Annotated in this window: 48 protein-coding genes (2 of these 48 running past the window's edge); 32 read left to right on the plus strand and 16 right to left on the minus strand. The window is 38.7% G+C overall.

Annotated elements, in window-relative coordinates; all coding sequences use genetic code 11:
- On the plus strand, positions 1-951 hold the 3' portion of the coding sequence (locus AC3B6B_RS02140) for a CynX/NimT family MFS transporter (RefSeq protein ID WP_489757066.1). It extends 228 nt beyond the left edge of the window; 951 of the gene's 1,179 nt are visible here — the last part of the coding sequence; its start codon lies beyond the left edge, outside the window; its stop codon occupies positions 949-951.
- 130 nt (positions 952-1,081) lie between these two features.
- On the opposite strand, the gene AC3B6B_RS02145 is transcribed toward AC3B6B_RS02140, so the two are convergent.
- From AC3B6B_RS02145 to AC3B6B_RS02180, 8 genes are all read right to left on the minus strand, one after another.
- The gene (locus AC3B6B_RS02145; protein WP_489757067.1) at positions 1,082-2,272 is read right to left on the minus strand and encodes an MFS transporter; all 1,191 of its coding nucleotides are present in this window, start codon (positions 2,270-2,272) and stop codon (positions 1,082-1,084) included.
- Positions 2,273-2,627: 355 nt separating this feature from the next.
- Positions 2,628-4,094 (minus strand): GH39 family glycosyl hydrolase, encoded by a 1,467-nt coding sequence (locus AC3B6B_RS02150; protein WP_489757068.1) that lies wholly within the window; start codon positions 4,092-4,094, stop codon positions 2,628-2,630.
- Positions 4,095-4,121: 27 nt separating this feature from the next.
- A complete protein-coding gene (locus tag AC3B6B_RS02155) occupies positions 4,122-5,330 on the minus strand; it encodes an MFS transporter (RefSeq protein WP_489757069.1) in 1,209 nt (402 codons plus the stop codon).
- 207 nt (positions 5,331-5,537) lie between these two features.
- Positions 5,538-6,944: a glycoside hydrolase family 1 protein gene (locus AC3B6B_RS02160; RefSeq protein ID WP_489757070.1), complete on the minus strand. Its 1,407-nt coding sequence runs from the start codon at positions 6,942-6,944 to the stop codon at positions 5,538-5,540.
- A gap of 10 nt (positions 6,945-6,954) precedes the next feature.
- On the minus strand, positions 6,955-8,253 hold the full coding sequence (locus AC3B6B_RS02165) for a PTS sugar transporter subunit IIC (protein ID WP_489757071.1): 1,299 nt from the start codon (positions 8,251-8,253) through the stop codon (positions 6,955-6,957).
- A gap of 255 nt (positions 8,254-8,508) precedes the next feature.
- A complete protein-coding gene (locus AC3B6B_RS02170) occupies positions 8,509-10,242 on the minus strand; it encodes a hypothetical protein (protein ID WP_489757072.1) in 1,734 nt (577 codons plus the stop codon).
- 100 nt (positions 10,243-10,342) lie between these two features.
- The gene (locus AC3B6B_RS02175; protein WP_489757073.1) at positions 10,343-11,071 is read right to left on the minus strand and encodes a hypothetical protein; all 729 of its coding nucleotides are present in this window, start codon (positions 11,069-11,071) and stop codon (positions 10,343-10,345) included.
- Positions 11,072-11,328: 257 nt separating this feature from the next.
- Positions 11,329-12,339 (minus strand): AraC family transcriptional regulator, encoded by a 1,011-nt coding sequence (locus tag AC3B6B_RS02180; protein ID WP_489757074.1) that lies wholly within the window; start codon positions 12,337-12,339, stop codon positions 11,329-11,331.
- Positions 12,340-12,521: 182 nt separating this feature from the next.
- Between AC3B6B_RS02180 and AC3B6B_RS02185 the strand changes: the two genes are divergently transcribed.
- The 4 genes from AC3B6B_RS02185 (at position 12,522) to AC3B6B_RS02200 (ending at position 19,825) form a co-directional block, all read left to right on the plus strand.
- The gene (locus tag AC3B6B_RS02185) at positions 12,522-14,225 is read left to right on the plus strand and encodes a glycoside hydrolase family 3 protein (protein WP_489757075.1); all 1,704 of its coding nucleotides are present in this window, start codon (positions 12,522-12,524) and stop codon (positions 14,223-14,225) included.
- Positions 14,226-14,385: 160 nt separating this feature from the next.
- Positions 14,386-17,199 (plus strand): alpha-L-rhamnosidase, encoded by a 2,814-nt coding sequence (locus AC3B6B_RS02190; RefSeq protein ID WP_489757076.1) that lies wholly within the window; start codon positions 14,386-14,388, stop codon positions 17,197-17,199.
- Positions 17,196-17,852, plus strand: a complete 657-nt coding sequence (gene pgmB, locus AC3B6B_RS02195) for a beta-phosphoglucomutase (RefSeq protein WP_489757077.1) — start codon at positions 17,196-17,198, stop codon at positions 17,850-17,852. Before AC3B6B_RS02190 ends, pgmB begins: the two co-directional genes overlap by 4 nt.
- 575 nt (positions 17,853-18,427) lie before the next feature.
- Complete coding sequence (locus tag AC3B6B_RS02200) at positions 18,428-19,825, plus strand: amino acid permease (protein ID WP_489757078.1); 1,398 nt, start codon at positions 18,428-18,430, stop codon at positions 19,823-19,825.
- Positions 19,826-19,970: 145 nt separating this feature from the next.
- Here the strand turns inward: AC3B6B_RS02200 and AC3B6B_RS02205 are convergent, their stop codons facing one another.
- Positions 19,971-20,558, minus strand: a complete 588-nt coding sequence (locus AC3B6B_RS02205) for an SGNH/GDSL hydrolase family protein (protein ID WP_489757079.1) — start codon at positions 20,556-20,558, stop codon at positions 19,971-19,973.
- Positions 20,559-20,653: 95 nt separating this feature from the next.
- Here AC3B6B_RS02205 and coaA point away from each other — a divergent pair, with 95 nt between their 5' ends.
- Entirely contained in the window at positions 20,654-21,583 is a 930-nt protein-coding gene (gene coaA, locus AC3B6B_RS02210) for a type I pantothenate kinase (protein ID WP_489757080.1), read from the plus strand.
- A 230-nt stretch (positions 21,584-21,813) separates the two neighbouring features.
- Here the strand turns inward: coaA and helD are convergent, their stop codons facing one another.
- Complete coding sequence (gene helD / locus AC3B6B_RS02215) at positions 21,814-24,102, minus strand: RNA polymerase recycling motor HelD (protein ID WP_489757081.1); 2,289 nt, start codon at positions 24,100-24,102, stop codon at positions 21,814-21,816.
- Positions 24,103-25,279: 1,177 nt separating this feature from the next.
- Between helD and trpS the strand changes: the two genes are divergently transcribed.
- The 10 genes from trpS to AC3B6B_RS02265 all read left to right on the plus strand — a co-directional run bounded on the left by trpS (position 25,280) and on the right by AC3B6B_RS02265 (position 36,095).
- On the plus strand, positions 25,280-26,296 hold the full coding sequence (trpS, locus tag AC3B6B_RS02220) for a tryptophan--tRNA ligase (RefSeq protein ID WP_489757082.1): 1,017 nt from the start codon (positions 25,280-25,282) through the stop codon (positions 26,294-26,296).
- Between the two features lie 237 nt (positions 26,297-26,533).
- Positions 26,534-27,844 carry a Sapep family Mn(2+)-dependent dipeptidase gene (locus tag AC3B6B_RS02225; protein ID WP_489757083.1) on the plus strand — a complete coding sequence of 437 codons (1,311 nt, stop codon included), beginning with the start codon at positions 26,534-26,536 and terminating at the stop codon, positions 27,842-27,844.
- A gap of 15 nt (positions 27,845-27,859) precedes the next feature.
- Positions 27,860-28,816 carry a glycosylasparaginase gene (locus AC3B6B_RS02230; protein ID WP_489757084.1) on the plus strand — a complete coding sequence of 319 codons (957 nt, stop codon included), beginning with the start codon at positions 27,860-27,862 and terminating at the stop codon, positions 28,814-28,816.
- Positions 28,817-28,832: 16 nt separating this feature from the next.
- On the plus strand, positions 28,833-29,357 hold the full coding sequence (locus tag AC3B6B_RS02235) for a GrdB-related putative oxidoreductase (RefSeq protein ID WP_489757702.1): 525 nt from the start codon (positions 28,833-28,835) through the stop codon (positions 29,355-29,357).
- 23 nt (positions 29,358-29,380) lie between these two features.
- Positions 29,381-30,700, plus strand: a complete 1,320-nt coding sequence (locus tag AC3B6B_RS02240; protein ID WP_489757085.1) for a PTS sugar transporter subunit IIC — start codon at positions 29,381-29,383, stop codon at positions 30,698-30,700.
- Between the two features lie 455 nt (positions 30,701-31,155).
- Positions 31,156-31,584 carry a hypothetical protein gene (locus AC3B6B_RS02245; protein WP_489757086.1) on the plus strand — a complete coding sequence of 143 codons (429 nt, stop codon included), beginning with the start codon at positions 31,156-31,158 and terminating at the stop codon, positions 31,582-31,584.
- A 1-nt stretch (position 31,585) separates the two neighbouring features.
- Positions 31,586-33,070 (plus strand): CAP domain-containing protein, encoded by a 1,485-nt coding sequence (locus AC3B6B_RS02250; protein ID WP_489757087.1) that lies wholly within the window; start codon positions 31,586-31,588, stop codon positions 33,068-33,070.
- A gap of 180 nt (positions 33,071-33,250) precedes the next feature.
- The gene (locus tag AC3B6B_RS02255) at positions 33,251-33,415 is read left to right on the plus strand and encodes a hypothetical protein (RefSeq protein ID WP_489757088.1); all 165 of its coding nucleotides are present in this window, start codon (positions 33,251-33,253) and stop codon (positions 33,413-33,415) included.
- 765 nt (positions 33,416-34,180) lie between these two features.
- Positions 34,181-35,068 carry a DNA/RNA non-specific endonuclease gene (locus tag AC3B6B_RS02260; RefSeq protein ID WP_489757089.1) on the plus strand — a complete coding sequence of 296 codons (888 nt, stop codon included), beginning with the start codon at positions 34,181-34,183 and terminating at the stop codon, positions 35,066-35,068.
- A gap of 124 nt (positions 35,069-35,192) precedes the next feature.
- Entirely contained in the window at positions 35,193-36,095 is a 903-nt protein-coding gene (locus tag AC3B6B_RS02265) for a Ppx/GppA phosphatase family protein (protein ID WP_489757090.1), read from the plus strand.
- A 102-nt stretch (positions 36,096-36,197) separates the two neighbouring features.
- On the opposite strand, the gene AC3B6B_RS02270 is transcribed toward AC3B6B_RS02265, so the two are convergent.
- The gene (locus AC3B6B_RS02270; RefSeq protein ID WP_489757091.1) at positions 36,198-36,710 is read right to left on the minus strand and encodes a YbhB/YbcL family Raf kinase inhibitor-like protein; all 513 of its coding nucleotides are present in this window, start codon (positions 36,708-36,710) and stop codon (positions 36,198-36,200) included.
- Between the two features lie 117 nt (positions 36,711-36,827).
- Between AC3B6B_RS02270 and AC3B6B_RS02275 the strand changes: the two genes are divergently transcribed.
- The 7 genes from AC3B6B_RS02275 (at position 36,828) to AC3B6B_RS02305 (ending at position 43,383) form a co-directional block, all read left to right on the plus strand.
- Positions 36,828-37,766, plus strand: coding sequence for a hypothetical protein (locus AC3B6B_RS02275; protein WP_489757092.1), 939 nt, complete (start codon positions 36,828-36,830; stop codon positions 37,764-37,766).
- Positions 37,767-37,778: 12 nt separating this feature from the next.
- Positions 37,779-38,474: an NAD-dependent protein deacylase gene (locus AC3B6B_RS02280; RefSeq protein ID WP_489757093.1), complete on the plus strand. Its 696-nt coding sequence runs from the start codon at positions 37,779-37,781 to the stop codon at positions 38,472-38,474.
- A 359-nt stretch (positions 38,475-38,833) separates the two neighbouring features.
- A complete protein-coding gene (metG, locus tag AC3B6B_RS02285) occupies positions 38,834-40,843 on the plus strand; it encodes a methionine--tRNA ligase (RefSeq protein WP_489757094.1) in 2,010 nt (669 codons plus the stop codon).
- Between the two features lie 15 nt (positions 40,844-40,858).
- Positions 40,859-41,638 (plus strand): TatD family hydrolase, encoded by a 780-nt coding sequence (locus AC3B6B_RS02290; RefSeq protein WP_489757095.1) that lies wholly within the window; start codon positions 40,859-40,861, stop codon positions 41,636-41,638.
- On the plus strand, positions 41,625-42,197 hold the full coding sequence (rnmV, locus tag AC3B6B_RS02295) for a ribonuclease M5 (RefSeq protein WP_489757096.1): 573 nt from the start codon (positions 41,625-41,627) through the stop codon (positions 42,195-42,197). Before AC3B6B_RS02290 ends, rnmV begins: the two co-directional genes overlap by 14 nt.
- Positions 42,187-43,074 carry a 16S rRNA (adenine(1518)-N(6)/adenine(1519)-N(6))-dimethyltransferase RsmA gene (gene rsmA / locus AC3B6B_RS02300; RefSeq protein WP_489757097.1) on the plus strand — a complete coding sequence of 296 codons (888 nt, stop codon included), beginning with the start codon at positions 42,187-42,189 and terminating at the stop codon, positions 43,072-43,074. The genes rnmV and rsmA overlap by 11 nt, the downstream gene beginning before the upstream one ends.
- 75 nt (positions 43,075-43,149) lie before the next feature.
- Complete coding sequence (locus AC3B6B_RS02305; protein ID WP_489757098.1) at positions 43,150-43,383, plus strand: Veg family protein; 234 nt, start codon at positions 43,150-43,152, stop codon at positions 43,381-43,383.
- A gap of 165 nt (positions 43,384-43,548) precedes the next feature.
- On the opposite strand, the gene AC3B6B_RS02310 is transcribed toward AC3B6B_RS02305, so the two are convergent.
- Positions 43,549-44,463 carry an L-lactate dehydrogenase gene (locus AC3B6B_RS02310; RefSeq protein WP_489757099.1) on the minus strand — a complete coding sequence of 305 codons (915 nt, stop codon included), beginning with the start codon at positions 44,461-44,463 and terminating at the stop codon, positions 43,549-43,551.
- A 324-nt stretch (positions 44,464-44,787) separates the two neighbouring features.
- On the opposite strand from AC3B6B_RS02310, the gene purR reads away from it, so the two are divergent.
- The 3 genes from purR to AC3B6B_RS02325 all read left to right on the plus strand — a co-directional run bounded on the left by purR (position 44,788) and on the right by AC3B6B_RS02325 (position 48,096).
- Positions 44,788-45,633, plus strand: a complete 846-nt coding sequence (gene purR, locus AC3B6B_RS02315) for a pur operon repressor (RefSeq protein WP_489757100.1) — start codon at positions 44,788-44,790, stop codon at positions 45,631-45,633.
- Positions 45,634-45,703: 70 nt separating this feature from the next.
- The gene (gene glmU, locus AC3B6B_RS02320) at positions 45,704-47,095 is read left to right on the plus strand and encodes a bifunctional UDP-N-acetylglucosamine diphosphorylase/glucosamine-1-phosphate N-acetyltransferase GlmU (RefSeq protein WP_489757101.1); all 1,392 of its coding nucleotides are present in this window, start codon (positions 45,704-45,706) and stop codon (positions 47,093-47,095) included.
- Between the two features lie 26 nt (positions 47,096-47,121).
- A complete protein-coding gene (locus AC3B6B_RS02325) occupies positions 47,122-48,096 on the plus strand; it encodes a ribose-phosphate diphosphokinase (RefSeq protein ID WP_489757102.1) in 975 nt (324 codons plus the stop codon).
- A gap of 208 nt (positions 48,097-48,304) precedes the next feature.
- On the opposite strand, the gene mscL is transcribed toward AC3B6B_RS02325, so the two are convergent.
- The 3 genes from mscL to AC3B6B_RS02340 form a co-directional block, all read right to left on the minus strand.
- Positions 48,305-48,679, minus strand: coding sequence for a large conductance mechanosensitive channel protein MscL (gene mscL / locus AC3B6B_RS02330; RefSeq protein WP_489757103.1), 375 nt, complete (start codon positions 48,677-48,679; stop codon positions 48,305-48,307).
- A gap of 142 nt (positions 48,680-48,821) precedes the next feature.
- Entirely contained in the window at positions 48,822-50,162 is a 1,341-nt protein-coding gene (locus AC3B6B_RS02335) for an HD domain-containing protein (protein ID WP_489757104.1), read from the minus strand.
- On the minus strand, positions 50,155-50,973 hold the full coding sequence (locus tag AC3B6B_RS02340) for a lipoate--protein ligase family protein (RefSeq protein WP_489757105.1): 819 nt from the start codon (positions 50,971-50,973) through the stop codon (positions 50,155-50,157). The genes AC3B6B_RS02335 and AC3B6B_RS02340 overlap by 8 nt, the downstream gene beginning before the upstream one ends.
- A gap of 65 nt (positions 50,974-51,038) precedes the next feature.
- On the opposite strand from AC3B6B_RS02340, the gene AC3B6B_RS02345 reads away from it, so the two are divergent.
- The 5 genes from AC3B6B_RS02345 to AC3B6B_RS02365 all read left to right on the plus strand — a co-directional run bounded on the left by AC3B6B_RS02345 (position 51,039) and on the right by AC3B6B_RS02365 (position 55,937).
- A complete protein-coding gene (locus AC3B6B_RS02345) occupies positions 51,039-51,473 on the plus strand; it encodes a YwiB family protein (protein ID WP_489757106.1) in 435 nt (144 codons plus the stop codon).
- 287 nt (positions 51,474-51,760) lie between these two features.
- Positions 51,761-52,303 carry a DNA-directed RNA polymerase subunit delta gene (gene rpoE / locus AC3B6B_RS02350; protein WP_489757703.1) on the plus strand — a complete coding sequence of 181 codons (543 nt, stop codon included), beginning with the start codon at positions 51,761-51,763 and terminating at the stop codon, positions 52,301-52,303.
- A 238-nt stretch (positions 52,304-52,541) separates the two neighbouring features.
- Positions 52,542-54,155 (plus strand): CTP synthase, encoded by a 1,614-nt coding sequence (pyrG, locus tag AC3B6B_RS02355; RefSeq protein WP_489757107.1) that lies wholly within the window; start codon positions 52,542-52,544, stop codon positions 54,153-54,155.
- Between the two features lie 153 nt (positions 54,156-54,308).
- Positions 54,309-55,577: a UDP-N-acetylglucosamine 1-carboxyvinyltransferase gene (gene murA, locus AC3B6B_RS02360; RefSeq protein WP_489757108.1), complete on the plus strand. Its 1,269-nt coding sequence runs from the start codon at positions 54,309-54,311 to the stop codon at positions 55,575-55,577.
- Positions 55,578-55,688: 111 nt separating this feature from the next.
- Complete coding sequence (locus tag AC3B6B_RS02365) at positions 55,689-55,937, plus strand: type B 50S ribosomal protein L31 (protein ID WP_489757109.1); 249 nt, start codon at positions 55,689-55,691, stop codon at positions 55,935-55,937.
- Between the two features lie 94 nt (positions 55,938-56,031).
- On the opposite strand, the gene AC3B6B_RS02370 is transcribed toward AC3B6B_RS02365, so the two are convergent.
- Entirely contained in the window at positions 56,032-57,246 is a 1,215-nt protein-coding gene (locus tag AC3B6B_RS02370; protein ID WP_489757110.1) for a multidrug efflux MFS transporter, read from the minus strand.
- A gap of 93 nt (positions 57,247-57,339) precedes the next feature.
- Here AC3B6B_RS02370 and AC3B6B_RS02375 point away from each other — a divergent pair, with 93 nt between their 5' ends.
- Positions 57,340-57,671: the beginning of a UDP-N-acetylmuramoyl-tripeptide--D-alanyl-D-alanine ligase gene (locus tag AC3B6B_RS02375; protein ID WP_489757111.1), read on the plus strand. The gene runs 1,036 nt beyond the window's last position; 332 of the gene's 1,368 nt are visible here — the first part of the coding sequence; it begins with the start codon at positions 57,340-57,342; its stop codon lies beyond the right edge, outside the window.

Raw genomic sequence — 57,671 nt, forward strand, 5'->3', positions numbered from 1 at the left:
TGGTGTACGTTACTGACATTAACGGTTGGGGGTTATTTACGGGTCATTCCGAGTACCTGGGTTTTATTAATTGGGACAGTTTTAGTCGGACTAGGTATTTCTGGCGGCAATGTTTTATTACCAGCAGTGATTCAAGAATATTTTCCCCAAAAAGCGACCTTATTAACCAGTTTATATACCTTTACGATGGGATTGGTGGCTTCGGCTGGCACAGGTTTAGCAGCACCTTTAGTTAAAAAGACTAATTTAGCGGCCACAATTGCATTAATGACGACTGTTAGTTTAATTGCTTTTGTGATTTGGTGGGTTGTGGTTCGCCAACTACCAAAAAAACAATCAGTGGCCAAACATGAAGCGGTTAAAGTACCATCAATTAAAAAATACCGCTTAACGTGGTTTATGACCTTTTTCTTTGGGACACAATCGTTGTTATATTATTCCATGTTAACTTGGTTGCCTGTTTTTTGGAGTCATAATGGTTTTTCAACCACACAAGCCGGATTATTAGCCACCGTTTATCAACTGTGTGGAATGCCAATGTCCTTAATAATTCCTGCTTTAGCTAGCAAAAAGCCGGGAATGTATGCGAGTGTAGCGATTGTTGGTGGTGGCTTTGCGATCGGAACCTTTGGCTTGTTACTAGTGCCACATAGTTTTATGGGCAATATGATTTTAGCAATTGTCGCTGGTTTAGCTTCGGGTTCCGCCTTTAGTTTGTGTATGGTCTTTTTCCAGCGGAAAACTAGTTCCGTTTATCAAACAGCAAAATTATCAGGAACAGCGCAATCAGTCGGTTATTTGTTAGCAGCGATTGGACCAACCCTAACGGGAGTAATTGAAGGCCAGCTTCATTCTTTTACGCCAATCTTCATTGCTTATAGCATTTTAGGCATTTTATTGTTGATCAGTGGTATTGTGATCACTCATCAAAAACCATTGCCGAATGAATAATTTAATTGAGGGTTAGCTAGTGTTTTGTCACTGTAGCGAGCCCTTTTTTAATAATCTTAATACACAAAAATAGCGAACTAGTCTTTAAGGCTAATTCGCTATTTTTGGATGTTAAGTTAACTACTGAAAATTAAGCTTCAGTTTGAGTTTGTTGCTTTTCAATCACCTTGCCCATTCGGGTAACTAGTAATACTAAAGCAATCACAGCGCACATAATAGTTGCGGCAATGAATGATGCTTTACCAGCAGGGATTTTAATTGCTGCCCAGAGCATTGGTGCAATCACACCGGCAATTGAGGAAACTAGGGTGTTCATCGAAATAACAACTGGAAATTGCTTCTCGTCAGCTAAGATGGATAATTCGAATTGAATTGTCGCATTAACCATTACAATGCCCATACCAGAAAACATATTACCGATAATGTGGCAAGCCGGATTATTAAAGAAGATGACAAATACATAGGATAAAGCAAAAGCTACAAAACCAAAGGCCATGGTATCCGACTTTGTCATCTTGCGAATATACTTCAATAAGAAGCCGGTCAAAATACCTCCGATATTACCAATAGCAGTGACCATGCCGACGTAAGTAGTACCCCGACCTTGAGCGGCTAAGGCAATAGATTGATTAGACATAAAGATCATTAAAGCTAAAGAAGTAAAGAAAGTAATAATAATAATCAAATAAACATGCCAGTTTAAACCCTTAAGCAAACTCCAAAAGCTTTGCTTATTATCGTTATCATTTTGAGTAGCCACAATTTTAGTATCTTGAGGTACCATAAACCAAACCGCTATTAAGACGATTAAAGCTAACCAGTAAACCCAAAATAAATTGCGCCAATTAGAACCACCTAAATAGCCGCCTACGTAAGTAAAGACCATCATACCAATATTGTTAAAACCAACGGACCAACCCATGACGTTTGCCCGGTCTTCACCTTCAAAATGTTCCTGTAATAAAATAGGACTAACGTTACTGATTAGACCAGTTCCACAACCCAGTAGGACCATACAGGCGAGGATTAAATTCAAACTGCTAGAGTAGAATAATGGAACAATTCCACTAATTAAAACAAACAAAACGGCCATTAAACCAATATTTTTCCGTGTCATTTTATACGTTAACCAAGTAAAAGCTAATGTAGCGATTAATTGGCCTAACTGGGAAATGGAGCTAACCATTTGTACTTTGGAAATAGGTTCATTGGGGAATGATTTAGCAATGGCGGCAATAGCAGAGCCAATAACTGATCCAGTCATCAGCAGTAAGTTCATACTTAAGATACCAATCGCTAAAACTGTTTTCTTTCGATTCATATTAAATTCCTTTCTATTATGAGTTATGTACTACTCGTTAACTATCATAAAGGGTGTTAACCGCTTCCTCCATATGTAAAAGTGAGTAATTATGTGTTGATTTCTTAGATATTTTTAAAATAATTATCAATATATGAAACTATTGATGTCTAGAACCAATTATTTGTTAGTAAATAATTAATGCTATTTTTATTTTAAAAATTGCTAAATAAATGCAGTAGGGGATTTTTAAGTGCTTTTTAGTTTAAAAATAATTAAACTTTGTACATATAAAAAGTCTCCAAAATGAAAATCAATTTTGGAGACAGTTAAGATTTGCAATAGCTTAATTGTTGAAGAAACTTTTTTGATTGTGCTATTGAGCAAAATAATCTGGGACAGTAATGAAAGCACAAGAATTTGGCCTTAACGAAAGCTGCAAGTGTTGATTTTTCAGGGTAATTGTTTCTGTGGTTAATTTTGAAGCAGCTTGTAATGTCTGAACTTGTTGGTCATTGACGTATTCTGGTTTACCCATTTGCTCCCAAACTTGCTTGGCATTAGCGTGGTCAGTATCAATTCTTTGAATGGTGCAATCTTTATCTGGACCAGACAATTGAATGCTGATTTGTTCAGTCGCAATTGGTTGGTCAGGAACATTATGATTGTAAGCCAGTAATTGTAAGTCAGTTTGGTTTTGGACTGCTAATAATTCGGCAGTTGCATTAGAGTCAGCTGTGACAGCTAAACGTTTGGTTCCTAATTGATGAAAAATCTCAAAGATGCGATAAGCAGGTTTAGCAATACCGTTGGTAGTTTGCAAGCCAAAACCACCGTGAAAAAGTCCGGGCTTTTGGGATTGTTCTTCAAAAATATCCGAAAAAGTCCAAAAAGAATAACCAGCGACTAAGCCATCATTATCGGCTAAAGTTTTAGCAATCATTGCCGCCGCATAGGGTTCATCATGAATGGAATCACCTAGCATCGCTGAAACGTTCCATTCGGTATAGTACAACGGATAACCTTGAGCGTCTTGGTGGGCGATGCGCGTCATTTTTTGGAGAACACCGCGGCGATATTCGGTGATTTGACCGCCAGTTTGCTTGAAAAATTCGTCAATATCCATACCGCTTTGCCACAACGGATCATCCGTAGGGTAGTGGTGTGATGAAATAAAATCTAGTGGTACCTGATTTTCTTCACAAAAATTAACCATTTCTTTAATCCAAGCATTAAAGGATGTGGCTGGTCCGCCGACCTTTAATTTGGGATCAATGGCTTTCAGTGTTTTGGCAGTAATTTCGTATAGATGAAAATAATCGGCTTGTGTACCGGCAAAAAAGAGCGGCAAGTTGGGTTCATTCCAAACTTCAAAAAACCAAGATTCCACTTCGCTTTTGCCGTAGCGTTCTAGTAAATGATTGGTAAAGCGGTGAATTAATTCTTGCCATTGCGCATCTGAAGCCGGCATCGAATTATTACCACCATAGGCAAAAATAGTTTTACCACCAGAAGCTAAGCAACTGGGCATAAAGCCTAATTCTAAGAAGGGTTTCATGCCAATACTCAATAAAAAGTCAAAGATCTTGTCAATATTAGTAAAGTTGTAGGTTATACCAAGCGATTGGCCTTGGAAATCAAAATTCTCGATACAAACACTCATCTCATCATCGAATAAGCCATGAAAACGAACGTATTTAAAGCCCAATTCCTGATGGGCTTTGGTTAATTGCGCCTGATAATCAGCACGTAACGCCGTATAAGCGTGGCAACTACCGACGCACACTTCCCAATAATGGGGGAAATCAGTAACTTGATCTGTTTGAATTTGAAAGTTAATCATGTTTTAAACCTCACTTGAATTAGTTGTTTAATTATTCGCAGCTTGTTTAGCTTGACTGATTTTTTCTACACGAGTACCAAACCGTGTAATGAGTAAGATTACAGCTACAACAATCGAAACGATCATGCCCGCAATGAAGGAGTTATAACCCGGTTTAATTTTTAATGCTGCTAGTAAAATTGGGACAATCATTCCAGCAATGGAGCCTAAGAGTGTGTTAATAGAAATGGCGATAGTAAATTGCTTTTGGTCAGCTAAAATCGACATTTCATAAGGAGCGGTGGCGTTAACTAAAACAATTCCCATTCCTGAGAAAGCATTACCAATAACATGCATTACTACATTAGATGAAAAAATGATACAAATAAATGACAAAGCAAAGGCAACAAATCCCCAAGCAATGGTATCATTGCGAGTCAATTTGCGAATATATTTGAGCGTGGCAGCAGTTAAAATACCACCAGCATTCCCCAAAGCAGTGACCCCAGCTACATAAGCAGTACCTTTACCTTGAGCAGCGAGGACAATTGACTGATTAGAAACAAAGGTCATCATAGCTAAAGATAACATGAAGTTAATAATATAAATGATGTAAACATAACCGTTTAAACTTTTTAATAAAGACCACAAGCCCGTTTTAGTTTTGGTTCCTGTTTTATCCTGCTTAGTATTGGCTAATTTGGTATCTTGTGGAATCAGGATAAATGCCAAAACAAAAACAATTAAGGCTAAGCTATAAACCCAGAATAAATTACGCCAGTTTAGTTTTCCTAAAAATCCACCTAAGAAAGTAAAGATCATCATTCCAGCGTTCGTGACACCTGATGCCCAGCCCATCACAGTAGCTCGAGTCTCACCTTCAAAATTTTCTTGTAGTAAAACGGGTACGAGGTTAGTAATGGTACCGGTACCAAAACCAACCAGGACCATGCAAGCTAAAATAATATTTAAATTACTACTGTAAATGGCCGGTAACATCCCAGCAATGGCTACAATTCCGACGGCTAAGAGGCCTAAATTTTTGCGCGTCATAATAAAAGCTAAGTAAGTAAAGATGGCGGTGGCAATGATTTGACCTAACTGAGGAATAGAACCAATCAATTGCACTTTGGAAACTGGTTCATGGGGAAACGAACGAGCAATCGCTGCAATTGCTGCACTGGCCGTGGTGCTGAGCATTAATAATAAATTCATGCTCAAAATCCCGACAGCCATGGAAATTTGTTTTTTATTCATAGCTATTCTCCTTTTTTGGTTACGCTTTCATCGACGTCTTGAGTATATTACTGTTTTTAATTTTCAGACCATAGCGAAAAAGCAGGGCTTGTCTGTTCATTTCGTATATAAAAGTGCTTTGATTATTGCAGCAAAAAAAGACCAGAACACATTTAACTTGTTGTTCTAGTCTCTTCAAATTTTTTACTAAACGGCTTCGTTTTGATCTTAATTGTCCATTGCTGTAATGTTTTGAGCATTTGTGGCAATGACTTTTTGATAAAAGTAAAAACTATCTTTCGGGTAACGTTTTTGAGCTTTTTCACTATAATTATCGCGATCAACAAAAACTAAGCCGTAACGTTTATCAATACCATCATGAACGCTAATTAAATCCAGAAATGACCATGGATTAAAGGAAATAACATTGACGCCATCTTTAATGGCCTCGCGTAATTGGAAAATATGATCATGCAAGTAGTGCACACGCTTTTGATCATGAACATGACCATCAGTGGTTAAAGCTTCTTTTTGCGACCAACCACATTCGGTAATAATAATGGGAACATTAGGAAAGCGGTCATTGACTTTTTGTAAAGCATAACGTAAGCCTTGAGGATCACAGGAAAAATCCCACTCGGAATTGAGTAAACGTTCGTCTTGAACTTTTTCCACGCCAGAAATCACTCCGTCTAACATTTTGGGATTGGCTTGGTCGTTGAGCTTAAAAATACTAGTCGAATACCAATTTAATCCTAAAAAGTCAGCACGCCCATTAAGTAAGGTTTGCTCGTCCTCGCGCTTGGTTTCTAATTGAAAATGATTATCTTGCAAGTAACGTAGATAATAGCTAGGTAATTGTCCACGGATAGCAATATCCATATCAATGTAGCCAATAAAGTCTTCTAATTGTTTACTTTTTAAAACATCACTGGAAGTATGATCGTAAGGCAGGGTGGTCATGTAAGAAACGGCGGGGCCAATTTTAGCATCGGGTAACATTTGATGGCAAAGTTGGTAAACTTTCGCTTGCGCAATGAACATGTTGTAGTTAGATTGTTCACCTTTAAAGCGTAAATCTTGCGGGTTATCAGCTTTAATACCATTCATTGAAGGAACGTTAGCTAATAGCGATTGCTCATTGATTGTTAACCAGTAGTGCACCCGATCACCATATAATTTAAATAAAGTTTGAGCATAGCGATAAAAATCCGCGATACATTGGCGATTGGCCCAACCGTTATACTGCTCTACCAGTCCCTGCGGCAGATCAAAGTGGAACATTGTCACGATAGGTTCGATATGATTGTCAACGAGTAAATTAATTAGGCGATTATAAAAGTCTACACCCGCTTGATTATAATGTTCATCATTACCGTTAGGAAAAATTCGGGCCCAACTAATGGAGAAGCGGTAACTTTTTAAGCCTAAGTCTGCCATTAATTGCACATCTTCTTCTAGGTGATGATAGTGATCAACCGAAACAGAGGTATCCAAATATTTACTTTGTTGCGCTCTTAAATCGGCGACCGTTAAGCCTTTGCCATCCAGTTGGCTGGCACCTTCAACTTGAAAAGCGGAGGTACTGGCGCCCCATAAAAAGTTATCTGGGAAATCTGTGGGTAATTGTTTCATCGTATTAAAGTTATTCTCCTTTATTAATTGCGGTTTGTTGTTCTTCTTTTAAAGCTTGTTGATCTAAAATTTTAAAGAATGGCAAGTAAATCAAAGCCATTAAAGCAAAGTTAATGAGCCAAATAACAATTCCTTGCCAGCCCATAATTAAGAAGTCAGCAATGACTTTGGGCATGGTCCAAGGCATACCCAGACTTAAGGTTGGATTATACATCGAAATAAAACCAATTTTGACTGCACCGATGGCCACTAATCCGGACACCAATGATGATAAAACAAAAGGAATGAATAATAAGGCATTAAGAACGATTGGTAAACCAAAGACGATTGGCTCATTAATATTAAATAAATTAGGAATTGAGGAAACTTTAAAGAATTCTTTATAACGTTTCGATTTACCAAAGATTAAGCCAATCAGCACCAAACTTAAGGTCGCACCAGCGGCATCATTATTGGAAAAAGAAAAGGCAACTAAATTTTGCAAATACGGAATGGTTTTACCTTGCTGAAAAGCGGGAGCGCTAGCAACCATCATCGAAATAACAATTGGCATTAAAACAGATTGAATAGCAGCTGGATGCACACCAAAGAAAAAGAGTAAGTTGGACAAGGTGATTACTAAGATAATTGTCCAAGCAGAACCACCCACATGCAATAACGGTGTCGTAATCAATTGGTTGACGAAATGGAAGACATCTTTATATGGAGTATAACTAAAGATAGCACCCACAATAAAGACAATCGTGAAAATAATAATCCCAATAATTAAGGGCTCAATTGAGGTACTAACCATACTAGGCACGGAATCGGGTAATTTGATTTTTAGTTTTTGAACTTTGTTCAAGCGGACATAAAGCATACTAATTAAAATAGCTAAAATAATAGCTACGATAATTCCTTGACTACCCATGTACTGCATTTCAAAAGCGTTAATAGCTTTTTTACCATGACCGACAGTTTGTGGTGCTAACACAAAAAAGCTCGATAAACTAAACAGACCGGCGATTACACCATTCGATTTGCTTTTTTGAGCATAACTGTAAGCAATACAAAAAACGATAAAAACGGCCAAGATGTTCATCGAACCGTTAACGACAGCGTTCATTGGTTGAGTAATTCTTAAAGAATTAAACCAATTACTAACACTTTTAATCGGAAAACTAGCTAAGATGGAAAAGACAGAAGCACCAATGGTAATTGGTAAAGTCATGACCATACCAGCTGAAATACTTTGTAAAATCTTACTTTGACCAATTTTATTAGAAACGGGCACCAAAGTTTTTTGCAGAAGTTCTTGGAACTTATTCATTGACTTACTCCTCACACTTAATTTGAATTCGATTTCATAAATTAAGTATAGTTGGAATAAGTGCTGAATGACTAGATTGAAAAAAGTGAGCTTTTGTGTTGATTTCATAGATTTTTAATTTAGGAATCAAGTGCGTAGTCAGACATCTTATTAAGGCTACAGCAAACGCTCAACTCAATCTTGAAGTCTGAATCATTATGCAAGAACCAAGCTCATTTGGCGGTGTCACTACCAAGCGGCGGAGTATTGGTCTGTCTATGTTAAAGCATTATTAATCGTGTACGTTAATGTTGCGTGGTAAGCGCCGCCTTGAATCTGATTATTCAAACCGCGTGGGGGGACTTGTAACTTAATTTGTGAGTTGCCAGCTGGATCGAAGTAGTAAATAGTGTTGAGATCATTTAAAACAGTAGCATTGGAATTGTAGAGTAAAGTCTCGGAATCATTGGGACTGAGAGTAGTCGATTGTCCAGAATTTTGCTCTTGAAAAAGCAGTTGTGCTTGTTGTAAACCGACTTGCCCATTTTTGGTAAAGTTTGAGAGACGTGCTGTGACTTGATAAGGTACAAAGTAATGATTGAATTGGGGCTGGCTAGCTCTGGTATCTTTGATTTGTAATTCATTTTGTAAATTAGAGGTGTTGTTATTAATAAAAGTTTTCGCTTGTTGTTCAGGAATTGGCGTTTTGTCATTGCCAAATTGAATTTGTGGTAAATTTTGAAAACTTAAAAAGCGTAACTGATTAACCAGCCCAAGTTTTTGCGTTTGACTAGTTTTGGTCAGGTTAATGGGGTGAGACAATAAATATTGTTGCCCATTAATAGTTACGGGATCGCCTTCAGAAAGATCGCTAGCGCTAGTAGGGGCCAGGCCTTGAAAACCGCTAGCCTGGGTATTAAGACCGATTTGCACAGTGGCGTTAACTTGCAATTCGTTTAAAAAGTCATGTTCCCCACTAAGACTAGTGACTGAAGTGATCGGTACATAAGAGCCATCATTTTTTTTATAGAAAACAGTCACTTGTTGGTCATTATTAACGGTTTCGTCACTATCAAAAATACCGTTATAGTTCTGGTCATTCCAAATTTGGTAACTAAAGTCGGGACATTTAGTGATTAAATCAGCAACTTTTTGGGTGCTTGTCGTGGAGTAATTATTGGCCCGATCAACAGCAATAACGTGTAGATATTGCTTGGAAAAGCGATCTAGATTGGCAATGCTAGCACTAGCGGTAGGATCGCTCACGCCAATGAAGTTGTCATTATCAGAACCATCAATGATTCCCTGAGTATTTTTATGAGGCGTAATCGTCGTGTCAGGATTGTCATCTAATTGGTAAATATAACCCTTAATATCACTTTTGACTGGTTGTTGGATGGTGTTGGAGTATTGCGTGGTATTATCAGCATTGCCTTTGACTCGATAATAGTAGTTGGTGGCATTATCTAAACTGTGAACATTAACGCTAACTTGATCTTGGTCAGTCGTAGCTGTGACATGATCTAAAGTGGGCGCATCAGGGGCGGCAGTATCTTTGACAGTTCGATCTTCACCAGTCGTGCCAGTATTGAGAGTGCTGGTATAGTACATTAAATTGGCATTGATCATTGCTTCTTCGATTGTACAAGCGTTAGTGACGTGACCTGTTTGAATCATGGCATAGTTGTTTTTGGTGATTAAATACCAATTATTGTCAGCCGTAGCATTGGTGGCAGTAAAACTTTTCTGACCAGACTGGTCAATATAATGTTCGTCGGTAGTATTGTATTTGGTTTGTCCCAAAATATGATAATGTGGATCTTTGTCAGTGAGTGGTAAGAAGTCCATCCATTTTTGGGAGCCGCCATTGTAAAGATAAAATTGATTAGAAGTGTGGGAAGATTGAATCGTAAATTTATTAGATGGATTATAATTCAAGAGATTATTTGGGTATTGGGCTAAGGATTCGTTCATAAAAGCTGGGGTCAATTCGACAGTAGTAGAGCCCAAGCGATCATCACCTTGGGAAGTGAGATCACGAGTGCCGAAGATCTTTAAGCCAAGTTTGGGAGCAAAAGTATCGTAAACTGGACGACTGTCTCTTAAGGTATCATGACCGAAGACAACACCGCGTCCTGTAATTAATTAAATCTTTAACCTGATTAGTAATATCGACATTCCAACCGCCATCGGCGGCACCAAAATAAAGTTCGTCGTAATTATAATTACCGGAACTATCTTTAAACAAATACTGCGTAGGATTGGCCGCAAAATCGGCTGCCGAAACGGGTGTGACTTTGATTAAGCCTTGGGAGACAGTCTGAATTTGCTGCGTTTGCGGATTAGTGTACTTGATCTGTAACCAATTCTGGAGGTGATTGCCATTAGTGGGATAAATATTTAAAACATTAATGGTCTTGCCATAATTACTGGCCACGTTTTGCCATGAGGTGAGATTGGACGGATCGGTACTCCGTTGCACATTATAATCACCTGATAAATTAGCTAGCTGTTCCCAATTTAAGCTAACATAAGCAGCTTGGTCAAAATTTTGTTGACTATGCAAGTTAAAACCTGTTGTCCCATCGGCATAATTAATTCCAAGCAAACTACTGGTGTCTTTTAATAAATTGGTGTTAGTGAGGAGATTATTTGTTGTAATGTTTGATTGTTTGGACCAGTGTGGACTGGTCATAAAAGTGGCATTGCTGTTATTAGTCAATAAATTTGAGAGGCTACTAGCTTTTACGGGGGTGACCAGTCCGGAGAAAGTGAGTAGCGACAAACAGATAGAAATAATGATAATCAAGTTCAACGGTTGTAGATACTTTTTCAACATTGGCTATCTCCAATCTGATAATTCAATCAAATCTTATTTAAAAATATTATGAAATTAGATACTGAAATCACAACAACAATTACCACAATTATAATCCCAATTTAATAGATGTAAATTGACGTGATTATTTGTTATTTAATTATGAAATTCATTAAGAGCAATTTGAATAATTCGATGAACGCCAATTATCCCCACGTTAATTCATGATGGCATTTCAAAATCAAAAGAATGATAATTTTTGTGTATTCGCTATCATTTTACTGATTATTACGCCGGTATTCGGCAGGAGAAACGCCGATAATTTTTTTAAAAACTTTATAAAAGTATGAAGGATTTTCATAGCCAACTTCACTGGCAATTGTTTCAATGGGGGCTTTGGTATAGATTAAGTATTCCCCTGCAGTATTGACGCGTTGGAGATGAACCAATTGAATAAAAGATTGCCCCGTTTGTTTCTTTAAATAAGTAGAAAGATAGTTGGGATTGAAGCCAAAATCTTTGGCCATTTGGGTCAGGGTAATGGTGCGGTAGTTATTCTCAATATAAAGTAATAGTGACAACAGATTGATTTGCGAATCTTTGACTTTATGAGTGTGGGCTTTAGCGTGATAGGCTTGGCGAATGAGGCGAGAAAATAGCGTTAAAATATCAAAGCGAATGATTTGGTGGGATTGAATGTCGTAATTGTAATATTCGTCAATAATGTCATAAATATTATTGACAATTTTCGGTTGATGTTCTACTTGAAACCAAACATAACGGCCTGCACTATAATTTTCGTTGGATAGGAGGGTGAATAACAGGTTTGAGATATTGGAGTTGGTACCATTACGGTGTAAAAAGTTGAGGTCGTTGAGGGAAAAGGCCGAACTTTTGAGTGCTAGATTAACGACAATATCATTTGGACCGATAGGTTCAACTTTGTGAGGCGTGTGATTACCAATGAATAAAACATCTTCACTATTTAACTGAACAGTTTGCTTATCCAAATGTACGGTGCAATTGCCTACTAAGGGAATCATAATTTCAATGTAATTATGTAAATGGTAGGGAATAAAAGAATTGACTGGTTGCACGGAGATCGTAATCGCATTGAGATTTAAAACGAGATCATCAGAGTAAGTTTCAAAAAACTCATAGGTTGGCTCATCAGTGATTTGACCAGCACGTTTCAATGTATTCCCTTGTTGTGCAAAAGTGGCAGAAACATCTTGCCAATCACGGGGCTGATTTTTGGAGCGCAAAATTTTTAATAGTTTTTGTTTCACAATAATTCCCTCCACACTGGTTTTTACTTTAATCATAAACTATTTAAAGTAGAAAATAACTTTTTTCTGAAGCTTATCTAGGAAATAAACAGAAGATTTATACTGTTTAACCATAGTTGGATGAAATTTTCTTCGTTACAATAAAATCGTTATATGATTAGAACCTGATGGAGGTTGATGAAATGGTTGATTTAACAGCAAAGCCTTATAACTTAACACAAGAACAAATTACTTATGTTCAACAAAAATTACAAGCAATGAATACTCAAGAGAAAATTGGACAGTTATTCTTTGTCATTGGTCCCGATGAACAAACAACAGATCTCAAAGAATTTATGCGCAAGTATCAACCTGGTGGGGTGATGTACCGGCCTGATCAAGCAGAAAAAATTAAGCGGGAGTTAGAAACGGCGCAAACTAATAGTAAAATTCCGTTATTGACAGCTGCTAATTTGGAATCTGGTGGTAATGGTATTGTCAATGAAGGCACTTGGTTTGGCACACCACTGCAAGTAGCCGCTAGTGACAATCCCGAAAATGCGTACCAATTAGGTAATGTTGCCGGTAATGAAGCACATCAAGTCGGAAACAATATGTCCTTTGCGCCAATTGTAGATATTGATAATAATTTCCGGAACCCAATTATGAATACGCGGACTTTTGGGAGCGATAAACATCGGGTGATTAAGATGGCTCAAGCTCAAGTTAAGGGCTTAAAAGATGCCCATGTGATTCCGGTGATTAAACATTTCCCTGGTGATGGCGTGGATGAACGCGACCAACATTTAGTTAGTTCAGTGAATTCCTTGTCTAAAGATGATTGGATGAATTCTTACGGGCAAATTTACCATCAATTAATTAATGATGGTACTCCCGCAGTCATGATTGCGCATATTATGCAACCGGCTTGGGAACGGGCCTTAGAACCTGGAATTAGTGACCAAGACTTACGGCCAGCTTCGAGCTCCAAGTTGTTGATCGATGGTTTGTTACGGAATGTTCTTCAATTTAATGGCTTAACCATCACTGATGCAACACCGATGATTGGTTACAATGCTGCCATGGCGCGCAAAGATTTATTACCAGCGACGATTAATGCTGGGATTGATATGATTTTGTTTAATAAGAATATTGATGAAGACTATGCATATATTACACAAGCAGTAGCCGATAATGTGATTACACAAGCACGTTTGGATGAAGCGGTGACCCGAATTTTGGCAACTAAATTAGCGCAAGGCATTATGGACACTAACGGTCAATTTTGTGATGCAGTACCCGCCAAGTTAGATTTGCAACTAGAACAGCATCATCAAGCAACCAAAAAATTAGCTGATCAATCAGTCACTTTGGTCAAAGACCGTGACCAATTATTACCAATGACGCCGCAAAAATATCCTCGGGTCCGCTTAGTGGTTTTAGGTGATAGCGATGATGGCGGCTTTAAAGAAGGCGGTAGTGTTACTGATAGCATTATGAAACAATTACAAGAGCGGGGCTTTGAAGTCACTTTATTTGATCAAGCACACTTAGACTTTCATGAAGTTTTTGAAGAAGGGGTTGCTGATTTACAGCAAAAATTTGATTTGGCTTTATATGTAGCGAATATTGAAACTGCCAGCAATCAGACAACTACACGGATTGATTGGGTTCATTTGATGGCCGCTGATGCTCCGTGGTTCATGAAGGCTATTCCCACAATTTTTGTGTCTACTGCTAATCCGTATCATTTATTTGATATTCCCAATGTCTCAACTTTTGTGAATGCTTATACTGGCAATGCTGAAACCATCCAGGCAGTTTTTGATAAATTAACAGGTCAAAGTGAATTCAAGGGCATTAATCCTGTCGATCCATTTTGTGGCGACTTTACTACAAGATTGTAATAAATTGCTTGTAACAGCTTGATAAATACGTTCTAAAGAGCAAAAGTCTCTGTCTAACTACGCCAAATTAAAAGTCAAATTCAGACTTTTGAATTTGTCTAGGTTAGCTTTAGCCTTTTACCCGCTCTTTTTCGCAGCTTAAGTTAGGAGGATGACCAGAATGGAAATTACGAATATCTTAATTAATCATATGCAACAACCACTCGGCTTTGATTTGAGTGATTTACGAATTGAATTTCAATTACAAAACGTTGCTACTCAACAACCGGTGCAAAAAAAATTAACTATTACCACATCTAAACAACAGCCCGTTTATGAAAGTGACTGGCAAGAATTTAGTGATAATTACTTTACAGTTCAACAAGCTTTAACCCCCCGCACCCGTTATGATGTCACTATTGAGGTGCAAGCAGGCACGCAGACTGCCAGAGCAACTAGTTGGTTTGAAACGGGCAAAATGACGGAAGCCTTTAGTGCTGCTTGGATTGGTAATCAAAATGTTGATTTACAAAATACTTTATTGAAAAAACAAGTTGCCATTGAGAAGCCGTTAAAACAAGCGCGCTTATATATTAGTGGTTTAGGATTATATGAAACATATATTGATGACCAAAAAGTTGGCAATGAATATTTAACACCGGGTGTGACAGCGTATGATCAGTTGGTGCAAGTGCAAACTTACGATGTAACTAAAGAACTGACAACGGGGCAGCATGAGTTACTCATCTCGTTGGCTGATGGTTGGTATAAAGGTAACTTTGGCTTTGATGGTGGTCAAGATTGTATTTACGGTAATCGTCAAATGGCGATTGCGGAATATCATTTAGATTATGCTGATGGCACTCACGCAGTAATTAAGACAGACACAGATTGGCAAACGACTGCCGGTAAGGTAATTAAATCGGCCATTTATTACGGTGAAGATTATGACGCTACTAAAGAAGTGACTGATTGGCAACCGGCAGTGGTCATTGACCATTCGAAGGCTATTTTAGCAGATCGCTTGAGTTTACCAATTACCGTCCACCAACAATTAACGCCACAATTAATTCAAACGCCAGCTGGTGAGCAAGTGCTAGACTTCCAACAAAATCAGGCTGGCTGGTTAGAATTTTATAATCGTGAGCCAAAAGGTACCAAGATCACCTTTGAAATGGGTGAAATTTTACAAAACGGCAACTTTTATCGCGATAATCTGCGCGAAGCCCGAGCTAGTTTTACCTATGTTTCGGATGGAACGACTGGTTGGGTGCGGCCCCACTTTACGTATTTTGGTTACCGTTATGTGCGTGTTAGCGGCAATACCCAACCGTTACAAATGACCGATTATCAAGCTGATGTTTTGTATTCCGATATGCAAGATACCGGCTCCATTACGACGAATAATCAACTAGTTAACCGCTTGTTCCAAAATATTATTTGGAGTCAACGCAGTAACTTCATCGACGTCCCGACGGATTGCCCACAGCGTGATGAACGGTTGGGCTGGAGTGGCGACGGTGAAATTTTCTCCGAAACCGCAGCCTTTAATATGAATGTCTTTGCTTTCTTTAAGAAATATGCGAAAGATATGGCAATTGAACAACAACAGCGCGGTGGTATGTTACCAATGTATGCGCCAGCTATGGGTCAAGGTGACGGCGGCGCGGCTGCTTGGGCTGATGCAGCCACGATTATTCCGTGGAATATGTATCAAGCTTACGGTGATCCAGCTATTTTGCAGCAAAACTATTCGGATATGAAATCTTGGGTTGATTGGATTAGCGCACAGACCACGACGCCCAACTTGTGGACAGGAACGTTCCAATTTGGTGATTGGTTAGCTTTAGATGGAGAAAATCCAGCTAAGCCAACTGGTAAAACTGATGAAGATTTTATTGCTTCTGTTTATTACTACTATTCCGCTACGATTATGGCACAAACTGCTCAATTGTTGGATCAGTCAGCCGATGCCCAAAAATACGGGGATTTGGCTAGCCAAATTAAACAAGCTATTCAACAAGAATATATTACGGCTACTGGCCGCGTGGCGATTAATTCACAAACGGCCTACGCCTTGGCACTATTCTTTGATTTAATTACGCCGCAACAAAAAGCACACGTGGTGGATGATTTAGTGCAACGTTTGAAATTAGATCATAATCATTTAACAACGGGCTTTGTCGGAACACCTTATCTGTGCCAAGCTTTATCGGCTAACGGTCAACATAAATTGGCTACGGAAATTTTCTTGAATGAAGACTTTCCAAGTTGGTTATATGCAGTCAATTTAGGGGCAACAACAGTTTGGGAACGTTGGAATTCGGTTCAAGAAGATGGCTCAATGAATCCGCAAGGAATGAATTCTTTGAATCATTACAGTATTGGTGCCATTATGCAGTGGGCTTATAAATATTTATTAGGCTTGACAGAGCATACACCAGGATTTAAAGAATTTACTTTTGCGCCACAATTTGATTACCGGTTAACTGATGTGCAAGGTCATTTCCAAAGTTCTTACGGTGAAATTAAAGTGCATAATCAAGTGGAAACTGACGCACAGCATACAATTAAGATTCAATTAACGATTCCATTTGGCGTTAGCGCTCAAGTACGCTTGCCCAGAGCTGAACAACAAACTGTTCAAGTTAATGACCAGCAATTTACTGGTGGCAATTTTGAATTGTCAGCGGGCACTTATCAAATCAGTTATCAACCCACGACAGATTATGTAGAACGTTATCAAGCCCAGACGACGATTAAAGCAATCATGGCTGATTCCGAATTAGTAGAGCAAATTTCCCAAATTGATCCGGTGCTTGACTACTTTAAGCAAAATCCCAATGAAGTTAACGGTGGTATGGGCGATATGAACTTAACTGAAGTCAGTGTCACCTTCCCATTTATTAATATTTCAACTGATCATTTACAACAAGTTAACCAATTATTAGCGCAAACGCCAATTTTAAGTGAACGAAAGCAGGGTAAAAAATGATTCAAGGAGCATTATTTGATTTAGACGGCGTGATCGCTGATACATCAGTTTATCATTTTCAATCTTGGCGGCAATTAATTGCCAATCATTTTCAAAAAGAATTGCCGGATCAATTAGAGCAACAAACCAAGGGTGTTAGTCGGGCTGATTCATTAACCGCTATCTTGAATTATTTGCAGATTGAAGTTCCAGAAACGGAGTTTCAAGCAATGATGGCGGAAAAAAATGATTTATATTTAAAATCATTGCAACAATTGCAACCTAGTGATACGTTACCTGGTATCGTGGCTTTTTTAAAGCAGTTGCAAAAACATCACGTTAAGATTGCCCTAGCTTCGGCTAGTCGCAATGCACCAGTGATTTTAGATAAACTGCAATTAACTGATTATTTTGCTGCAATTGCTGATCCCGCAAAAGTGCAAGCTGGTAAACCAGCACCAGACATTTTTTTAGCAGCAGCGGCAGGAATTAATGAAGATCCCCAGAATTGCATCGGGATTGAAGATTCTATTGCAGGAATTCAGGCCATCAATGCGGCGGGGGCTTTTTCGGTCGGTATTGGTGATGCTCAAGAATTAGGAGCAGCCAAATTGTTATTACCAACAACTGCTCAATTAGATTTAGCAACGATTGAACAGCATATGCCGGCTTAATGATTTCAATGAAGAGGTTGGGACAATTTAGTGAATGTTTGCTAAATAACTTTGTCGCAATCTCTTTTGCTTTTACATAATAGATACTTAAATATTAGAACAATAAGCTATAATATAGCAGAGAAATTATTGGGTAAAAGTAATGATTTTTCTGCAGGTTTTCTGCAGGTTAGTTAGATTTTTTGAAAAGTAATATTCATTTGCTTTCTATATAAAAGGAGAATATCTTTGGATTATTTGAATAAGTTATCTATGGAAAATGAAGCTCAATCTTTAGCTATGTTAGCAGCATTGCCGGATATACTACGAAAATATATCAAAGATTAAAAATAATTGATTTTTTTAATTTAATAATCCTTCATTAGTACCGAATTGCAACTCTTGTTCGTGAAAGTTATTAAACTAAAACGTTAATAGATTAAAAAACACTTTGCATTTTGGTACGTAGTTCGTTAAAATGTGGTAATTATTGTCGGATTGATGAATTACTGGTCAAACTTTATGCATATGAAGAATTTAAATTTCAAAGCAAGTTGTAAAAGTGAATTAATTAATTTTTAATTTGGAGGAGTGTTATGGCAAAAAAGCAGCAGGAACCACAGTTAAATAAATCATTATCACCCAATCAAATGCAGATGATTGCTCTAGGTGGAACTATTGGTGTAGGGCTATTTATGGGCTCAGCTTCCACCATCAAGTGGACGGGGCCCTCGGTGATGTTAGCCTATGCGTTGGCTGGTGGTATCTTGTACTTAGTGATGCGTGCTTTAGGTGAAATGTTATATATTAATCCGGTAACGGGTTCCTTTGCGGATTTTGCAACGGAATATGTCCATCCTTTGGCTGGCTATTTAGCAGCGTGGAGTAATATTTTTGAATTTTTATTAGTAGGTATTAGTGAAACGATTGCAGTGGGGCAATATTTGCAATTTTGGTGGCCACATTTTCCTGGTTGGGTTGCCGGAGTGATCGTAGTTGTCACATTGGCGTTGGCTAATCTGGCCTCAGTCAAAGCTTACGGTCAATTAGAGTCGTGGTTTGCCCTGGTTAAAGTATTGACGATTATTCTGATGATTATTTTAGGACTGTTGGTAATTATTTTTGGCTTAGGTAATCATGGTCATCCGGTAGGAATTAGTAATTTGTGGTCTCATGGCGGTTTCTTTACGGGCGGTTGGAAAGGATTTTTCTTCTCCTTGTCCTTAGTCATTGCTTCTTATCAGGGAATTGAAATTGTGGGTATTACGGCCGGCGAAGCCCAAGATGCCCAAAAGAGTATTGTGAAATCCATTAAATCGTTGATTTTCAGAATTTTGATTTTTTACATCGGGGCAATTTTTGTCATTGTGGCGATTTATCCGTGGAATGAATTAGGAAAAATTGGGTCACCCTTTGTTCAGACCTTTGCGAAAGTCGGAATAACTTTTGCTGCAGAAATTATCAACTTTGTGGTTTTAACCGCAGCTTTATCAGGCTGCAACTCGGGTATTTTTAGTGCTAGTCGGATGATTTATACTTTGGCGGAGAACGGTAGCTTGCCAAAGACTTTGACTAAAGTTTCGAAGCATAAGGTTCCTTATTTGCCCGTAATTATCATGTCTGGTGGAATCTTAATTGGCTTATTGTTAAATGATTTTGTGCCCACAATGCTACATTTAAAAACCAATCCGTTTGTTTTAGTTTATGGTGCCAGTGTGTTACCAGGGATGATGCCGTGGTTCATTATCTTGATTAGTCATTTACGCTTTCGCAAGCAGACCGACGCCAAGGTGTTGCAGGAACATCCATTTAAAATGCCGGGAGCACCAGTGACTAACTATATTGCGCTTTTTGGTTTATTAATTACGTTGGTCTTTATGTTTGTGAATCCAGAAACACAAATCTCCATTATCATTGGTGTAGGATTTGAAGTGTTGATGGTGGTTGTTTATTTGATTCAAAATCGTGGTTTACAACCGAAAACGTCCAAGTAGTCAAATTAAATTTACAGTGCTGTTGATTAATTTCAGGAGCACTTTTTTTGTCCTGATATTAAACTGAGACAAAATAAAAATGCTCGTATGAACGAACATTTTTTTATGATGCTTGATGAATGATTTTTTGTTTACAAGCTCCATATTAAGCGTCTTGGGTTTTGAGTTTTGCAGTAGTTAAAGCCTGCTTTAAGATCGGTTGTAATAGATCAAATAATAAATCAAAGCCATCCTCATTAAAATGTAAACCATCAGCTTGCAAATATTGCTGCGGATTATTTTGTTGTTGCATGCTTTTTAACAGATTAATAAACGGAACTTGCAATTTGTGAGCGACATGTTCTGCCGCCAAAGTAAATTGCAGTTGACGAGGCCAATTATGATTAAGATGATGGTGATAGTCAGTATACGGTGGCGATAAAAGAATTACTTTAGAAGTGCCGATGGTTTGAATTAAACTGGTTAGATTATTCGTGAAAAAGCCAGGTTTAATTTCATCATGAATAGAAACATCATTTACACCAAATCCCAAAATGACGATGGTCGGATCTAAAGCCACCAAATCGCGGTTGACATGAGTTAAGGCGTCAGTAGTTTTGTGTCCTGGAATAGAGAGATTAATAACCTCGTCTTCAGGAAAGGCTAGGGCGATGCGCTTGGTAAAGGTCTCGGTAACTTGATTGTGATATACTCCGCCGAGAATTTCGTCACCAAACAAAACAATTCTTTGCATAGCAAAACCTCTTTAGTTAAGTGTGATAGCGTTTAAAATTTTGATATAATAAGTGCTAAATATTAATTTAATCATATCATGAGTGAGGCAGTTAAATGCAAGATTTTATGAATTATAATGAATATTCACGACAACAATGGGCGCAATTTCACGGTGCTAATTTACAGACGGTTGATGCGGCAGATCTCCAACGAATCCGTTCAGTTGACGATCATATTTCGTTGACAGATGTCCGGGAAGTTTATGAACCGCTCCGACATTTGTTACATATCTATTTTAAAAATTATCAGCAGTTACTAATTAAAAAAGCTGACTTTCTAGGCAAGAAGCCGCATCCAACACCATTTATTATTGGAATTAGTGGCAGTGTGGCTGTTGGTAAAAGTACCACGGCAAGGCTTTTAAAAATTATGTTAGAACGTGCTTACCCCAAATATAAGATTGCCCAGATGACCACGGACGGTTTCTTGTATCCCAACCAAGAATTAGAACGGCGGCAGATTTTAAGTGAAAAAGGATTTCCGTGGAGTTACGATAATGAAAAATTACTGCAGTTCTTAGAAGCGGTCAAAGCCAATCAAGGGACCGTTACTTACCCATTATATTCGCACGAAATTTATGATATTGTTCCCGGACAGCAAGGAAAATTAGAACAGCCGGATATTTTAATTTTAGAGGGGATTAATGTTTTACAATTACCACAAAATCAAAACCTATATGTGAGTGATTATTTTGACTTTTCTATTTATGTGGACGCAGATCCACAACTCATAGAGCAATGGTATTTGAAACGCTTTTTAGGCTTTTTACAAACGGAAAAACAAAATCCTAACCCGAACGATTATTATTATCGTTATTTAAGTCAACCCCAGGAACAAGTTTTGCAGCAAGCCCATCAAGTTTGGCAAGATGTGAATTACAAGAATTTGGTTGAATATATCGCACCTACGATGAACCGCGCCGATGTTATTTTGCATAAAACGAAACAGCATTTAATTGACCGAATTTTTTTGCGGAAATATTAACTGCAGTGGTTGATCTAGCCGCTTCGGATGCTCAAAGCTTGCGTTTAACTACAGCTAAGAACTCAAGTCAAAAACCGACTTCAGTTTTTAGTTTAGGTTAGTCCTCGGCTTTTAACCGGCCCTTGTCGCAGTATTTTAATTAGCGCTCACAGCAGCAGAAGTTTGCGTCTAGCTACGCTAAAGTTCTCAAGTTTAAAAACCAAAACTTAAGTCCTTTATCTAGGCTATACTCAACTTCCAAGCGCTGCTGGTCGCAGTATTTGATATGTTTTGGGTTCTATCTTTTGTAAAATTTGTGGTAATTGATTGCGACAAAGTAAACTTAATTGGTGCATTGCTCTAGTAGCGATAGTATATAAAATGCCTTGATCGCCTAATGTGTGATAATTAGCATCACTAATGTCGTAAGCAATCACCGCATCGAATTCTAAGCCTTTGGCTAAATAAACTGGTAAAATTACTAAGCCTTGTGGGATTTTTAACGTTTCTTGTGAAAGTAGTTGATGCTTGAGTCCAATTTGTTCACTCAGTTGTTGGGCTTGTAGTTGCGTTTTCGTAATTAACGCGACTGTTTGGTACTGCTTGAGTAAAGCTTGTGCCTGTTGTTTAGCAACAGTGATTAACTGGTTGCTGATAATAATTGTTGGCAGGTGGCCGGATCGATTAAAAGCTTGAATTTGTGATCCGCTCGGAATCAATTGCTTAGCAAAATTAGTAATTGTAGCTGTGGAACGATAGCTTTGATTGAGGGTGATCAAACTGGTCTTCGAACTATTTAACAGTTGCGCAATCGTTTGAAAATGCTCACTCGGTAAGCCATCAGTTTGGTAAACATTTTGTTCAATGTCACCTACCAGTGTTAATTGAGCGTTAGGAAAAGCTTGGTGCAGGTACGCTAATTGCACATAAGAGTAATCTTGAATTTCGTCCACAAATAAATATTGAATTTGATGATTTTGTCCACGACCAGTAATCAGATGTCGTAAATATAAAATGGCAGTGGCGTCGTCTAAGTGGAGCTGATGTCGTTCAAGATGGTCATTAATTTCATTAATCATTTCTTGCCAAGCTGCTGTGGTAATATCAGTCGGTTGAACTTGCTTGAGCAGTTGGATATAGGTCTGGACTTCATCAAAGAAATAGTCATTATAAATGGCATCATAAAGTGGTAAATAATATTGCTTTAATAAATAATGGCTGAGAGCTTGTTGCTGTTGTGTTAAATCGGCGTCTAATAAGTCTTGCTCCTGCAAAATTTGTTGATATTGTTCATCACTTAAATTATCCAAACTTTCACTGACCCAATCAGCATTTTGCTGACTATGCATTAAATGCTTGACTTGTTTAATTAAATGATTTTTAGTTTTTAAATATTTGTCACCAGCTAATAAGTTTTTCGGCCAACTGGCAAAGATGTGACTAATGTCTTGAGCAGAAAAAATAATTTGGCCTTTAAAATATAAATTACTAAATACTGGCTGGGAAAGATAATCAGCGTAATGATCTAAAATTTTGACTAAGGCAGTACTTTCTTTAAATTGGCGGATTTTTTGATAGCTAATTGTTTGTTGCGCTTGGTCATTTTCAAAACGTTCAAATAAAGTTTCAACATGAAATCCTTGTAACCGTTGCGTCAAAAAGTCACTAAAAGTTACTTGGCGCATATTTTTTTCGCCCAGACTAGGCAATACTTCAGCAATATAATTGGAAAATAAACGATTGGGCGAAAACAGAATAATCTGATCGGCATCTAAATTTTGACGACTATGATATAACAAGTACGCAATACGTTGCATGATGGTTGAAGTTTTACCAGAGCCTGCCACGCCTTGAACAATTAAGATGTTGGATTTGGTGTCACGGATAATTTGATTTTGTTTGCGCTGAATAGTTGCGACAATATTTTGCATTTGCGCACTACTAGCTTGCCCAAGCACGTTTTGTAAAATCTCGTCACCGATCGTTTCATTGGTATCAAACATATTTTTGATTTGGCCTGCTTGAATGGAAAACTGCCGTTTGCGTTTTAAATCAACAGTCTGTTGCCCTAAAGGTGTTTGATATTTAACTGGACCCAAAGTGCCGTTGTAATAAATGGCGGCAATCGGCGCCCGCCAATCATAGATTAAAAAGTCAGCACCTTGTTCATCATCTAACGAAGCAATGCCAATGTATAAGGAATCGTCATCCCCCTCTTCAGTAATATCAATGCGTCCAAAATAAGGTGAACCTTGTAAATTGTGCAAGTTGGTTTGCTTTTTTTGTAAAATTTCTTCATTACTGGTAGCACTGTTTAATAATTGTTTTTGTTGCTGCGTGGTGGCATAAGTTTCCATGATATCATCAGTTTCAATATAGTTGGCCCGAGTGTTGGCACCATAATTGATTTCGACTCGTCGACGTTCTTTTTTAGCTTGCAATAATTTTTCTGAAGTGCTTTGTAATTGATCAGTAATTTGTTGTTCGACAAAATCTAAGTGTGCTTGTTCATCAGCTTGTGAATTATTAGGAAATGACATGATTGATCCTTTCAGTAAATTATTAATTGGCACTAAAATTAATTATTAAGAAGTTCGTTGTTAATTGTGATAAAATAACACTTAAGATTGATCAACTAATATTCTAAAATGAATGATGGCTGATACAATTCAGTACTTTGATGTAGTTTCATTACAATCACGTTAACAGTTAATGGAACATCTAACAAGTATCTATTAAGCGCAAAGTATTATTTAATTGGGAAATTAGAAACTGACTGGTTGCTGAAAAGTTAGCCCTATTATTTAAGAAGTGGAACTTAATACTAGATTATTTTAAAGTAAGTGGTAGAAATTTATTTCTGCAAAACAGGTGGTACCGCGGTCATTCGTCCTATTGTTCAGTGAACAATAGGACTTTTTATTTGGGGCGCAGTGTTTGATATAGCGCTCCAAGTACCAAAAGCCTGTGCCTAACTACGAATAAACCATCAAGTTAAAAACCACAACTTAATGGTTTATCCTAGGTTAGTCCGCGGCTTTTAAGCGGCACTTGTCGCAGTGTTTGATATAGCGCTCCAAGTACCAAAAGCCTGTGCCTAACTACGAATAAACCATCAAGTTAAAAACCACAACTTAATGGTTTATCCTAGGTTAGTCCGCGGCTTTTAAGCGGCACTTGTCGCAGTGTTTGATATAGCGCTCCAAGTACCAAAAGCCTGTGCCTAACTACGAATAAACCATCAAGTTAAAAACCACAACTTAATGGTTTATCCTAGGTTAGTCCGCGGCTTTTAAGCGGCACTTGTCGCAGTGTTTGATATAGCGCTCCAAGTACCAAAAGCCTGTGCCTAACTACGAATAAACCATCAAGTTAAAAACCACAACTTAATGGTTTATCCTAGGTTAGTCCGCGGCTTTTAAGCGGCACTTGTCGCAGTGTTTTAATTAGCGCTCCAAGTACCAAAAGCCTGTGCCTAACTACGAATAAACCATCAAGTTAAAAACCACAACTTAATGGTTTATCCTAGGTTAGTCCACGGCTTTTAAGCGGCCCTTGTCGCAGTGTCTTAATTAGCGCTCCCAGCAGCAGAAGGTTGCGTCTAGCTAAGCTAAAGTTCTCAAGTTTAAAAACCAAAACTTAAGTCCTTTATTTAGGCTATACTCAGCTTCTAAGCGCTACTGGTCGCAGTATATTATTTAATAAGGAGAAATTATTATGACAGGACATACAATTCTAACAGCAGATCGGCCAACCGGCAAATTACACATTGGGCATTATTTAGGTTCCTTGAAAAATCGGGTGCGTTTGCAAAACAGTGGTCAGTACCAAAGCTTTATCATGATTGCTGATATGCAGGCTTTAACTGATAATGCGCGTAATCCGGAAAAAATTCGGAACAGTTTGATTGAAGTAGCGCTGGATTATTTGGCAGTGGGAATTGATCCTAGTAAGTCTACTATTTTTGTACAATCACAGATTCCCGCATTGAATGAATTAACCATGTATTATTTAGATTTAGTTTCTGTCGCCCGACTAAAACGTAATCCGACTGTCAAAACCGAGATTCAACAAAAAGGATTTGGTGAAAGTGTTCCGGCGGGCTTTTTGGCTTATCCAGTTAGTCAAGCTGCAGACATTACCGCCTTCAAAGCAGATACCGTTCCAGTTGGCGATGATCAAGAACCGATGTTAGAGCAAACTAGAGAAATTGTGCGGACCTTCAACTCAACTTATCAAGCTGCAGTTTTGGTGGAGCCACAAGGCTTGTTTCCGCCTAAGGGTCAGGGACGTTTACCCGGAATAGACGGCAATGCCAAAATGAGTAAATCATTGAATAACGCCATTTATTTGTCGGATTCTGAAGAAGATTTGCATAAAAAAGTAATGCGTATGTACACAGACCCAGATCATATTCATGTAGAAGATCCGGGGAAAATTGCTGGAAATATTGTCTTTCAATATTTAGATTTATTTGGTCAAGATACTGAAAAAATTGCGTCCCTAAAAGAGCAATACCAACATGGTGGTTTGGGTGATGTGAAAGTTAAACGGTATTTGGAAGAAGTTTTAAATGAAGTTTTAACACCAATTCGGAAGCGTCGAGCCGAATATGCGCAAGATTTAGGTGCGGTTTATCAGATTTTACAAACTGGTAGTCAAAAGGCCAATGAAGTTGCCCAACAAACTTTGCAAGAAGTGCGGCAAGCCATTGGGGTCAATTATTTTAATTAAGTTTGAGAAAAAGTGGGGCTTTCAGCACCGCTTTTTTTGTATTCGCAATTACCAATCTCATTTTAGGACACGATATATTTAAAAAAATATCTTGTAAATGCTTTCGGAGAAGATTAATATTAAGCTCAAAGAAAAATAATTAATGGATTAGACCAATCTTATTTTTAAAGCCATAGGCATGAGATTGGCTTTAATTATTAATTACTAATCTGAAAATCCTGGTTGAAGGAGGATGTCATGTTTTCACCGAGTCAAGTGCACCAGAGAATTTACCAGCAACAAACTGATTTTTTAACTGACTTGCAAAAATTGATGCAAATTCCGAGTGTGAAGTCGCAAGCTCAACCGCAGGCGCCATTTGGTCTGGGACCACGGCAAGTGTTACAAGAGATAGTTCAACTAGCTCAGCAATATGGCTTTACAGCTAAGGTGGTTAATAACGCAATGGCTTATGCCCAGTGGGGCTTGGATAATCAAAATTATCAAGCCATTGTGGGCCATTTAGATGTCGTAGCTGCGGGCAATGATTGGTCAAGTGAACCCTTTGCTGTAACGCAAGTGCAGCAAATGCTGTATGGCCGCGGTATTTTGGATAATAAAGGGCCCAGCTTTACATGTTTATATGGTATGAAAATTCTTAAAGATTTGGGTGTGAAACCGCACCACACTATTCGCTTGATTTTTGGTTCTGACGAAGAAAGTGGCAGTCAAGATATTGCACTATATTTACAGCAAGAGGCACCGCCGACTTTTGGGTTTACCCCGGATTGTAAATTTCCAGTAGTCTATGGTGAACGCGGGATTGTTAATTATCAAATCACGACACCATTTGCGGGCGCTGAATTAGCCAACTTTTCGCAAATTAGTGGTGATCAAGCCAGTGATCATGTTCCGGATCAATTACAAGTACAAATCAATGGGCAAACCTATGCTGTTAAAGGACAAAGGTCACCAACTAATGCGCCGGAAATGGGGCAAAATGCGATTACTTATTTAGCAAAATTGCTTAATGAACAACAATTAGTAACAGGGCATTTAGCCCAATACTTTCACTGGTTAGAACGAAGTTTTCATGAGCAACACTATGGTGAAGGGCTCAATTTAGTGTTACACGATGAAGCGAGTGGTAAGTTAATTCAAACGCCATACAGTTTACAAAAAGACCACCATAATTTGGTGTTAAAAGTCGCAATTCGCTACCCAGTTTCATTTACCGAGCAACAAGTAACTGCTGGCATGAAGCAAGCATTATTTTCTGGGAGTCAATTAACAATCATTCGCAGTTTGCCGAGCGTTTATCATGATCCGAACGATGCGAGAATTCAACAATTATCCCAAATTTATCAACAAGTGACGAACTTGGATGCTACGCCGGTAACGACAACGGGGGCAACTTATGCCCGTGTGATGCCCAACATTGTTGCTTTTGGCCCGTCATTTCCAGGCCAAAAAGGAATTGCACATAAACAAGATGAATGGATGAAACTAACGGATCTGTTAACCGTTATGGAGATCTATACGCAAGCAATTTATACCATGACACGGTAAGAAAGGAAACAATCAATGACAAAATGGGGAACAATTGCCACGTGGCGCATGTCATATGAAGGCTTAGTTACAGCTAGTAAACTTTTGGCTGAAGAAGAATCTGCTGGTGATGCTGTTGAAGCTTTGATCAAGGAAGTAGAAGGCTATCAATATTATAAATCTGTCGGATACGGTGGGTTACCGAACGCTTGTGGCGTTGTACAAATGGATGCTGCCTTTATGGACGGCACTACGTTAGCGCAAGGCGCCGTGGCTGGGATTGAGGATGTTAAGCATCCCATTAGTGTGGCCAAAGCTTTAAGTCAGAATCACTACAATAGTTTTTTAGTAGGCACCGGCGCAACGCAATACGCCAAGCTGCACGGTTTTGAAACGACTAACATGTTGACAGCTCGCGCTAAAAAAATTTGGGAAAATAAAAAATTAGAATTGCAACAACAATCCTTAAATCCATACGATGGTCACGATACTGTAGGCGCCATTGCTTTAGATCAAACGCAAGCGCTGGCGGTCGGGACCTCCACGTCGGGTTTATTTATGAAACAACCGGGTCGTGTGGGTGATTCGCCGTTGTCCGGTTCTGGCTTTTACGCTGATAGTCAAATCGGGGCCGCAGCGGCTACCGGTTTAGGTGAAGATATTATGAAAGGTTGTCTGTCTTACGAAATTGTGCGGCGAATGGCCGCCGGTTTGACACCACAACAAGCCTGTGATCAAGCAGTTTATCCGTTTATCAGAGATTTAAAACAGAGATATGGTCAAGCGGGTGAATTTTCCTTGATTGCCATGAATCCTCAAGGCCAATGGGGAGTAGCTACGAATGTCGAGTTTACTTTTAGTGTGGCAACTGAACATAGTCAACCCCAAATTTTGATTGCTTATCCAGCGAAAGCTGATACAACCAAGATTCAACCGGTTAGTCAGCAGTGGTTAGACGAATATGAGCAACGCATCAAAAAGCCAATTGATTAGTTGAGGGGTAGAAATGATTAAAGCAATTATTATTTTGGATCAAATTCAAGCCGGTTTAGGCGGCAAAGAAAAAGCTGATACGCCATATGGTGGCAAACGCTTAGCTATGGGGAGCGCGGCAGCGATTGAACAGGAATTAAAGGCCCAGTCAGGGACATTATTAGGAACTTTTTACTGTGGTACAGACTACTATCGTGCTCATGCCAGTGTAGTTCAAAGTAAATTTGCCAAGATGGCAGAAAAAATGGCCGCTAACTTGATTATTTTAGGACCAACCTATGATTACCCTGAGTTTTCGCAAATGGCCTGTGAATTAAGCGCCTATCTTCAAAAAAATACGCAAATTGCGCCGATTGTGGCATTAGCGCAAGAAAAAAATACCGCATTAATTAATCAGTATCACGAAGAACTCACTTTAGTTAAAATGCCGAAAAAAGGCGGCGGAGGTGTGGATCAAGCCGTTAGTGATTTAGTTAAAGGTGGAAATATTCTAGTTGATCAAGGTGATTTAACCAGTTTTAAAGCTGAGTATTGTTATTAACTAATTGATGAGGGGGATCAGTAATGCACAACAACAAGATGGAAAAAGTTTTAATGCCCATTGCGACTAAATTAGGCAACAATGTGGTGCTGAGATCTTTACGTGATGGATTCTTAATTATCATGCCATTGATTATTGTTACTTCAATTTTTCTGTTAATTGGTAACTTTCCAATTCCCGGTTGGAGTGAATTTTGGACGCATATTTTAGGTTCCAAATGGGACGATTGGTTTTCCGCAGTTTCCAATTCGGTCTTTAATTTCACAGGCATTTTATCATGCATGGGGATCGCTTATGCTTACGGTAAAAATCGCGGTTTACAAGCCATTCATTCGAGTGTCATTGCCATTATTTCTTTTCTAATTTTGACGCCTACAACGGTGAAGACGGGTAAGACAATGGTTAGTGCCGTGCAAACGATGTATTTGGGACCAAACGGTGTCTTCCTAGGAATTTTTATTGCGTTAATTAGTGTAGAAGTTTATCGTTTTGCTGTTAAACGTGGTTGGCGAATTAAAATGCCTGACGGTGTGCCACCAGCTGTGGGCCAATCATTCGATGCTTTAGTACCGAGTGCGTTAGTCATTTTGCTGTTCTTTTTGGTGCATATCATTTTTAGTTTGACCAGTTTTAATACAGCTTATAACTTTATTTATACATTGTTGCAGTTACCATTAAAACATGTTGGCAATTCGTTACCGTCGGTTTTGTTATATAACTTTTTGGCGAGCTTACTATGGTGCTTTGGGATTAATGGGCCAACGATCACTAACTCGGTTTGGCAACCCATCTTTTTCGTTTTAACACAGGATAATTTAACAGCATTTAAAAATCATGCCGCATTACCGCACATTTTTACGCAACCATTTATTGATATCTTTACGACTTATGGTGGCGGGGGCAGTACCTTGTCTTTATTAGTTATTATGTTGTTTATCTGTCGGTCTAAACGCATTAAAGAATTAGCTAAATTAGCGATTGTCCCGGGGATTTTTGGAATTAATGAACCGATAATCTTTGGTTTGCCAGTTGTTTTGAATCCAATTATTTCGATTCCCTTTATTGTTGTGCCGACATTAAATACCTTGATTTCTGGACTAGTGTTTATGGCTGGTTGGGTACCACGAACCAATGGCGTGCAGTTACCTTGGACGACGCCACCAATTATTTCTGGCTGGTTAGCAACCGGTAGTTGGAAAGGCTCAGTTTTACAAATTGTTGAAATCATTTTAGGAATTTTAATCTATTATCCGTTTATTAAAATGCTAGATAAGCAGTACTTGGCAGAAGAAAAGTCCGCACAAGCAACGGATAGTGTAGATATTGATTTTAGTGAAGTTTAATCTCAGATTATCAATTTTCAGCTGCTAAGTATTCAACCAGTACGCTATGTGGTGCCGATCGCTTGGAAAAAATTTAAAGCTGAGTGGTGGATAAATAATTCGTTGCAATTATTTATCCACCACTTTTTGTCTAATAAAAAAGATTATAGATTTCTTAAGTCGGAGGCTATTTGGCCGTTAGATGTCGCAGCCCCAAATTGACAATTTTTCATTAATATTTAATTTATTTAAATATTTTCTCTTCACGATTAACTATTACACCGTTATAATGAGATTACTTTAAAGGAGAATAATATATTAGTTAGAGTTTGAATAGTCTTGTTGATGTTGAGTTAATTCAGAGATTACTTAAATCAAAGATAGATTATATTGAATGAACTGTTTGTCGTTTGAGTAAATCCGCTAAAACGGTATTTAAAGCAGGGTAGGTTTTTAATTTGAGGGGGCGACCGAAAATGAAGAAGACAAAGGTTTTGAGTGGGGCATTTTTAGCTGGGAGCTTATTGATTGCGTTAGGAACAACGAATCAACAGAATGTCCAAGCTAAAAATTATAGCTATAAAGTTATTACCGTAAAGAAAGCTCCATATGCGCAACTGTATGACAATGATATGGAGGCCATTCCCCAGGCCATTAATGATAAGTCTGATTGGCGCGTTGGTAAAACTAAGCAAGTTGACGGTACTTACTACTATCAAGTAGCCGATGATGAATGGGTTAATAGTAGCGATGTGAAACCCAACTTTGATAAAAATGGTAAAGTTAATAGTTCACGCGGTAACACTTCAGGTAAAAAGCCGACAGGTTACAGTTATAAAGTGCACCGTGTAATTAAAGGCAAGCATATCCATGGCAAAGTAGATTTTAAAGTGGAGGGTTACTAAAATGAAAAAATCAAAAGTTTTGAGTGGGTTATTAATTGCTGGGGGATTACTTATTTCGTTAGTAACAACGAATCAACAACAAGTTCAAGCTAAAGACTATAGCTATAAGGTTGTTACCGTAAAGAAAGATCCATATGCTCAATTGTATGACAATAACATGCAGTCAATTCCACGGGTTATCATGAATAAGTCCGATTGGCGGGTTGGTAAAACTAAACAAGTTAATGGTACTTACTACTATCAAGTAGCCGGTGATGAATGGGTAGCCGCTAATGATGTGAAGGCTAACTTTGATCCAGCTACAGGTAAGTTGAATCAAAAGCTAATTGGCACAATCAATAGTACAATCACATCTATTTACGACAACCAAGGCAACAACACTTACGATGATGGTGTTAACTTAGCTTATCAATCACAATGGACAGTTGGCAAAGTTGTTCGCAACTCTCAAGGACGCTTATTCTATCAAGTAGCACCTAATATGTATGTTCGTGATGATGATATGACCTTGAATGTAACACCTAATAACATCAAAGATGTGCCAAACTTTGGTTTGAATGGTAAGCCAGCAACCACTGTTACTGCTCCAAGTTCTAGCTCTAGCTCCAATAGCAGTAACAAACCAACCGGCTACAGTTACAACGTAGCTCGGGTAATCAGAAGTAATGGTGCTAAGATTTATGATCACAATGGAGTATCTACCAGTTCCAGTGTTCCAGCCAACTCAGATTGGCGCGTGTTAAGAACATTCGAAATGAACGGTGGCCTCTTCTTTGAAATTGGAGATAATGAGTGGCTAAACGCCAACGACTGCTCAACCAACTTTACACCAGTAGCTTCTAATACTGGAAGTTCATCAACTAACGGTGGAGCAGCAGCCAATACTGGCAGTTCATCAAATAGCAGTAACAGTAATAGTTCTTCTAATACAGGTAGCTCCAGTTCTTCCAGCAATGGTTCTAGTCATCATTCAACATCACCAGCTGATGATATGACTACTAATATTGCTCCTCATGAATCAGCTGCTGCTTATCAACAAGCTGTTGTAGATTCTTTCAACGCAAAACGTGCTGCTCAAGGATTACCAGCATTAACAATCAACTCTAAGTTAACGCAAGCAGCTACGATTAGAACTACTGAACAATATAATGATCCAACTGAAAATGAGAATACTACTACTGGTTCACGTCCAGATGGATCTGGTATCTTCTCTGTGTTTAGTGAAGTCGGATATAATTGGAGTTATGCTCGTGAATTGAATTTCTTGTTGTCTGATAGTTATTCTGATTTAACACAATTGAACACGCCTGATAAAGTAGCTAAAGCTTTAACGTTACTATATGAAACTGCTCCCGGATATTCTGATGATTATATGTCACCACAAGCAAAAGAAATTGGGGTTTCTATTAGATATTCTGACAAACCCGGTTTACATGATAAAATTTATACAGTAATTGAAATTGGAGCTCCTCGATCAGATGAATAATTTAATGTAAAAAAATTAGAAAGCTCAAAGGCTTGACACAACTAGTGTTGAGCTTTTTTTGTGCCCAAAATAAAAAACAAAGAGCGTGTTTGAGAGATTTATTCGTGGTACAGATTAAGGAGGTGGTGCCTATGTCGGTTTATTAGTGTTTCAAAATTTTAAAGAAGAGGAGAGATTTTTATGAAAAATTACGTGCCATTGAAAAAAGTCCTTGATTTCCGAGGACTTTTGGCTCATTTTCTTTTGGTAATATTGTATACTGCTATACAAGCAAGTATGAAGATTCCAAAAGGTAAAGAAATTGATAGAGACAAGGCTATGGTTCACCTCCTAATCATTACTTAAGAGTGATTGGTTCTTATTAATGATCAGCTTTAATTTTATCACACTAGTTAGCTGTGTTATAATAACTACTGGTAGAGATGAGGTTATGAGTTTACTTTTTAAATTAGCTGGAGTGATTACCAGTTTTGAAAGTGATCTTTGAGCCTTAGGCCTTCTGGAATATCTAGAAGGCTTTTTTTGTGCCCTGAAGAACAAAATTTATTATATGATTGGTTGGGAAAATTGTTATGGTTTTTAGCTATTAGTGGAACAGACTGTTTTAAAGCAGTTGGTGAAATAAAAGATTGCTTAAATTAGTTGGGGTTAAATGTTTTACGGTCAGACGACTTTTTGAAACGCAACCAGAAAAGTTTTGAAAGGTGGATTCATGGTTAACTTGTTTGAACTAATTAGTTTCTTCATGATTTTGCCTTAGCAATTTTTCAGATGGTTTTTTTAGCTTTGCAAAGATTTTTAATTAATATTTTAAATAAGAGGCTGGGACAAAAAGAACCAGCCTCTTTTTGTGTCCGAAATTTTAAACTCAAGAGATTTAATCTTAATAAAGATTAAGAAGACTGCTCCTAGACTACAAGGAATATTCGCATTGTTTACGCTGTTTTCAAAGTCAGAAATTGTTGTTTAACTATTTTCAGCACTAAAGTAAAAGCTCGAATTTTTATGTGATGCAGTTAGTACTCAAATTTTTTAATTAAAAAATGCGTAGTTTACTTTAGAATCATGGTATGCTTAAGCAATACTGAAAAGATTTTTGAAGGAAAAGTTATGCGAAAAAAAAGTAAAAGCAGAGGTTCTAATTTAAGTTTTTGGCTGATTGTCATCATTATTGTAGCGGTGGTGATTTTTGGCAAAGGTCGAACACCCAATAATGCGGGCCAATCTGCCCAAGATATTAAGGTTGTTAATCATGATAATTTAGTGAACTTACAATTTAATATTCATAAATATCCCCAAAATTATGCGATCTTATTAAACAATCAACCTAATTTTTCGGTGAATACTAAAAAACAAATTACGCGGATGCAACAAGAACGTTTGCAGTATTTGCAGGCCGGTAATGATCAACAAGAAACTAATTATCGCGGTTTTGATTCGTTGGGTCGGACACGTGAGGTTAGCAGTTTTGTTCGGTATAAAGATGTGGTCAAACATTCCTCACGAGTAATGCAACGCCCATCGTTTAGTCCAACTGCTAAAATATCGGGTGAATATGCTGACGGTCATTATGATGAACAACAACAGCGTTGGTCGGGGACACGTTCCAATAATCGAATTGTGCAGCTATCAGGTTATCGTGGCTATATTTATAATAAAAGTCATTTATTAGCGTGGTCATTAGGCGGTTCGATGGATAGTGATAATATTGTTCTGGGAACACGGGCTCAGAATGTAGGAACGAATAATAATAATGATCCCGGAGGCATGGCTTATGCGGAAACCAAAGTCCGCAATTTCTTATATAATCATCAAGACGAAGTTGTCTTTTATAAAGCTATTCCAGAATATGTTGGTAATGAATTAGTGCCACGTGGAGTGCAAGTTCAGGCACAAGCGATCAAAGATCCCAACGCTTTGACGATTAATGTTTGGACGTTTAATACCCAGGCTGGTGCAGCTATTAACTATACAACTGGTCAAGCCAATACGCAGTAAGTTAACAAAATCCTAATTAAAACAATCTTAGACGAAAGTGTGAGATTGTTTTTTTAATAAAATAATTTTAATGGTCGTAATTCCGTAAAAAATTGTGTATTCTAATATTATTGAGGAGGATTTTATGTTAAAACTAGCACTGATTGATATTGGTTCTAATTCGATTCGGATGGCGATTTATCAAATTAAAAATCAACAAGTATCTCAAGAAATTCAACGTTATCGAGAATTTGTGCAACTGGCCAAAGAGATGACGAATGATGGTTGTATTAATGATGCCAATTTTAAAGCGGGGGTGGCAACATTAAAACAATTTCGTCAAATCTTAGATCAAAAGCATATTACAAAAATCATTGCGACGGCGACCGAAGCCATTCGGCAAGCCAAGAATCAAGCTGCCTTTTTGCAGGCTGTCAAACAGCAAGCTCAGATCGATATTCAAGTGTTAAGCGGTTATCAAGAAGCATATTTTGATTCTTTAGCCATTCAAAAAGCTGTTGATGAGCCTAACTTTCTATTCTTAGATATGGGGGGCGGCAGTTTTGAATTAGGAACAGTATTAAAGCATCAGCTAGCTCAAGCGCATAGTTGGCCTTACGGCGCCGTTAAACTATACGATCGTTTAGGACAACCGGATTGTTTGACGGTGCTGCAACAGCAACAACTGCAAACTTTGCTGGATCCGTGTTTACAAAAATGTCATAGTGCACAGCTACAACAATTAGTGGTTATTGGTGGCGTTCACCGCGCCTTGTTTGAAGTCATGCAACTACCGGCCAATCAGTGGCAGCCAGCGAGTGTGATTCTACGCTGGATTAAGCGGATTCAACATAATAATTTAGCAGCTAATTCAGCACTAACTAATATGGAATTTGCGCGGGCACCGTTTATGCCGGTAGGGTTAATGCCCTTAAAAGCGATTATTCAAAAATTTAATATTCAACAAATCAATTTTTGTTCGTATGCTTTGCGTGATGGAATTCTGGTGGACTTTTTACAACAAAAAAAGAAGTCGCCGAAAAGTTAAAATAGCTTTTTGCAGACTTCTAGGGTAGAAAATATTATCAAAAAACGTTTGAAAAATTATTTTGGTCTTGTTCTCTGGTCAGTTACATAATTGCGCCCGAAATTAACCGCGGTATGGCAGAATTAGTTTTTGGTGTGCTAAGACGTGACCAGCCATAGCGTGTAATAACTCGTTGAGCCAAAAGCCATTGTCGAGTGGTAAAACTTGATCTAGCGCATAAACGCGTAATTCGTATTGGTGAATTCCACTAGGCGGAGTCGGACCATGATAAGTTTGATTGAGCTGGGGATTAGTCTCTCCTAAAAGCGAACCTGCGGAGGAATTTTTGCCTTGAATCATTTGTGGTAGCGGATGCTGACTCGCATCTTCGGGAATTTGGGTGACACGGGGGTCAATGTTCGCAGCACTCCAATGAATCCATTCAAAACCACAGACCGGAATAGAATCGGGATCTAGGAACGTTAATGCTAAAGATTTGGTAAGCGTAGGTACATCTTGAATGGTAATTGGAAAAGATTTAATCGGATTCGAACCATTCATTAATTCATCCAGTGGGGCAAATTTGCCATACTTTTTAGGTAATAGTCCCTGGACTAAGGGCACACTGATTTTCATGCGTAAGACTTCCTTTGCAACAATGTTATAATAAGTACAATTATTCTTGCTTAAATTGTAGCAATTTTAAGGCAGAAAGCAACTAAATCACTAAGTCTAAGATGATTGAAGAGAACAATGATGCAAATTACAGAATTTGAACCGGCAGTACAAACTTTATATCAGCAAGTCCAAGCTCAAACTAAAAGTAATATCAAGTTGCGTTTGAGTCAACGCCATGAAGCTTGGTTAGCTTTTGATCAATCAGGTCACCGCATGGATCAGCAGGGGAATTTAGAAATTATTCTAGCGCATTCTCAAAATTTAAACTTTACTTTAGCGCATGAATTGCGACACGTTTTGTTAGAAATGACCATTGCGCCCCAGGTTGATTTTTTAGTCACAACTACCGAGCCCGAGTTTGATCGCCAATTACAATTAACGGCGCGAACTTTAATTGGTGCCGTAGAGCATGTGGCTTTAACTAAACAACAACTAGCGGCTGGCGAGATTACACCGGCAGTAAAAGCTGCTTTTGTTAAAGGACTCCAGCAACATTTGCAGCATATCAGTGATCCCATCTATCAAACTTTACAGTTACTGGATGGTTTGGTTTTTGGTTTAGCTGAGGAACTAGCTTCCTATGCGGATCAGTTACCGCAAGCTTATCAAAAGGCGCAACAACTTTGGCAAGTAGCTAGTCAACATTTTAAAACTACGATGCTGGGCTTGCGGCGCAATGAGATCGCCATCTTGCAAGAGTTTAATACTATTTTACAAGCGCAAGGCTATCAAGCTTTGCCCTTTAGCGATTTTGTTACTTTTGAGCCGTTACTAAGTGCGCGGCAATTACGGCTCAATGTGGGGCAAATTTTTCAATTTAAGCGGGTCGATTTTTTGGATTTACAAACGAAAAAGCCCGCAGTGTTATTAGTTGATCAACGTGATTTACAAAATTGTGGTACTGTCAAAGACTTTAGTGGTCAAGCCTTGCTGCCTGAAACTTATCTCCAAGTTTATCAACAACCTTTACAAACTTTTCTTCATCTAAAGCATTTGGCCTATCATTTGCGTTAAGGAGGTTATATAATGCAGGATTTACAAACAATTATTGATCAAGCTCATTATGTTACGTTTTTAACGGGAGCCGGCGTTTCGACAGCGTCGGGAATTCCAGATTATCGGTCGAAAAATGGCTTGTATTCTGGTTCCGGTCACAAGCGTCCGGAAGAATTACTAAGTCACGATTATCTGATGAATCATCCCGCTGATTTTTGGCAATTTGTCAAACAAAGTTTGTACTTTCCACAAGCTAAGCCCAATGTCATTCATCAAAAAATGGCAGTAATTGCGAATCAAAAGGGCAAGGTTGTCACACAAAATATTGATGATTTAGATTTAAAGGCGGATAATCACGAATTAGTGCAGTTTCACGGAACCTTATACCAAACAACTTGTTTAAAATGTGGTCAAAAAGTTGACTGGCATGATTATTTAACAGACTACCATCATCAAAATTGTGGCGGAGTGATTCGCCCAGATATTGTCTTATATGGCGAACCAATTGCCCAAATGGCTGTTCAACAAGCAGTTTTGGCTGTTCAACAAGCTGATGTTTTAATTGTGGTGGGTACGAGTTTTCAAGTTTATCCGTTTGCAGGATTAATTCAATATCGCAAGCCTCAAGCGCAATTGGTTGCTGTTAATAAGACACCACTTGACGTGGGGGCTGATGGAATTATGATTACCGCAGATGCTCAGCAAATCTTTGCACAATTAAATTAAGAAGCGCGCAAGTTTTCCGCATTTTGATAAGGTATAATAAAGAAGTTGGGACAAGCTTCTGATTGTGGAAGCAATAACGACGTCCACATGAAGATTAAAATCAAACTGTTGAGCAGGAGAGTATTAACCAGAGTACATTTTAAAGGTCAAATGGGTTTTGCAGAGTAAATGCTGGAAAGTACAATGATGAACTTTTGAAATGTACTACGGATTTAATGCTCGTTTTGTTCTCAATAAAGGATAGTTATCCGTCAATCTCAATGTTTGAGCGTTACGTTCACAGTCGTTTTTTAAATCCAGATAATCATGTTAATTATTTAAGCAATTTAGTAATCATTTAGAAGAAATGGGGCAGATCAATGGCACAACGACCAACATTTTATATTACAACACCAATTTATTATCCATCAGGGAAGTTAACGATTGGCAATTCTTACACGACTGTTGCCGCGGATACCTTAGCACGTTATAAACGTTCCCGGGGCTTTGACGTGTTCTTTCTGACCGGCACCGACGAACACGGGCTCAAGATTGAGCAAAAAGCTGAAGCTAAGCACATGCAGCCGCAAGCTTACGTGGACGAAATGGCGGTAGGTATTAAAAAATTATGGCAATTACTTGAGATTTCCAACGACAAATTTATTCGGACTACTGATCAGCAACACGTGGCTGCAGTCCAACAAATTGTTCAAAAATTAATTGACAGTGGCGATGTCTACTTAGGTGAATACATTGGCTGGTATTCCGTCGATGATGAAGAGTATTTTACTGAATCACAGTTAGCCGAGGTCTATCGTGATGAAAAGGGTCAAGTTATTGGTGGTAAAGCACCGAGTGGTCATGAAGTCCAGTTAGTCAAAGAACCGTCATATTTCTTTAAGATGAGTAAGTATGCTGATCGTTTATTGCAGTATTATGAGGATCATCCGGACTTTATCCAACCGGATAGCCGTAAAAATGAAATGATTAATAACTTCATTAAGCCCGGGCTAGAAGATTTGGCTATTTCCCGGACGAGTTTTCATTGGGGTGTACCGATCCCGAGCGACCCTAAGCATGTGGTTTATGTCTGGATTGACGCGCTCTTAAACTATATTACAGCTTTAGGCTACGGTACGGCTGATCAAACTTTATTTGATCGCTACTGGCCAGCTGATGTGCATTTTGTCGGTAAAGAAATCGTTCGTTTTCATACCATTTATTGGCCAATTATTTTGATGGCTTTGGACTTACCATTACCTAAACAAGTTTTTGGTCATGGTTGGTTATTAATGAAAGATGGCAAGATGTCTAAGTCTCGTGGCAATGTCGTCTATCCAGAAATGTTAGTGGAACGCTATGGTTTAGATGCTTTGCGGTATTATTTAATGCGCGCCATTCCGTTTGGTAGTGATGGAGTGTTCACACCCGAAGACTTTGTACACCGCATTAATTATGATTTGGCTAACGATTTAGGTAATTTATTAAATCGTACTGTGTCAATGATTAATAAATATTGTGCGGGACAAATTCCCGATTTAGTGCTGGGGCAAACTGCCGTTGATCAAGATTTAGAGCAAGTAGTAGCTAAAACTATTGCCGATTATAATCAAGCCATGGATCAATTTGAATTTTCGACGGCCTTAGATATTACCTGGACTTTGATTTCGCGGACTAATAAGTACATTGATCAAACCCAGCCTTGGGTTTTAGCCAAAGATCCTGCGCAAAAAGCGACTTTAGACAATGTGATGGCGCATTTAGCTGAAGCTTTACGGATTATTGCCATTTTAATCAGTCCCGTAATGACCCATGCGCCCCAAAAAATCTTTGCACAACTGGGCTTTAATTGGAAACAGGATAATGAGATTGAATTTGGCCATTTGCCGAAGAGTCAAGTAGTGGCTAAACCAACCCCAATTTTTCCACGGTTAGATTATGATGAAGAAGTTGCTTATATCAAAGATACAATGCGTCAAGAACAACAAAAAGCGCAAGCTAGTGGGACGTTGAAAGTGACTAAATCTGCTGCTGCTAAGAAGAAACAAGCCCAAACTAAATCCGAGATTCAAATTGATGATTTTAACAAAATTCAAGTCCAAGTAGTGGAAATTTTGGCTGTCCAAAAAGTTAAGGGCGCTGATCGCTTACTCCAATTTCAATTAGATGATGGCAGTGGTCAAACACGGCAAATTATTTCAGGAATTGCCGAATTTTATCCAGAACCACAACAATTAGTCCATCAAAAGGTTTTAGCGATTACTAACTTGAAACCACGGAAAATGCGTGGAGAACTGAGCCAAGGCATGCTACTTTCTGCTGAACATGCTGGACAGGTACAGTTAGTAACAGTTCCAGCTAACTTAGTTAATGGTTCCAGTGTTGAATAATAATGAGGTTATAATTTGAAAATATTTGATTCCCATACGCATCTAAATGATGATCCTTTTTGGGGGCAAACGCCTGCTTTTTTACAGCAAGCTCAAGACTTGGATGTGGTAGAAATGGCGATTGTGGGCTCGAACACGCAGCTAAATGCACGAGCTTTGCAATTGGCCCAAAGTTACCCCCAACTTTTTGCAGTAATTGGCTGGCATCCCGAAGATAGTGCTCATTTTGATGCTGCCGCGCAAAAAAAATTACTACAGCAGCTGCAAGACCCACGTGCCGTTGCGATTGGTGAAATTGGCTTAGATTATCATTGGGAGCAAAATCCGGCTCCGACAATTCAACAAGCGGTTTTTATTCAACAATTACAATTGGCTCAACAATTACAATTGCCAGTCAGCATTCATACGCGGGATGCGCTGGAGGACACTTATGCGATTCTAAAGCAGCATTGGCCCGCACATGGTGTGATTATGCATAGCTTCAATGGCAGTTTAGCTTGGTTGGATAAATTTTTGGCTTTGGGGTGTTATATTTCTTATAGTGGTGTGGTTTCTTTTAAGAATGCGCCTGAAGTACGAGCCGCAGCGATACAAACACCGCTAAAGCGTCTCTTGGTTGAAACCGATGCGCCGTATTTGACGCCGGAACCGCATCGTGGAGAAATGAATCAACCAGCTTTTAGTCGTTTTGTGGTTGAAGCCGTGGCTAATTGCCGGCAAGAAAGTGTGGCAACCATTGCGGCGCAAACATATCAAAATGCACATGAGGTTTATGGTTTAAATGGAAAAAATTAAAGAAGTCATTGTTGTGGAAGGGCGTGATGATACGGCCCGCCTTCAACAAGTTTTTGGTAACGCGATTGATACGATTGAAACCAATGGTTCAGCAATTAATGATGAGACGATTAAGTTGATTCAGCAAGCGCAGGCCAAGCGGGGCGTGATCGTGATTACCGATCCCGATTTTAATGGTGAACGTATTCGCCGAAAAATCGTGGAACAAGTTCCCGGTGTCAAGCAAGCTTTTTTACGCCGGCAAGATAGTGTCCCTGCTAATCGTCACGGGAGTTTAGGCTTGGAACATGCGAATGCCCAGGTTATTAAACAGGCGTTGCAATCCGTCTTTACCACCGATCAAGCTGCAACTAATTTAATTACGCAACAGGACTTATTAGATTGGCATTTGATTGGCGCCAAAGAGTCCAGACATTTACGTGAGCTAGTTGGTGATGAGTTGCATATTGGTTACGCCAATGCTAAACAATTTTTACGGCGGTTAACAATGTTACAAATTACACCCCAGCAGTTAGCGCAAGCGGTGCAAAAAGTTCAAGGGAGTATTCATGGTAGTTGAAAAGTATGATATTGCTGATCCATTACGGACACAAGCAATTTTAAATCAGTATCAAATTCATGCTAAAAAAAGTTTAGGACAAAATTTTTTACAAGAGCCTACGGTAATTGATCAAATTGTGGCCAGTGCTCAGATTAAGCCGGGGGATGTGGTTTTAGAAATTGGTCCGGGAATTGGGGCGCTCACGCAACAATTGGCGAAAGTGGCGCAGCATGTTTATGCGTTTGAGTTAGATGCGGACTTGATTACGCTGTTGCAGGAAAATTTGGCGGATTATCATAATTTAACAATTATCCAAGCTGATTTTTTGCAAGTTGATTTAGCTAAATTTGTGCAAACCGAACATTTAACGCAAGCTAACTTGAAGGTAGTTGCTAATTTACCGTACTATATTACGACACCTATTTTATGGAAATTATTGCAAGCGCCAGTGACTTTGCAGCGTTTAGTTTTGATGATGCAAAAAGAAGTTGCTCAAAGAATTACTGCGACTCCAGGACACCGTGAGTTTGGTGAATTAAGTGTTAATGTCCAGACTAAAGCGACCGTGAAAATTGAACAACTGGTTGATAAAAAAGCTTTTGTGCCCCAACCAAAGGTGGATTCCGCTGTGGTCAGTTTGGACTTAGCACAACGTCCTGATTACCAAATTGATGATGAAGTTTGGTTTGAACGAGTTGTGAAAGCAGCTTTTCAGCAAAAACGTAAGAATTTGTGGAATAATTTGTTAGTGTTAGTGGGTAAATCGCCGGTTAATAAGCAAAAACTAGAAACGGTGTTTACCAACTTGAATTGGCAACATCAAGTGCGAGCCGAACAGTTAACGATTGTACAATTGGAACAATTAACGCAACAGCTAAAACAACAATTTGCCTAAAAGTGCTGTTTTTTAGCCAAAAAATTGAATTTTTCATTGTTTAATGGTAAAATTTGTGCTAAAGGGGTTGAGTTAATGCCAATAACATTTGATTCTATTAAACGTACATTGGATAATCACTTGGGCGAAGGAATTACAGTTGTTGCCCAAGTTGGACGTAAAAAAGTTACTCGCCGCCACGGCAAGTTAGCTGAAACATTTCATTCTGTTTTTGTAGTTGATTTGGATCCAACAGAAAATTCATTTGAACGTGTTTCTTATAGTTATGCTGATTTGTTGACTAAATCAATTGAATTGTCATTTGATTAGATTGTCTTGAGGACAATCTTTTTTTATGCTTTTTTTACAGTAATACATGCCAGTTTTTGCCGATAACACTGGTCTTATGTTATAAAAAATAAAAAATGCCCGTCAACTTTTTCCAGTTGTACGAACATTATTTGAGTAAATTTTGTGATCTGATCGAATTATTGGTCAGTTGGCACCCTGTGATTTCTCGCGAATAGTTGCCGCGGAACTTTCTAATTGTGCTTGCTCTTGGGGAGTAAGTTGCAGCTCAATGGTTTTGATTACGCCATCGCGCCCCACAATCGCCGGATATGACATGTAAGTGTGATATTTGTCTTGATAACTAGAAATAGGTAATTCACTTTTGGCATCACTTAAAATGGTTTTAATAAGACGAACCGCTGCCGCTGTGACGCCATAATTAGTATAATGCTTACCCTGGAAAACAGTCGCACCACCGAATTTAATGGTCTCATTAAGGTCAGCCAATTTCCAAGGGGCATTTTGAGCTAAGTCAACAATCGGTTGTTCTAAAACTTTGACAGTTGACCAAGCTGTAAATTGAGAATTGCCATGCTCACCTAAGGTGAACCCTTGAACAGAACGGGGATCAACATCGAACTTTTGGGCCACGACTTTTTTCATGCGCGCAGTGTCTAATAGTGTGCCGGTGCCCAGCACGTGCTTTTTAGGCAAACCAGTTAATTCTTGGTATAAACTGGTTACTGCATCAACAGGATTAGAAATGACAATTAAAATCCCGTCAAAGCCACTGTTTTTAATAGCATCGGTGATTGGTTGCAATTGTTCTTTATTGTACTTTAATTCTGCAAAGCGATCACCTTTGGCGGTCAATGAAATCTTTCCTAAGGTGCTGACAATGATTTGAGCATTTTTTAAAGCGGCATAGTCATTAACCGTGATATTCACATGATGGTCAAGGTTAGCCATGGAATCTTCAAAATCTATTTTATCCGCGTTAACTTTAGCTTCATTGGTATCAATTAAGACTAAATCATTAACTAAGCCAGTAATCACTAAATGATGCGCTAGAGTGTCACCAACATGACCATCACCGATAATTCCAATTTTCACTGACATAATAAATTACTCCTTTTGAATTAGATAGATGATTGAGTACTAGGCAAAATTTTAATAAGTTTCGCCAAAGAGCAGGTACCTAAGCACTATCAGATTGAAGTGGGGGATGACAAGCTGGTGCTTTAGCAATACTTGTGATCGGTTACACCCACCTTTTCCATTATAGATGTTTGGCAATAATTATTGGTAATTAATTTGGTAAAGTTGTGCCAAATTTTTATCAAGAGATGAATCATTGGTGTCTGCTAAAATGTACTTTGTTTCAAAATGTTCGGTTTCTCGGTATAATATTAATAAAAATAGAATTTAAGTAGGTAATATTTCATGAAAATTCGTCGTAGTGAACGTTTAATTGATATTACGCATTATTTAGAGCAACGACCATATCAGTTAGTTCCGCTGACTTTTTTTGCGCAAAGGTATCATTCGGCCAAATCTTCCTTGAGCGAAGATATGACGATTATTAAGCAAGCCTTTTTGCACGCACATATCGGCTTAGTAGAAACAGTGCCGGGAGCCGGTGGTGGAGTTATTTTTACACCCGGAATTGATCAAGCGACAGCTCAAAAATATTTAACAGAATTAAAAGAGCAGTTAGCTGATGCCCAGCGGATTTTACCTGGCGGCTATTTATATTTGTCAGATCTCTTGGGGAATCCGACAATTTTGGATAAAATAGGTCAATTAATTGCGACGCAGTATGCGAAGCAAGACATTGATGCCATTATGACGATGGCCACCAAGGGCATTCCGATTGCCCAAAGTGTTGCTGAATACTTAAATGTGCCGTTTGTGATTGTTCGCCGCGAGTCCAAGATTACAGAAGGCCCGACTTTAAGCGTTAACTACACAGCTGGTTCCTCCGATTATGTGGAGAAAATGGAATTATCAAAACGTAGCTTAGCGGCAGGATCGAAAGTCTTGGCGGTTGATGATTTTATGAAGGGTGGCGGAACGGTGTTAGGCATGGAAAATTTGATTCAAGAATTTTCCGGTCAGTTGATCGGAGTAACTGTTTTAGTTGAAGTTCGAGAACCAACCATGGTTAAGACACAGGCAACTTCCTTATTCCAAATTCAACCGTTAGCACATCAAGATCAACAAGTGCAAATTTCGTTAGGCAACTATTTAGAACGAACGGACTTCAGTCGCTTTGAAACAAAAGATTGAGTGCTCTAAAACAATAATGTATGATTGTATAGGTAAAGATTTATAAATTTAGTGAAGTGAAGGAATTTTCATGTCTGAACGTTTTACGGTAATTTTGGCTGCTGGTAAGGGCACAAGAATGAAGTCCCAACTTTATAAAGTGTTGCATCCAGTTTGTGGACGGGCCATGGTCGACCATGTGCTAACGCAAGTCGAGCAAATTCATCCCAGCCAGATTGTCACGGTCGTGGGTTTTGGTTCTCAACAAGTTCAAGAACTATTACAAGAACGTACATCTTATGCTTTGCAAAAAGAACAGTTAGGCACTGCTCATGCAGTTTTGCAAGCTGAGGAATTATTGGGAACTAAAAAAGGTACAACCTTAATTATTAGTGGTGATACACCTTTATTTACTGCTGCTACTTTAGAAAAGTTGTTTGCTTTTCATGAACAAAATCAAGCTGGGGCCACAGTGTTAACGGCCCAAGCCCCGGATCCTTTTGGTTATGGTCGGGTAATTCGGGATCAAAATGATCAAGTTTTACGGATTGTAGAACAAAAAGATGCAACGGTTACAGAACAAAAGGTGCAAGAGATTAATACTGGTGTTTATTGTTTTGATAACCAACAATTATTTACTTATTTGCATCAAGTGAATAATGATAATGCTCAAGGTGAATATTATTTGCCAGACGTTATTGGGATGATGCAAGCTGATCACAAGCGAGTGTTAGCGTACCAGATGGCTGATTTTTCAGAGTCCTTAGGCGTTAATGATCGCGTGGCATTGGCCCAAGCTACTAAGTTAATGCAGCTGCGGATTAACCAAAAATTAATGCGTTCGGGAGTGACGCTAATGGCTCCTGAACAAACTGCGATTGATGTTGATGTCCAAATTGGTCCGGATACTACCATTGAAGGCGGTGTGGTCATCAAAGGCCAGACGAAGATTGGTCAAAACTGCCATATTACGAGTGGCTCCAGAATTGTTGATTCAACGATTGGTGACGGCGTAACAATTACTAGTTCTACTTTGCAAGAAGCAACGATGGCAGATCAGAGTGATATTGGACCACATTCGCATCTCAGACCCCAAGCACATATTGGTCAACAAGCGCATGTTGGTAATTTTTGTGAAGTCAAAAAGGCAACTTTGGGAGCCCGCTCTAAGATGGGGCATCTGAGTTATTTAGGCGATGCCACTGTTGGCAGTGATGTTAACATTGGTTGTGGCGTGGTTTTCGTAAACTATGATGGTGTCCAGAAATGGTCCACTGAGGTAGGCGATCATGCCTTCATTGGTAGTAATTCGAATTTAGTGGCACCATTAAAGGTGGCCGATCATGCGTTTATCGCTGCTGGTTCCACGATTACCAAGGACGTGGCCTATCACGATTTAGCTTTAGGGCGTGCTCGGCAAGTTAATAAAGCTAATTACTGGTCGCATTTGCCAGTAGCTGATGATCAAAGTTGGAATGATTAATTGATTAAAAGAAAGTTGAGAAAATAATGTCTACACTGAGAGCTAATAGTCCCATGAAAATCTTTGCGTTGAATTCTAATAAACCTTTAGCAGAAAAGATTGCTAAAGAAGTCGGAGTACCATTAGGTAAGTCTTCGGTCAAACGTTTCAGTGATGGAGAAATTCAAATTAATATTGAAGAAAGTATCCGGGGTTCTGAAATTTTTATTATTCAATCAACCTCCGCACCAGTCAATGATAATTTGATGGAATTATTAATCATGATTGATGCTTTACGCCGCGCTTCAGCAGCGATGATTAATGTGGTCATTCCTTATTATGGCTATGCCCGTCAAGATCGCAAAGCGCGGGCGCGAGAACCAATTACCTCTAAATTGGTGGCTAATATGTTACAAACTGCGGGGGCTGATCGGATCTTAGCTTTAGATTTACATGCCGTCCAAATTCAAGGCTTTTTTGATATTCCTGTTGATCATTTAATGGGGGCACCATTATTAGCTGACTATTTCTTAGAAAAGGGTCTTGATCAAGATGCTGTCGTTGTTTCACCCGATCATGGTGGCGTAGTGCGGGCTCGGAAATTAGCCGAATTTTTAAAAGCACCGATTGCGATTATTGATAAGCGCCGTCCGCGACCAAATGTATCCGAAGTGATGAATATCATCGGTGATGTGAAAGACAAACGGTGTATCATTATTGATGATATGATCGATACGGCCGGAACAATTTCGTTAGCGGCCCAAGCGTTAATGAATGCGGGTGCGAAGGAAGTCTACGCTTCTTGTACTCATGCAGTGTTGTCAGGTCCGGCAATTAGTCGTTTAGAAGAGTCACCAATTAAGCAAGTGATTGTAACGGACTCTATTCAATTGCCTGAAGAAAAGAAAATTGATAAAATGGTCCAAATTTCGGTGGCACCATTGATGGGTGAAGCCATTAAGCGGATTTATGACAATGCGCCAGTTAGTCCATTATTTAAAACTAGATTTAAACGACACTAGTCACTAACCTAGGGCTGGTGAACAAGGTATTAATTAAGGTAGCTACGTGCTTTACTTTTCTAGAATAGTAGTTTAACTGGAATAAATATCTGAATTCCAGTTCTTTTGACATAATGTTGGTAACAAAAAAGCTATGACCACGGTTTGTTCTTGATTACTCAAGAAACAACTGTTGCCATAGCTTTTTAAATGTTATCACTTATTTAGTTTAAGAATGATTTTGCTTTTGTAAAAGATCACGAATTTCTTGTAAGTACTGGACTGATAATGCATCATTACTCGGCTGTTCTGGTTCTGCTTGAGCGTGTGGTTTTTCTAACGCGTTTAATCCTTTGACAATTAAAAAAACGACAAAGGAAATAATCAAGAATTCAATGACTGCATTTAAAAAATCACCCACGCGAAACATTCCCAATTTGATAGACGATAAATCAATTTTTCCTAAAAACAATCCAATAAAAGGATTCAGGATGTATTTAGTTAAGGCGCTGACAATTTTATTGAAAGCTCCGCCCACAATTACCCCTACGGCTAAGTCCACGACACTACCGCGTGCAATAAATTCTTTAAATTCTTTTAACATGAACACCAAACTCCTCTTTGCCAAAAGTAGGGTCACAACTAATAATTCAAAGTTAAGATGAGCGTATTGAAGTGGTTTTTGAATAGCAAACCGTCTTTATGATCCCAACTTTTTGTTAAGTAAACCCTCTTCTTAATCATAGCTAATCTTGCAAAGAATTGTTACGAATATGACTTTGAAATTCGCTTAATGCGGCTTTAAAGGTGGAACTTTGCGGATCAGCGAGCATTTCTTTAGGAAAATAGAACCGATGATCGCCACTGACACGACCGCTGAGCGCCTTGACAATGGGACTGACTGTTGAGAGTTCTTGTAAAGTGCCATCAGGCTGCATTAATTCAATCTGAGTTTTGGGTTCTTTAGAAGACGGGTCATATAAATCATAGGGCAAATCAAAACTGTTGTTAACCGCAGTATAAAAGTTAGGATCAAAACCAGCCGCTTCAACGAGAGCTTGCATTTTGGCAATTAATGGTGTTTGTTGTTCGGTAAAGGTAATTGATTTAAAAGGAATCCGATCGAGAAAGTGGTGCGCTAAATTCCGTAAAATTGCATCCGGGTGCTCCCGCCATAAATTAAAGTAGGTGTTGAGAGCATCGTCATCTAAGCGGACATAATCTTGAACGCTTATCTGATTTTCAAAGAATGGAATGAGTAAACTGGGCGTTTCTAAACCAACGAGTTGGTTATTCTCATAGAGAAATTTAGCTCGGTGTAACAATTTAGTCAGCACGACTTCCATCCCCCGAGAAACCGGGTGAAAATAAACTTGTTGATACATCTGAAAACGCGAGACAATGTAATCTTCAATGGCGTGCATGCCCCCAATGTCAAAGGCAATTCCGTTTTGGTAAGGACGAATGACCCGCATAATGCGCGTTAAATCAAACATGCCATATTGGGTACCAGTAAAGTAAGCATCCCGCAATAAGTAATCCATGCGGTCAGCATCAATTTGACTAGAAATCATTTGGACCACCTGGGCGTTGGGGTAGGTTTTGGCAATTACGCTGGCGACTTGTGCGGGAAACTCCGGACTAACTTGACGCAAGACTTGATTAACCTGAGTTTGTGGTGAAGTAATAATCTGTTGGGTCCATTGTTCGTGATCAGTATGAAAGATATGTTCAAATGTGTGAGAATAAGGTCCGTGTCCGATATCATGCAATAAAGCAGCACATAAAGCCACTAGGCGCTCGTGATCATCCCATAAACCATCACCAGGATGTTGGGTGGGATAATTTTGTTGAAAAGAATCACAAATTAAACGCGTAACTTCGTAAACGCCAACACAATGTGTGAAACGTGAATGTTCAGCACCATGAAAAGTAAATGAGGTGGTTCCTAATTGTTTGACACGGCGCAAGCGTTGAAATTCTGGGGTATTGATTAAATCTAAAATAATGCGATAAGGGACGTGAATATAGTTATGAACTGGATCGCGTAAAACTTTTTCGCGGGGTAAAAAATCAATTTTATTCATGTAGACTCTCCTTGATGATATGATTTAAACGTTGTTGTTGTTCTAATTTGGCATTCATAGTAGCAGTATAATTTGGCAATTGTTGCAGCTGGGCGGGAGTAATATCTGAAATTGTAAATTGTTGTTGACAAACTTGCAATAATTGGTGTTTAAACAGCATGACACTCAGCTCGTTAGCTGTCAAAGCTGCTAATGTGTTCATTGTCTGTGGATCAACATCTGGATAAACATCGTTGTGTTCTTGATTAGCTAATTGATAAAATTGCTGAATAATTTGCCCACGCTTGAACTGGTCACCGTTGATTGAAATATAGGCCATAATGGCTAAACTTTGGTGTTGGCGCCGTTGAGCAATACCGGCAAATTTTTGATGATTAATGACTAAATCAAAATTACCTGGACAGTAAGAATTTTTAACCTCGTAATGTGTTAGGTTGATGTTTGGCAAGCAACCTTGAATTAAGTCCAACATTAATTCATAGCCTTGATCAATTGAGAATTTCTCTGCATTGGGCAATAGTAAACTAATATTTAAGACACCAGGATCGCTCACAACTGCTAAACCACCAGAGTTGCGAATGATTAAGTGATAATTTTGTTGATTTAAGTAACGCAAACCATTCGCAAAATGATCCAAATGTTTATCGCGTAAACCACAAATCACTGTCGGACTAGTTTGCCAAAATTGGAGCAAGGGCTGCTGAATTGTTTGGCAGTAATCTAAGAGATAATCAGTCTCTGGAAAAATAGTTTGAATTTGCGTCGGTGTTTGATAATTGACATCATAAATTAATAATTTTTTTTCTAGCATAATTTTCCTCACAATTTAATAAATAGCTTATAATAAGTACAGTCAAATAAAACGAGGTGAATAATGTGGAACGAACTGCTCAAGATATTCAAGTGCAATTAAAAACGCAGGTTATACAAGAAGGGCAAGTTCATAATTATCGGGTTGATCAAACCGGACAAGCGGTGATTATGGGTGATAAACTATATATTCGTTACCAGGAATCACCAAAAGAACAAGAAAATATTAAGGTGATTGTTAAAATTGCCACCAATAATCAAATCACGATTAAGCGCCAAACGGGTGAACACTTAACCACGAATATGATGTTCGACCAACAAAATGATCAAGCTTTTAATTATATGACAGAGTATGGTCAAATTCCGTTAGTATCACATACTAACCAGTTGCAAGTGGCAGTGTCGAAAATGCCGTTATCGGGTAGTGTGCACTTAGATTATTCACTGCATTCAGGAACTAATTTGGTGGGAGATTACAAGTTACAATTGATTTTTAGTTAAGTAATCTGTAATATTAGAACTAGACTGTTGAAAGAGGTTGGAACCAAAGTTGCTCACGAGTTGAGCATTCTATAACAGATAGTCGTTTGAAGTTTTGGACCTTCCTGGTGCAATTGGCAGGAATGAAGAGGTAGTTCAGGACTTTTTGAAACGTTATTGACAAGCGGTGTTTTTAATTGTCTCAATTATAAACATCCTCTTTTGGTTCCATCCACGTTGAAAGGACGTGTACGTAGTTGGCTTTAGAACTCAAACAATTCGATGGCGAAGACAAAAAAGATTTGTCCATGATCGAAGTAGCGCACGCAATCTTGGAACAAAAAGGCTCAGTGCTCCCCTTTGCGGATATTGTGAATGAAATCCAGCAATTCATGGGTAAAAGTGATAGCGAGATTCGTGAACGGTTACCGCAATTTTATACAGATTTAAATGATGACGGCGGCTTTATTTCTTTAGGTGAAAATGTCTGGGGACTACGTACGTGGTATCCTTATGATTCTGTTGATGAAGAAGTCAACCATCCTGAAGATGCAGATAATGTTAAAGCACCGACGTTAAAACGCGTTAACGCTTTCTTGGATGATGAAGACGATGACGATGATGTCATTGACTATGATGACGATACCGTCGACACAGGTGATGATGACGAGGAAGACTCTAATGATCACACGCCAGATTTATCGAAGTTTTCACATCAAGATCTAACTTTTGGCAATACGGATGATAGTGACATCGATGACGATCCGACTGATGATTTGCAGGATGGTATTGAAGGCGATCTGAGTGAGTTTTCTGATGAAGACGATGACGATGATTCTGATGCTGAATAAGCACAGTCATTATAACATAGCCTAAATCTAATTTGACAAGATATTTAATTCATTGTAAAATACCGCTTGGGCACTTTACAATGTGCAATAAAGGCTCTCTGTTCTTATAGAATAGGGAGCTTTTTTAGTTTTGAATGGAAGCTGATTGACAAAGAGACTTCTGCTTTTGTTTCTGGCTTTCGTTTAAGGTTTAAATCATTAATCTTTCCCTCAATTAATTTTCAAAGGAGTAAATTGAATGACCAAATATATTTTTGTCACTGGTGGTGTTGTTTCGTCTTTAGGCAAAGGGATCGTCGCTTCATCTTTGGGACGTTTGTTAAAAAATCGTGGCTTGAAGGTGACTTTACAAAAGTTTGACCCGTATCTCAACGTTGATCCAGGAACGATGAGTCCATATCAACACGGAGAAGTTTTTGTCACAGATGATGGTGCGGAAACTGATTTGGATTTAGGTCATTATGAACGCTTCATTGATAATGATTTGAACAAATATTCCAACGTCACAACTGGAAAATTGTACGCCGAAATTCTACGCAAAGAACGTAAAGGTGAGTACAATGGGGCTACCGTCCAAGTGATTCCACACGTAACGAATATGATTAAAGAAAAGATTATGCGGGCTGCTACAACCACGGATTCAGATGTGATCATTACAGAGGTTGGGGGCACAGTCGGCGATATTGAATCTTTACCTTATTTAGAAGCTTTACGCCAAATGAAATCCGAAGTAGGTTCGGAAAATGTAGTTTATATTCATACAACGTTGGTTCCTTATTTACGCGCCGCTGATGAAATGAAAACTAAGCCGACACAGCATAGTGTCAAGGAATTACGGGGCTTGGGTATTCAGCCTAATATTTTGGTTGTGCGGACAGAAAAGCCAATTTCACAAGGAATGCGCAATAAAATTGCTTCATTTTGCGATGTTGATCCTGAAGCCGTGGTGGAATCAATGGATGTACCAACACTTTATTCAGTACCTTTGAATTTACAAAAACAAAATCTGGACCAAATTGTCTGTGATTACTTGCATTTAGATGTCCCACAAGCTGATATGAGTGAATGGAAGAAGCTAGAACAGCGGGTATTGAACTTGAAGCATCAGACTAAAATTGCTTTGGTGGGTAAATACGTTGGTTTAAAGGATGCTTACATTTCCATTAATGAAGCTTTGAAACATGCTGGCTTTTGTTTTGACACCGATATTGACGTCGTGCGGATTAGCGCGGAAGAAGTAACCAAAGATAATGTTGCTGAAAAATTAGCAGGTGTCGATGGGTTAATTGTTCCTGGTGGGTTTGGTACCCGTGGTTTGGAAGGAATGATTCAAGCAATCCAGTATGCCCGTGAAAATGACTTGCCATTTTTGGGAATTTGCTTGGGTATGCAAATGGCTAGCATTGAATATGCTCGTAATGTGGCTGGAGTTAAAGATGCTACTAGTGGTGAAGTTGACGAAAATGCGCCGCATAAAGTCATTGATTTAATGGCGGATCAAAAAGACGTGGAAGATATCGGTGGAACTTTACGATTAGGTTTATACCCTTGCAAGTTAAAACCGAATACCTTAACAGCCCAGGCTTATGCCGGCCAAAGTGTTATTCAAGAGCGTCATCGTCATCGTTATGAATTTAATAATGATTATCGAGAATTATTACAAGATAAAGGTTTAGTTATGTCTGGGGTTTCGCCAGATAATCATTTAGTAGAAATTATTGAATTGCCGAAGAATAAATTCTTTGTGGGGACACAATATCATCCAGAATTTCTGTCGCGTCCGAACCGTCCAGAACCAATTTTTAAAGAATTTATGAAAGCTGCTAGCAACTTGTCCGAAATAGACTTTTAAAGACCAATAATAGGTGTACTTTGCGTACAGTTTATATTATTATTTTATAGTGGGATTTATTATTATTGATAACTGACCATCACTATCTCGTGTATTATAAAATAATGATAATAATCTATTGAGGCAACGACTAACAAAGAAGGATTGAAAATTATGGCAGAAATGGTTATTCATGGGGGAAAAAGACTTTCCGGATCAGTCACTATTGGTGGCTCTAAAAATAGTACAGTAGCAATTATTCCCGCGACCATTTTGTCAGATACGCCGGTCGTTTTAGATTCTGTACCGCAAATTAGGGATGTTTATAACTTAATGGATCTATTACAGGAAATGGGCGTTAAATCACAGTTTAAAGATGAAGTTTTAAAAGTTGATCCAACTGCGATTTTTCCGATTTCTTTATCACATAGTAAAGTTAATAGTTTACGTGCATCTTATTATTTTATTGGTTCTTTATTAGGACGATTTGGCAAGGCAGTGGTTGGTTTTCCTGGTGGGGATGACATTGGTCCGCGACCGATTGATCAACATATTAAAGGCTTTAAGGCTTTAGGCGCGCAAGTATCTGAAAAAGATCATTGTATTGTCGTTGAAGCGCCTGAAGGTTTACATGGAGCCCGGATTTTCTTGGATATGGCTTCAGTGGGAGCCACTATTAATATTATTTTGGCTGCTGTCAGAGCACAGGGAACGACCATCATTGAAAATGCTGCTAAAGAGCCTGAAATCATTGATTTGGCAACATTTTTGAATAATATGGGTGCCAAAATTCGGGGTGTGGGTACACAAACTATTCGTATTACGGGTGTGCAAAGTTTACGCGCCACTAATGCGCACACGATTATTCCCGATCGGATTGAAGCCGGAACTTATTTATCCATTGCAGCGTCAATGGGTGACGGTATTTTAATCAAAAATATTATTGCGGAACATTTAGATGCTTTTTTGGCTAAAGTTCAAGAATTAGGTGTCCATATTGATGTTCGCGAGGATAGTATTTTTGTCTATCCAAACAGTCAATTGAGTGGGGTGGAAATCAAGACCAGTCCTTATCCGGGCTTTGCCACTGATTTACAACAACCCTTGACTCCTTTATTGTTCCGTGCCGATAGTAAAAGCACGATTATTGATACCCTTTATCCGAAGCGGACACGCCACGTCCCCGAATTAATCAAAATGGGTGCGAATATTAAAGTTGTCGAAGGCAAAATTGAAGTAACGCATACTGATGATTTAATTGGCGCTGAAGTAACTGCAGAAGAAATTCGTGGTGGTGCTAGTTTGATGGTGGCGGGACTGATGGCTTCAGGCACGACAGTCATTCATCAAGCTGAAAATATCATGCGGGGTTATGACCGAATCATTACGAAATTACGTAATTTACGCGCTGATGTTTCTTATAATGGAAAACAAGAATTTTAATATCGGACAGCCAGCTGGTTGCGTCCTTATTTGTTTAGTGCTATCATAACAAGTTGTTAGTCAAATTAATCTCTAGATCAGCAAATGGTCTAGGGCCAAGGAGTGTCAATTATGAAAAAAGGAATCCATCCTGATTACCATGAAGTTGTTTTTATGGACTCAGCAACGGGTAAGAAGTTTTTAGCTGGTTCAACAGTTCAATCAAATGAAACTACCGATTATGAGGGTAAAGAATATCCTTTGATTCGGGTTGAAATTACTTCTGATTCTCATCCATTCTACACTGGTAAGCAAAAGTTTACACAAGCCGATGGTCGAATCGATCGTTTCAACAAGAAGTATGGCTTGACAGAAAAATAATTGTTTTACTAAAAAAACGTCCTCAATTACGAGGACGTTTTTTATTGGCCAATATTTTCGGCTAAGAATTAGTAGTTAAGGGATTCCTAGTAGACTATTGGTTAACATTGTCTTTTAATTTAGGTTTCTTGGTCACTTGTTGAACAAAACCTAAATTGATTAGCTCTAAGAAAGCGGTAGATAAGAAGACCATGGCGTAGCCTAAGGTTCCTGAAACTAACGATCCTAATAAAGGACCGGCAAAATTGCCAATGTACATAAAACTTTGATTATAGCCGAAGATCCGACCAGAAATCTCATGCGGACTTTCTTTGGCTAAAATAGTTTGAACTTGAGGAAGTAGGGCAGCGTTTGAAATACCCACTAAGAAGCGTAAAGCCATTAGTTGCCAGACATTAGTGACAAAAGCTTGTGGAATATAAACGATAGTTGCAAAAATGAGTCCCACAATTAAGACTCGTTTAGTCCCAATGCGGTCACCTAAAGCGCCTAGGCGCGAAGCTAACAGTGCGGATGGAATTCCCGGCATGGCAGTAACTAAACCACTAATAAAGGCCACTTTACCTTGACCATGCATTAATTGATGTACGTACAAACTAATAATAGGGTTAATCGAATTATTAGCTGTTTGAATAATGAAGGTCGTGATACACATGCCAATAATAATTTTGGGATTAGGAATTTGGTGGTACACTTCTTTAAAGGTTGCCTGTTGATCTTTAGGTACCGGAGTAAAGTCTTCTTTGACGAAAAATAGACAAAGAACGAAGGCGCTCAATAATAAAATACCGGTAATTAAGAACGGTAGGCGGTAACCGAAGGATTGTGCGATCACGCCCCCAATTAACGGCCCCAATAGATTACCTGTCACGGTTCCGGTTGTTAAGGTTCCCAAAGCTTTACCTACATTTTTGGAGGGCGCAGTTGTAGCAATTAAAGTGTTAGAATTGCTAATATATCCTGAAAAGATGCCTTGAAGAGCCCGTAAAATTAACAATTCATACACATTAGTGACGATAGACATACAACCAATCACGATAGCCATGCCCAGTGAGGCCCTTAAGATAATGGTCTTACGTCCTTTTCGGTCTGCTAATTTGCCCCACATCGGAGAAATAGCCGCGGAAACTAAAAAGGTAATGGAATATGTAATTCCCGACCAAAATGATAATTGAGCATTACTAAAATGTTGTAACGTGTTAATATATAATGATAAAAATGGCACAACCATGCTAAAACCAATGCCGGCAATAAAATTGCCAAACGTTAAGATATACATGTTTCTTTGCCAATATCGATCTTCCTGCATTAATTTCACTTCCATTTACATGAAAATATTATAGCACTCAAAAAGTTAATTTCTGGCAATTATTCTCAATAAAAATAATTAAGGAGTACATTTATGAAAATGCATTTAAGTCAGATTGCGCAATTGCTGCAATTGAAGCAAACCTTTAGTGAGGATCCCATCGTGCGTGATGTGGTTTTTGATAGTCGTAAAGTGACGCCTGGTTCCTTGTTCGTTCCCTTGATTGATCAACGTGATGGTCATGAATTTGTTGCACAAGCACTGAACCAAGGAGCTGTGGCCACCTTGTGGCAAGCGGATCATCCGTTACCAGCTACGAATGTTGAGAATTATTTAGTGGTGGCTGACCCACTAAAAGCAGTGCAACAGTTGAGCCAAGCCTATTTAGCTCAGGTTCATCCCCAAGTAGTGGGCATTACTGGCAG

This window comes from Bombilactobacillus sp. ESL1197 (genome assembly GCF_058107145.1).

Bases quoted from the DNA above. Each gene is read 5' to 3' on its own strand.
- AC3B6B_RS02250 (WP_489757087.1), top strand. From the start codon at position 31,586: ATGAAAAAATCAAAAGTTTTGAGTGGGTTATTAATTGCTGGGGGATTA.
- murA (WP_489757108.1), top strand. From the start codon at position 54,309: ATGGCAGAAATGGTTATTCATGGGGGAAAAAGACTTTCCGGATCAGTC.
- metG (WP_489757094.1), top strand. From the start codon at position 38,834: ATGGCACAACGACCAACATTTTATATTACAACACCAATTTATTATCCA.
- AC3B6B_RS02275 (WP_489757092.1), top strand. From the start codon at position 36,828: ATGATGCAAATTACAGAATTTGAACCGGCAGTACAAACTTTATATCAG.
- AC3B6B_RS02255 (WP_489757088.1), top strand. From the start codon at position 33,251: ATGAAAAATTACGTGCCATTGAAAAAAGTCCTTGATTTCCGAGGACTT.
- helD (WP_489757081.1), bottom strand. From the start codon at position 24,102: ATGTCATTTCCTAATAATTCACAAGCTGATGAACAAGCACACTTAGAT.
- AC3B6B_RS02270 (WP_489757091.1), bottom strand. From the start codon at position 36,710: ATGAAAATCAGTGTGCCCTTAGTCCAGGGACTATTACCTAAAAAGTAT.
- mscL (WP_489757103.1), bottom strand. From the start codon at position 48,679: ATGTTAAAAGAATTTAAAGAATTTATTGCACGCGGTAGTGTCGTGGAC.
- AC3B6B_RS02325 (WP_489757102.1), top strand. From the start codon at position 47,122: ATGTCTACACTGAGAGCTAATAGTCCCATGAAAATCTTTGCGTTGAAT.
- AC3B6B_RS02160 (WP_489757070.1), bottom strand. From the start codon at position 6,944: ATGAAACAATTACCCACAGATTTCCCAGATAACTTTTTATGGGGCGCC.
- AC3B6B_RS02365 (WP_489757109.1), top strand. From the start codon at position 55,689: ATGAAAAAAGGAATCCATCCTGATTACCATGAAGTTGTTTTTATGGAC.
- rsmA (WP_489757097.1), top strand. From the start codon at position 42,187: ATGGTAGTTGAAAAGTATGATATTGCTGATCCATTACGGACACAAGCA.
- AC3B6B_RS02165 (WP_489757071.1), bottom strand. From the start codon at position 8,253: ATGAATAAGTTCCAAGAACTTCTGCAAAAAACTTTGGTGCCCGTTTCT.
- AC3B6B_RS02200 (WP_489757078.1), top strand. From the start codon at position 18,428: ATGGCAAAAAAGCAGCAGGAACCACAGTTAAATAAATCATTATCACCC.
- AC3B6B_RS02155 (WP_489757069.1), bottom strand. From the start codon at position 5,330: ATGAATAAAAAACAAATTTCCATGGCTGTCGGGATTTTGAGCATGAAT.
- pyrG (WP_489757107.1), top strand. From the start codon at position 52,542: ATGACCAAATATATTTTTGTCACTGGTGGTGTTGTTTCGTCTTTAGGC.
- AC3B6B_RS02280 (WP_489757093.1), top strand. From the start codon at position 37,779: ATGCAGGATTTACAAACAATTATTGATCAAGCTCATTATGTTACGTTT.
- AC3B6B_RS02265 (WP_489757090.1), top strand. From the start codon at position 35,193: ATGTTAAAACTAGCACTGATTGATATTGGTTCTAATTCGATTCGGATG.
- AC3B6B_RS02335 (WP_489757104.1), bottom strand. From the start codon at position 50,162: ATGAATAAAATTGATTTTTTACCCCGCGAAAAAGTTTTACGCGATCCA.
- AC3B6B_RS02260 (WP_489757089.1), top strand. From the start codon at position 34,181: ATGCGAAAAAAAAGTAAAAGCAGAGGTTCTAATTTAAGTTTTTGGCTG.
- AC3B6B_RS02245 (WP_489757086.1), top strand. From the start codon at position 31,156: ATGAAGAAGACAAAGGTTTTGAGTGGGGCATTTTTAGCTGGGAGCTTA.
- AC3B6B_RS02310 (WP_489757099.1), bottom strand. From the start codon at position 44,463: ATGTCAGTGAAAATTGGAATTATCGGTGATGGTCATGTTGGTGACACT.
- AC3B6B_RS02305 (WP_489757098.1), top strand. From the start codon at position 43,150: ATGCCAATAACATTTGATTCTATTAAACGTACATTGGATAATCACTTG.
- coaA (WP_489757080.1), top strand. From the start codon at position 20,654: ATGCAAGATTTTATGAATTATAATGAATATTCACGACAACAATGGGCG.
- AC3B6B_RS02205 (WP_489757079.1), bottom strand. From the start codon at position 20,558: ATGCAAAGAATTGTTTTGTTTGGTGACGAAATTCTCGGCGGAGTATAT.
- AC3B6B_RS02145 (WP_489757067.1), bottom strand. From the start codon at position 2,272: ATGAATCGAAAGAAAACAGTTTTAGCGATTGGTATCTTAAGTATGAAC.
- purR (WP_489757100.1), top strand. From the start codon at position 44,788: ATGAAAATTCGTCGTAGTGAACGTTTAATTGATATTACGCATTATTTA.
- AC3B6B_RS02175 (WP_489757073.1), bottom strand. From the start codon at position 11,071: ATGTTGAAAAAGTATCTACAACCGTTGAACTTGATTATCATTATTTCT.
- AC3B6B_RS02150 (WP_489757068.1), bottom strand. From the start codon at position 4,094: ATGATTAACTTTCAAATTCAAACAGATCAAGTTACTGATTTCCCCCAT.
- AC3B6B_RS02340 (WP_489757105.1), bottom strand. From the start codon at position 50,973: ATGCTAGAAAAAAAATTATTAATTTATGATGTCAATTATCAAACACCG.
- trpS (WP_489757082.1), top strand. From the start codon at position 25,280: ATGACAGGACATACAATTCTAACAGCAGATCGGCCAACCGGCAAATTA.
- AC3B6B_RS02370 (WP_489757110.1), bottom strand. From the start codon at position 57,246: ATGCAGGAAGATCGATATTGGCAAAGAAACATGTATATCTTAACGTTT.
- AC3B6B_RS02190 (WP_489757076.1), top strand. From the start codon at position 14,386: ATGGAAATTACGAATATCTTAATTAATCATATGCAACAACCACTCGGC.
- glmU (WP_489757101.1), top strand. From the start codon at position 45,704: ATGTCTGAACGTTTTACGGTAATTTTGGCTGCTGGTAAGGGCACAAGA.
- AC3B6B_RS02240 (WP_489757085.1), top strand. From the start codon at position 29,381: ATGCACAACAACAAGATGGAAAAAGTTTTAATGCCCATTGCGACTAAA.
- rnmV (WP_489757096.1), top strand. From the start codon at position 41,625: ATGGAAAAAATTAAAGAAGTCATTGTTGTGGAAGGGCGTGATGATACG.
- rpoE (WP_489757703.1), top strand. From the start codon at position 51,761: ATGATCGAAGTAGCGCACGCAATCTTGGAACAAAAAGGCTCAGTGCTC.
- AC3B6B_RS02185 (WP_489757075.1), top strand. From the start codon at position 12,522: ATGGTTGATTTAACAGCAAAGCCTTATAACTTAACACAAGAACAAATT.
- AC3B6B_RS02225 (WP_489757083.1), top strand. From the start codon at position 26,534: ATGTTTTCACCGAGTCAAGTGCACCAGAGAATTTACCAGCAACAAACT.
- AC3B6B_RS02230 (WP_489757084.1), top strand. From the start codon at position 27,860: ATGACAAAATGGGGAACAATTGCCACGTGGCGCATGTCATATGAAGGC.
- pgmB (WP_489757077.1), top strand. From the start codon at position 17,196: ATGATTCAAGGAGCATTATTTGATTTAGACGGCGTGATCGCTGATACA.